63 protein-coding genes and 2 pseudogenes (1 of these 65 cut by a window edge) are annotated in these 53,680 nt (G+C 72.9%); 18 read left to right on the top strand and 47 right to left on the bottom strand.

Going from position 1 to position 53,680, the window contains the following annotated elements:
* A pseudogene (locus ACEQ2X_RS20265) lies at positions 1-176 on the top strand (hypothetical protein); its annotated part reaches 630 nt to the left of the window's first position; the annotation flags it as partial.
* Between the two features lie 6 nt (positions 177-182).
* Here the strand turns inward: ACEQ2X_RS20265 and ACEQ2X_RS20260 are convergent.
* A complete protein-coding gene (locus ACEQ2X_RS20260) occupies positions 183-569 on the bottom strand; it encodes a thioesterase family protein (RefSeq protein ID WP_370327686.1) in 387 nt (128 codons plus the stop codon).
* Positions 570-722: 153 nt separating this feature from the next.
* Here ACEQ2X_RS20260 and ACEQ2X_RS20255 point away from each other — a divergent pair, with 153 nt between their 5' ends.
* The 3 genes from ACEQ2X_RS20255 to ACEQ2X_RS20245 all read left to right on the top strand — a co-directional run bounded on the left by ACEQ2X_RS20255 (position 723) and on the right by ACEQ2X_RS20245 (position 3,361).
* Complete coding sequence (locus ACEQ2X_RS20255; protein WP_370327685.1) at positions 723-1,478, top strand: hypothetical protein; 756 nt, start codon at positions 723-725, stop codon at positions 1,476-1,478.
* 26 nt (positions 1,479-1,504) lie between these two features.
* The gene (locus ACEQ2X_RS20250; RefSeq protein ID WP_370327684.1) at positions 1,505-2,236 is read left to right on the top strand and encodes a septum formation family protein; all 732 of its coding nucleotides are present in this window, start codon (positions 1,505-1,507) and stop codon (positions 2,234-2,236) included.
* 129 nt (positions 2,237-2,365) lie between these two features.
* Entirely contained in the window at positions 2,366-3,361 is a 996-nt protein-coding gene (locus tag ACEQ2X_RS20245) for a R2-like ligand-binding oxidase (RefSeq protein ID WP_370327683.1), read from the top strand.
* Here the strand turns inward: ACEQ2X_RS20245 and ACEQ2X_RS20240 are convergent.
* Positions 3,358-3,996 (bottom strand): O-methyltransferase, encoded by a 639-nt coding sequence (locus tag ACEQ2X_RS20240; protein ID WP_370327682.1) that lies wholly within the window; start codon positions 3,994-3,996, stop codon positions 3,358-3,360. The two genes, ACEQ2X_RS20245 and ACEQ2X_RS20240, sit on opposite strands and share 4 nt — an antisense overlap.
* A 69-nt stretch (positions 3,997-4,065) precedes the next feature.
* On the opposite strand from ACEQ2X_RS20240, the gene ACEQ2X_RS20235 reads away from it, so the two are divergent.
* The 3 genes from ACEQ2X_RS20235 to ACEQ2X_RS20225 are packed head-to-tail and all read left to right on the top strand — an operon-like array spanning position 4,066 to position 6,169.
* A complete protein-coding gene (locus ACEQ2X_RS20235) occupies positions 4,066-5,151 on the top strand; it encodes a S1C family serine protease (RefSeq protein WP_370327681.1) in 1,086 nt (361 codons plus the stop codon).
* Positions 5,152-5,189: 38 nt separating this feature from the next.
* Complete coding sequence (locus ACEQ2X_RS20230; protein WP_370327680.1) at positions 5,190-5,597, top strand: twin-arginine translocase TatA/TatE family subunit; 408 nt, start codon at positions 5,190-5,192, stop codon at positions 5,595-5,597.
* Between the two features lie 2 nt (positions 5,598-5,599).
* On the top strand, positions 5,600-6,169 hold the full coding sequence (locus ACEQ2X_RS20225) for a phosphatase PAP2 family protein (RefSeq protein WP_370327679.1): 570 nt from the start codon (positions 5,600-5,602) through the stop codon (positions 6,167-6,169).
* 36 nt (positions 6,170-6,205) lie between these two features.
* On the opposite strand, the gene ACEQ2X_RS20220 is transcribed toward ACEQ2X_RS20225, so the two are convergent.
* From ACEQ2X_RS20220 to ACEQ2X_RS20210, 3 genes are read right to left on the bottom strand one after another with little or no spacing between them, the layout of a single operon-like run.
* On the bottom strand, positions 6,206-7,030 hold the full coding sequence (locus tag ACEQ2X_RS20220; RefSeq protein WP_370327678.1) for an ABC transporter permease subunit: 825 nt from the start codon (positions 7,028-7,030) through the stop codon (positions 6,206-6,208).
* Complete coding sequence (locus ACEQ2X_RS20215) at positions 7,020-7,952, bottom strand: ABC transporter ATP-binding protein (RefSeq protein WP_370327677.1); 933 nt, start codon at positions 7,950-7,952, stop codon at positions 7,020-7,022. The genes ACEQ2X_RS20220 and ACEQ2X_RS20215 overlap by 11 nt, the downstream gene beginning before the upstream one ends.
* Positions 7,942-8,622 carry a TetR/AcrR family transcriptional regulator gene (locus ACEQ2X_RS20210; protein ID WP_370327676.1) on the bottom strand — a complete coding sequence of 227 codons (681 nt, stop codon included), beginning with the start codon at positions 8,620-8,622 and terminating at the stop codon, positions 7,942-7,944. The genes ACEQ2X_RS20215 and ACEQ2X_RS20210 overlap by 11 nt, the downstream gene beginning before the upstream one ends.
* A 149-nt stretch (positions 8,623-8,771) precedes the next feature.
* Here ACEQ2X_RS20210 and ACEQ2X_RS20205 point away from each other — a divergent pair, with 149 nt between their 5' ends.
* A complete protein-coding gene (locus ACEQ2X_RS20205) occupies positions 8,772-8,975 on the top strand; it encodes a hypothetical protein (RefSeq protein ID WP_370327675.1) in 204 nt (67 codons plus the stop codon).
* Positions 8,976-9,016: 41 nt separating this feature from the next.
* Here ACEQ2X_RS20205 and ACEQ2X_RS20200 read toward each other — a convergent pair whose 3' ends face one another.
* Both ACEQ2X_RS20200 and ACEQ2X_RS20195 read right to left on the bottom strand, forming a co-directional pair.
* Positions 9,017-10,174 (bottom strand): Mrp/NBP35 family ATP-binding protein, encoded by a 1,158-nt coding sequence (locus tag ACEQ2X_RS20200; protein WP_370327674.1) that lies wholly within the window; start codon positions 10,172-10,174, stop codon positions 9,017-9,019.
* Positions 10,175-10,222: 48 nt separating this feature from the next.
* Positions 10,223-12,250: a GspE/PulE family protein gene (locus tag ACEQ2X_RS20195; RefSeq protein WP_370327673.1), complete on the bottom strand. Its 2,028-nt coding sequence runs from the start codon at positions 12,248-12,250 to the stop codon at positions 10,223-10,225.
* 60 nt (positions 12,251-12,310) lie between these two features.
* Between ACEQ2X_RS20195 and ACEQ2X_RS20190 the strand changes: the two genes are divergently transcribed.
* Positions 12,311-13,093, top strand: a complete 783-nt coding sequence (locus ACEQ2X_RS20190; protein ID WP_370327672.1) for a hypothetical protein — start codon at positions 12,311-12,313, stop codon at positions 13,091-13,093.
* A 1-nt stretch (position 13,094) separates the two neighbouring features.
* Here ACEQ2X_RS20190 and ACEQ2X_RS20185 read toward each other — a convergent pair whose 3' ends face one another.
* Together ACEQ2X_RS20185 and ACEQ2X_RS20180 are read right to left on the bottom strand one after the other, a co-directional pair.
* The gene (locus ACEQ2X_RS20185; RefSeq protein WP_370327671.1) at positions 13,095-14,177 is read right to left on the bottom strand and encodes a hypothetical protein; all 1,083 of its coding nucleotides are present in this window, start codon (positions 14,175-14,177) and stop codon (positions 13,095-13,097) included.
* 116 nt (positions 14,178-14,293) lie between these two features.
* Positions 14,294-15,202, bottom strand: a complete 909-nt coding sequence (locus ACEQ2X_RS20180) for an alpha/beta fold hydrolase (protein WP_370327670.1) — start codon at positions 15,200-15,202, stop codon at positions 14,294-14,296.
* 130 nt (positions 15,203-15,332) lie between these two features.
* Between ACEQ2X_RS20180 and ACEQ2X_RS20175 the strand changes: the two genes are divergently transcribed.
* On the top strand, positions 15,333-16,292 hold the full coding sequence (locus ACEQ2X_RS20175) for a DMT family transporter (RefSeq protein ID WP_370327669.1): 960 nt from the start codon (positions 15,333-15,335) through the stop codon (positions 16,290-16,292).
* A gap of 118 nt (positions 16,293-16,410) precedes the next feature.
* Here the strand turns inward: ACEQ2X_RS20175 and ACEQ2X_RS20170 are convergent, their stop codons facing one another.
* Positions 16,411-16,818, bottom strand: a complete 408-nt coding sequence (locus ACEQ2X_RS20170) for an NUDIX hydrolase (RefSeq protein ID WP_370327668.1) — start codon at positions 16,816-16,818, stop codon at positions 16,411-16,413.
* 63 nt (positions 16,819-16,881) lie between these two features.
* Here ACEQ2X_RS20170 and ACEQ2X_RS20165 point away from each other — a divergent pair, with 63 nt between their 5' ends.
* Complete coding sequence (locus ACEQ2X_RS20165) at positions 16,882-18,027, top strand: acyl-CoA dehydrogenase family protein (protein WP_370327667.1); 1,146 nt, start codon at positions 16,882-16,884, stop codon at positions 18,025-18,027.
* Between the two features lie 154 nt (positions 18,028-18,181).
* On the opposite strand, the gene ACEQ2X_RS20160 is transcribed toward ACEQ2X_RS20165, so the two are convergent.
* On the bottom strand, positions 18,182-18,898 hold the full coding sequence (locus ACEQ2X_RS20160) for a class I SAM-dependent methyltransferase (RefSeq protein ID WP_370327666.1): 717 nt from the start codon (positions 18,896-18,898) through the stop codon (positions 18,182-18,184).
* 34 nt (positions 18,899-18,932) lie between these two features.
* Here ACEQ2X_RS20160 and ACEQ2X_RS20155 point away from each other — a divergent pair, with 34 nt between their 5' ends.
* The 3 genes from ACEQ2X_RS20155 to ACEQ2X_RS20145 all read left to right on the top strand — a co-directional run bounded on the left by ACEQ2X_RS20155 (position 18,933) and on the right by ACEQ2X_RS20145 (position 21,272).
* Complete coding sequence (locus ACEQ2X_RS20155) at positions 18,933-19,742, top strand: class I SAM-dependent methyltransferase (protein WP_370327665.1); 810 nt, start codon at positions 18,933-18,935, stop codon at positions 19,740-19,742.
* Between the two features lie 97 nt (positions 19,743-19,839).
* Positions 19,840-20,697, top strand: coding sequence for a PHP domain-containing protein (locus tag ACEQ2X_RS20150; RefSeq protein WP_370327664.1), 858 nt, complete (start codon positions 19,840-19,842; stop codon positions 20,695-20,697).
* Between the two features lie 29 nt (positions 20,698-20,726).
* Positions 20,727-21,272: an FHA domain-containing protein gene (locus ACEQ2X_RS20145; protein WP_370327663.1), complete on the top strand. Its 546-nt coding sequence runs from the start codon at positions 20,727-20,729 to the stop codon at positions 21,270-21,272.
* A gap of 321 nt (positions 21,273-21,593) precedes the next feature.
* On the opposite strand, the gene csrA is transcribed toward ACEQ2X_RS20145, so the two are convergent.
* The 5 genes from csrA to flhA all read right to left on the bottom strand — a co-directional run bounded on the left by csrA (position 21,594) and on the right by flhA (position 26,504).
* Complete coding sequence (gene csrA, locus ACEQ2X_RS20140) at positions 21,594-21,851, bottom strand: carbon storage regulator CsrA (protein WP_370327662.1); 258 nt, start codon at positions 21,849-21,851, stop codon at positions 21,594-21,596.
* Positions 21,852-21,936: 85 nt separating this feature from the next.
* Entirely contained in the window at positions 21,937-22,308 is a 372-nt protein-coding gene (locus tag ACEQ2X_RS20135) for a hypothetical protein (protein WP_370327661.1), read from the bottom strand.
* Positions 22,305-22,958: a flagellar brake protein gene (locus ACEQ2X_RS20130; protein ID WP_370327660.1), complete on the bottom strand. Its 654-nt coding sequence runs from the start codon at positions 22,956-22,958 to the stop codon at positions 22,305-22,307. The genes ACEQ2X_RS20135 and ACEQ2X_RS20130 overlap by 4 nt, the downstream gene beginning before the upstream one ends.
* Entirely contained in the window at positions 22,955-24,400 is a 1,446-nt protein-coding gene (locus tag ACEQ2X_RS20125) for a hypothetical protein (RefSeq protein ID WP_370327659.1), read from the bottom strand. The genes ACEQ2X_RS20130 and ACEQ2X_RS20125 overlap by 4 nt, the downstream gene beginning before the upstream one ends.
* Positions 24,378-26,504 carry a flagellar biosynthesis protein FlhA gene (gene flhA, locus ACEQ2X_RS20120; protein ID WP_370327658.1) on the bottom strand — a complete coding sequence of 709 codons (2,127 nt, stop codon included), beginning with the start codon at positions 26,502-26,504 and terminating at the stop codon, positions 24,378-24,380. The genes ACEQ2X_RS20125 and flhA overlap by 23 nt, the downstream gene beginning before the upstream one ends.
* A 205-nt stretch (positions 26,505-26,709) precedes the next feature.
* Here flhA and ACEQ2X_RS20115 point away from each other — a divergent pair, with 205 nt between their 5' ends.
* Complete coding sequence (locus ACEQ2X_RS20115; protein WP_370327657.1) at positions 26,710-26,943, top strand: hypothetical protein; 234 nt, start codon at positions 26,710-26,712, stop codon at positions 26,941-26,943.
* Here ACEQ2X_RS20115 and ACEQ2X_RS20110 read toward each other — a convergent pair.
* From ACEQ2X_RS20110 to ACEQ2X_RS19965, 30 genes are all read right to left on the bottom strand, one after another.
* On the bottom strand, positions 26,913-28,244 hold the full coding sequence (locus ACEQ2X_RS20110) for an MFS transporter (RefSeq protein WP_370327656.1): 1,332 nt from the start codon (positions 28,242-28,244) through the stop codon (positions 26,913-26,915). The genes ACEQ2X_RS20115 and ACEQ2X_RS20110 overlap by 31 nt on opposite strands.
* A 70-nt stretch (positions 28,245-28,314) precedes the next feature.
* A complete protein-coding gene (locus tag ACEQ2X_RS20105) occupies positions 28,315-28,917 on the bottom strand; it encodes a winged helix-turn-helix domain-containing protein (RefSeq protein WP_370327655.1) in 603 nt (200 codons plus the stop codon).
* Positions 28,918-29,121: 204 nt separating this feature from the next.
* On the bottom strand, positions 29,122-30,279 hold the full coding sequence (locus tag ACEQ2X_RS20100) for a flagellar biosynthesis protein FlhB (protein WP_370327654.1): 1,158 nt from the start codon (positions 30,277-30,279) through the stop codon (positions 29,122-29,124).
* Positions 30,280-31,041: a flagellar biosynthetic protein FliR gene (locus ACEQ2X_RS20095; protein WP_370327653.1), complete on the bottom strand. Its 762-nt coding sequence runs from the start codon at positions 31,039-31,041 to the stop codon at positions 30,280-30,282.
* Between the two features lie 21 nt (positions 31,042-31,062).
* Positions 31,063-31,332 (bottom strand): flagellar biosynthesis protein FliQ, encoded by a 270-nt coding sequence (fliQ, locus tag ACEQ2X_RS20090; RefSeq protein ID WP_370327652.1) that lies wholly within the window; start codon positions 31,330-31,332, stop codon positions 31,063-31,065.
* Positions 31,329-32,156, bottom strand: a complete 828-nt coding sequence (gene fliP / locus ACEQ2X_RS20085) for a flagellar type III secretion system pore protein FliP (RefSeq protein WP_370327651.1) — start codon at positions 32,154-32,156, stop codon at positions 31,329-31,331. Before fliP ends, fliQ begins: the two co-directional genes overlap by 4 nt.
* 99 nt (positions 32,157-32,255) lie before the next feature.
* Positions 32,256-32,777, bottom strand: coding sequence for a flagellar biosynthetic protein FliO (locus ACEQ2X_RS20080; RefSeq protein WP_370327650.1), 522 nt, complete (start codon positions 32,775-32,777; stop codon positions 32,256-32,258).
* Between the two features lie 2 nt (positions 32,778-32,779).
* Positions 32,780-33,844 carry a flagellar motor switch protein FliN gene (gene fliN / locus ACEQ2X_RS20075; protein ID WP_370327649.1) on the bottom strand — a complete coding sequence of 355 codons (1,065 nt, stop codon included), beginning with the start codon at positions 33,842-33,844 and terminating at the stop codon, positions 32,780-32,782.
* Positions 33,844-34,863: a flagellar motor switch protein FliM gene (gene fliM / locus ACEQ2X_RS20070; protein ID WP_370327648.1), complete on the bottom strand. Its 1,020-nt coding sequence runs from the start codon at positions 34,861-34,863 to the stop codon at positions 33,844-33,846. Before fliM ends, fliN begins: the two co-directional genes overlap by 1 nt.
* Positions 34,864-34,909: 46 nt before the next feature.
* Positions 34,910-35,440: a flagellar basal body-associated FliL family protein gene (locus ACEQ2X_RS20065; RefSeq protein WP_370327647.1), complete on the bottom strand. Its 531-nt coding sequence runs from the start codon at positions 35,438-35,440 to the stop codon at positions 34,910-34,912.
* Positions 35,440-35,733: a flagellar FlbD family protein gene (locus ACEQ2X_RS20060; RefSeq protein WP_370327645.1), complete on the bottom strand. Its 294-nt coding sequence runs from the start codon at positions 35,731-35,733 to the stop codon at positions 35,440-35,442. Before ACEQ2X_RS20060 ends, ACEQ2X_RS20065 begins: the two co-directional genes overlap by 1 nt.
* 88 nt (positions 35,734-35,821) lie before the next feature.
* Complete coding sequence (locus ACEQ2X_RS20055) at positions 35,822-37,486, bottom strand: cell wall-binding repeat-containing protein (protein ID WP_370327644.1); 1,665 nt, start codon at positions 37,484-37,486, stop codon at positions 35,822-35,824.
* 159 nt (positions 37,487-37,645) lie between these two features.
* Positions 37,646-38,926 carry a flagellar hook protein FlgE gene (locus ACEQ2X_RS20050; RefSeq protein WP_372530579.1) on the bottom strand — a complete coding sequence of 427 codons (1,281 nt, stop codon included), beginning with the start codon at positions 38,924-38,926 and terminating at the stop codon, positions 37,646-37,648.
* Between the two features lie 126 nt (positions 38,927-39,052).
* Positions 39,053-39,670, bottom strand: coding sequence for a flagellar hook assembly protein FlgD (locus ACEQ2X_RS20045; protein ID WP_370327642.1), 618 nt, complete (start codon positions 39,668-39,670; stop codon positions 39,053-39,055).
* 18 nt (positions 39,671-39,688) lie between these two features.
* Positions 39,689-40,852, bottom strand: a complete 1,164-nt coding sequence (locus tag ACEQ2X_RS20040) for a flagellar hook-length control protein FliK (protein ID WP_370327641.1) — start codon at positions 40,850-40,852, stop codon at positions 39,689-39,691.
* Positions 40,849-42,030 carry a transglycosylase SLT domain-containing protein gene (locus ACEQ2X_RS20035; RefSeq protein WP_370327640.1) on the bottom strand — a complete coding sequence of 394 codons (1,182 nt, stop codon included), beginning with the start codon at positions 42,028-42,030 and terminating at the stop codon, positions 40,849-40,851. Before ACEQ2X_RS20035 ends, ACEQ2X_RS20040 begins: the two co-directional genes overlap by 4 nt.
* Positions 42,027-42,479, bottom strand: a complete 453-nt coding sequence (locus ACEQ2X_RS20030) for a hypothetical protein (protein ID WP_370327639.1) — start codon at positions 42,477-42,479, stop codon at positions 42,027-42,029. The genes ACEQ2X_RS20035 and ACEQ2X_RS20030 overlap by 4 nt, the downstream gene beginning before the upstream one ends.
* Positions 42,476-43,867, bottom strand: coding sequence for a FliI/YscN family ATPase (locus ACEQ2X_RS20025; RefSeq protein WP_370327638.1), 1,392 nt, complete (start codon positions 43,865-43,867; stop codon positions 42,476-42,478). The genes ACEQ2X_RS20030 and ACEQ2X_RS20025 overlap by 4 nt, the downstream gene beginning before the upstream one ends.
* On the bottom strand, positions 43,864-44,535 hold the full coding sequence (locus ACEQ2X_RS20020; protein WP_370327637.1) for a FliH/SctL family protein: 672 nt from the start codon (positions 44,533-44,535) through the stop codon (positions 43,864-43,866). The genes ACEQ2X_RS20025 and ACEQ2X_RS20020 overlap by 4 nt, the downstream gene beginning before the upstream one ends.
* Positions 44,519-45,535, bottom strand: coding sequence for a flagellar motor switch protein FliG (fliG, locus tag ACEQ2X_RS20015; protein WP_370327636.1), 1,017 nt, complete (start codon positions 45,533-45,535; stop codon positions 44,519-44,521). Before fliG ends, ACEQ2X_RS20020 begins: the two co-directional genes overlap by 17 nt.
* 5 nt (positions 45,536-45,540) lie before the next feature.
* Positions 45,541-47,133 carry a flagellar basal-body MS-ring/collar protein FliF gene (gene fliF / locus ACEQ2X_RS20010; protein ID WP_370327635.1) on the bottom strand — a complete coding sequence of 531 codons (1,593 nt, stop codon included), beginning with the start codon at positions 47,131-47,133 and terminating at the stop codon, positions 45,541-45,543.
* A 4-nt stretch (positions 47,134-47,137) separates the two neighbouring features.
* Complete coding sequence (gene fliE / locus ACEQ2X_RS20005; protein ID WP_370327634.1) at positions 47,138-47,467, bottom strand: flagellar hook-basal body complex protein FliE; 330 nt, start codon at positions 47,465-47,467, stop codon at positions 47,138-47,140.
* A gap of 3 nt (positions 47,468-47,470) precedes the next feature.
* Positions 47,471-47,878: a flagellar basal body rod protein FlgC gene (locus ACEQ2X_RS20000; protein WP_370327633.1), complete on the bottom strand. Its 408-nt coding sequence runs from the start codon at positions 47,876-47,878 to the stop codon at positions 47,471-47,473.
* Positions 47,879-47,888: 10 nt separating this feature from the next.
* Positions 47,889-48,257, bottom strand: a complete 369-nt coding sequence (gene flgB / locus ACEQ2X_RS19995; RefSeq protein ID WP_370327632.1) for a flagellar basal body rod protein FlgB — start codon at positions 48,255-48,257, stop codon at positions 47,889-47,891.
* A 250-nt stretch (positions 48,258-48,507) separates the two neighbouring features.
* On the bottom strand, positions 48,508-48,798 hold the full coding sequence (locus ACEQ2X_RS19990) for a hypothetical protein (protein WP_370327631.1): 291 nt from the start codon (positions 48,796-48,798) through the stop codon (positions 48,508-48,510).
* Positions 48,795-49,208: a flagellar export chaperone FliS gene (gene fliS, locus ACEQ2X_RS19985; RefSeq protein WP_370327630.1), complete on the bottom strand. Its 414-nt coding sequence runs from the start codon at positions 49,206-49,208 to the stop codon at positions 48,795-48,797. Before fliS ends, ACEQ2X_RS19990 begins: the two co-directional genes overlap by 4 nt.
* A gap of 62 nt (positions 49,209-49,270) precedes the next feature.
* On the bottom strand, positions 49,271-50,653 hold the full coding sequence (gene fliD, locus ACEQ2X_RS19980; RefSeq protein WP_370327629.1) for a flagellar filament capping protein FliD: 1,383 nt from the start codon (positions 50,651-50,653) through the stop codon (positions 49,271-49,273).
* 26 nt (positions 50,654-50,679) lie between these two features.
* Positions 50,680-51,006, bottom strand: coding sequence for a hypothetical protein (locus ACEQ2X_RS19975; protein ID WP_370327628.1), 327 nt, complete (start codon positions 51,004-51,006; stop codon positions 50,680-50,682).
* 22 nt (positions 51,007-51,028) lie between these two features.
* Entirely contained in the window at positions 51,029-51,361 is a 333-nt protein-coding gene (locus ACEQ2X_RS19970; protein ID WP_370327627.1) for a hypothetical protein, read from the bottom strand.
* 158 nt (positions 51,362-51,519) lie between these two features.
* Complete coding sequence (locus ACEQ2X_RS19965; RefSeq protein ID WP_370327626.1) at positions 51,520-52,698, bottom strand: flagellin; 1,179 nt, start codon at positions 52,696-52,698, stop codon at positions 51,520-51,522.
* Between the two features lie 132 nt (positions 52,699-52,830).
* Here ACEQ2X_RS19965 and ACEQ2X_RS19960 point away from each other — a divergent pair, with 132 nt between their 5' ends.
* The 3 genes from ACEQ2X_RS19960 to ACEQ2X_RS19950 are packed head-to-tail and all read left to right on the top strand — an operon-like array spanning position 52,831 to position 53,384.
* Entirely contained in the window at positions 52,831-53,058 is a 228-nt protein-coding gene (locus tag ACEQ2X_RS19960) for a hypothetical protein (RefSeq protein ID WP_370327625.1), read from the top strand.
* Positions 53,055-53,264, top strand: coding sequence for a hypothetical protein (locus tag ACEQ2X_RS19955; RefSeq protein ID WP_370327624.1), 210 nt, complete (start codon positions 53,055-53,057; stop codon positions 53,262-53,264). Before ACEQ2X_RS19960 ends, ACEQ2X_RS19955 begins: the two co-directional genes overlap by 4 nt.
* Positions 53,265-53,270: 6 nt before the next feature.
* The gene (locus tag ACEQ2X_RS19950; RefSeq protein ID WP_370327623.1) at positions 53,271-53,384 is read left to right on the top strand and encodes a PIN domain-containing protein; all 114 of its coding nucleotides are present in this window, start codon (positions 53,271-53,273) and stop codon (positions 53,382-53,384) included.
* A 106-nt stretch (positions 53,385-53,490) separates the two neighbouring features.
* Here ACEQ2X_RS19950 and ACEQ2X_RS19945 read toward each other — a convergent pair.
* Positions 53,491-53,680: pseudogene (locus tag ACEQ2X_RS19945) on the bottom strand (FliA/WhiG family RNA polymerase sigma factor); the annotation flags it as partial.

The raw sequence follows: 53,680 nt of genomic DNA, 5'->3' as shown, positions 1-53,680 counted from the left end.
TCCCCGTCGCCACCGGCCCGAGTGCCACCGGACAGAGCGCCGCCGCCCAGCCGTCGGCCGAGCCGCCCGCTGTCCCCGACCTCCCCGTCCTCGAGGTCCCCGCGACGGTCGACACGCGCCCCGAGTCGCCCGGCCGCGGCCTCGAGGCGATCATCGAGGGGCTGCTCGGCCGCTGACGCCCCTCAGGCGCCGCCCGTGAACGCGTCACGGGCCGCGACCACCCGCCGGTGGGCGCCGCGGGCGACCTCGACGTCGCCCTCGAGGACGACGACGGTGAAGTCGAGCTTGCGGCCGTCGACGGCATCCCGCGTCGCCGCGGCGGTCACCGTGCCGCCGACCTGGGTCGGCCGGAGGTGGTCGAGCTCGATGTGGACCCCGACGCTCGTCACCTCCGGGTCGAGCTGCCCGCTGAGGGCTGCCACCGCCGCCTCCTCCGCCAGCGCGACGATGCGCGGGGTCGCCAGCACGGGCACGTCGCCCGAGCGCAGGGCGACCGCGGTGTCGTCGGCGGTCACGGTCAGGCTGACCGAGCCGGCCAGGCCGGTCGGCACCGTGGGGATGTCGGTCATGTCGCAGGTCCTCCTCGCGGACGCCCGGTTGGCGCGTCCGCCGATCGGACAGGCAGTATGGAGGGTCGCCCGGGTCGCCCGCACCTCTCCACCGCGGGGTGACCTGCGCGCATCCACCGAGCGTCCCCTCCACCGAAGGACGGTGAGCCTGCGATGACCGGCCCTGCCGGCGTGATGTCCGTGATCCTGCTCGAGACCGCCGTGGGCGGTGCCGTCGTGATGTGGGCCGGCGGGGTCTGGGGCGTGGTCCGCCGCGGCTTCTTCGTCCTGACCGGCGTGTTCCTCGCCCTCTGCGCCGCCGGTGCCTGGGCCATCACGGGCACGGGGGCGGGCGCCCCCTCCACCGCGCTCGCGGCCTTCACGATCCTGCTGGTGGTGTGGCAGGTCCTGCTGCTCGCCGGGCAGCAGTCCGCGAGCCGCTGGGTCGGCCTGGCCGCCGCGGTCGCCGGTCTGGTGACCCTGCCGGTGTTCGCGACCCTGCGGGATGCCGCCGTCGCCCGCGGCGTGGCCGAGCTGGTCCTCGGCTCGGCGTTCCTCGGCTCGGCGTTCTACGGCCTGCTGCTCGGCCACTGGTACCTGGTCGAACGGCGCCTCTCCAACACCTACATGATCCGCGGGGCGCGGTGGTTCGCGGTCGGGACCGCCGGCGCGATCGGCGCCGCCGCGCTCAGCGCGATGAACCCGATCCCGAGCGACACGACCCAGTTCTCCCCGTTCCTGCAGACCGACGACTTCACCGTCCTGCTGGCCGGCGGGCTGGTCGCCATCTGCGTGATCATCGCCGGCTTCCTGATCCGCCTGGCCAACGAGGGCGGGCGCTCCATCCAGGCGGCGACCGGCTACTTCTACCTGGCCGTGATCATGGCCTTCAGCGCCGAGATGGCGAGCAAGTTCCGCTTCTTCGTCTGAGTCGGGGCGGCGGTACGGTGGCGGCCGTGCCCGAGCCCAGCCAGACCCGCCCGTCCCCGGTGGTCGGCGCGATCGCGGTCGCGATCGCGGCCCTCCTCGTCCTCGCGGGGCTGGTCGTCGCGACCCGGGACGACCCCGTCGAGCTGACCGGCGGGCCTGCGGGCGCGACCCCGGATCCGACCGCCGGCGTGCCCGCGACCGCCGGTCCCGTCGCGGACGAGCCCTCGGCGGTCCCGTCCGCGACCCCGTCCGGGGCCCCGACCGCCACACCGCTGCCGCTCCCCGACGCCACCGCCGATGACCCGGTCGACCCCGCGGCACCGGCGCCGACCATCGGGCCGGGCCCGACCGGCGCGCCGCTCGCCGGCCTGCCGACCGCCGCGGACGCGCCCGGGGGCAGCGCGCTGCCGACCGGGACGTGCGTCACCGACACCAGCCGGCCCGAGGACGTCGCATCGGTCACGCCGACGGACTGCGCCGCGGAGCACACCGGCGAGGTGTACCTCAGCGTCGTGCTCACCCAGCCGGCCGACACGCCATACCCCGGCCTGGAGGTGCTCGAGGAGGGGGCGCGCGAGCTCTGCCGCGGGCAGGCCTTCGAGACCTACGTCGGGGTCCCCTTCGCCGAGTCCCGCTTCTTCACCTACGCCCTCGTGCCGACCGAGGCCAGCTGGGCCGGCGGGGATCGGGACGTCGCCTGCGTCCTCTACGACGTCGCCGGGCCGATGACCGGCACCCAGCAGGGCAGCGGGCGCTGACCCGACCCGGCCGACCGGGGGTTTACAGCCGCAGGGCCGTCCCGTAGAGTCGGTGTTACATAAGAGCCGGATTTGTAACATCTCCACGCCAGTCACCGCAGTCCTCGCCCCCGGCTCGGGAGCACCACCGTGACCCTCACCCCGTCGCCCTCGAAGGCCAACCGGACCGCTGACGGCCGGCGGACCGGCTTCGGATCGCTGTCCCAGGGCGGTCTGAACTGGGACGCCCTGCCGCTCAAGCTGTTCGCCGGCGGCAACGCCAAGTTCTGGAACCCCGCCGACATCGACTTCAGCACCGACGCCCGCGACTGGGCGGCGCTGAGCGACGACGAGCAGTTCCTCATCAAGACCCTCACGAGCCTCTTCATCGCGGGGGAGGAGGCCGTCACCGAGGACATCCAGCCCTTCATGGAGGCGATGAGCGCCGAGGGGCGGCTGGGTGACGAGATGTACCTGACCCAGTTCGCGTTCGAGGAGGCGAAGCACACCCAGGCCTTCCGCCTGTGGCTCGACGCGATCGGCGTGACCGAGGACCTGCACCAGTACGTCGAGCAGAACGCCGGCTACCAGCAGATCTTCTACGACGAGCTGCCCAAGCGGCTCGGCGCCCTCCGGACCGACCACTCCCCGGAGGCGCAGGTCCGCGCGTCGGTCACCTACAACCACGTCGTCGAGGGGACCCTCGCCCTGACGGGCTACTACGTCTGGAACCGCATCATCACCGAGCGCGGCATCCTGCCGGGGATGCAGGAGATCGTCGCGCGCATCGGTGACGACGAGCGGCGCCACATGGCCTGGGGCACGTTCACCTGCCGACGCCACGTCGCCGGCGACGACGCCATGTGGGACGTCGTGCAGGACCAGATGACCGCCATGCTCGAACCGGCGCTCGCGATCGTCCGCGACCCCTACGAGCGGTACCCGGAGAAGGTGGCGGCCACGAACATCCTCACCGACATGGACGAGGTCGTGCAGTACGCCTTCGACCGCGGCACCCGCCGACTGGGCACGATCGAGTCCGCCAGGGGCCGTGACGTGGCCGAGATCGACCTCGACCACAGCCCCGCCGAGCTCGAGGAGACCTTCGCCGCGGAGGACGCGGAGGCGCTGGCGGCCCTGCGCTAGCTAGAGGGCTGGAAGACCGCGACGAGGATCCCGTCCCCGATCGGCAGGATGAGCCCGGCCAGGTCGGGGTCCTCGGTCACCCCGTCGTTGAAGCGGCGCAGGCCCTCGGTGTCCTCGTCGTCCACCAGCGGGTCGGCCACCCGTCCGCCCCACAGGACGTTGTCGGCGATCAGGACGCCGCCGGGGCGGAGCAGCCGCTTGGCGTGCTCGAGGTACTCGGGGTACTCGGACTTCAGCGCGTCGACGAACACGATGTCGTAGGCGGCATCTGCCAGCTTGGGCAGCATCTGCAGGGCGGGGCCGAGGAGGGACCGCACCCGGCTGGTGACCCCCGCCTCGGCGAAGGCCTGCTGGGCGAGCGCCTGGTGGGAGGAGTCGATCTCGATCGTCGTCAGGATGCCCTTCGGGTCCATCCCGCCGAGGAACCACAGGCCGCTGTAGCCGCCCCCCGAGCCGATCTCGACGACGGTCCGCGCGTGCGTGGCGCGCGCCAGGAACCGCAGCACCGCGCCTGACTCGGCGGGCACGGCGGGGATGTCCGCCTCCTCGCTGCGTGCCCGGGCAGCCCGGAGCGGCTCGTCCTCGCCCTCGGCCAGGCCGCGCAGGTAGGTGGCGATGCGCTGATCGTTGAGCATCACCCGCAGCCTACCCGCGGTGACGGCGGGAGCGGTGGAAGGCCCGCGGCCGGGGCAGTCTGGGCGTCGATGGTGGACGCGGGGACGGACGACGATCCCGGCCGGGCAGCCCCCCGCCTCGGGGTGACCGCGGTCGTGGCGGCGCTGTCCGCGCTGCTCGGCGTCGCCGTCGGCGCCTGGATCGCGGCCCTCGTCCTCGACGACCCCGCCGGCCCCGGCGCGGTCGCCGTCGGTGATGGGGGGAGAGGTGGCGTGGCCGACGTCGCGGCGGCGGTCCTCGGCTCGGTCGTGCGGGTCGACGTGCGCGGCATCGGCGACGGCGGATCCGGCAACGCCGCCGGGGTGGTCCTGGACGGCGAAGGCCACGTGGTCACCAACCACCACGTCGTGGCCGGTGCGACCGCCATCACGGTGTCGACCGACGACCGCCACGGGCTCCGCGCCGAGCTGGTCGGCAGCGACCCGCGCACCGACGTGGCGGTGCTGGCGGTCCCGGACCTCGACGCGGACCCGATCGCGGTCGCCCCCTCGGCGGACGTCCGGGTCGGTCAGCTCGCGGTCGCCGTCGGATCGCCCTTCGGGCTGGACGGGTCGGTGACCGCCGGGGTCGTCAGCGCCGTCGACCGGCCGATCGACCTGCGGGTGCCGGACGGCAGCACCGTCCGCCTGGCCGGCGTGCTGCAGACCGATGCCAGCATCAACCCCGGCAACTCCGGTGGCCCGCTCGTGGACTCCGACGGGCGGATGATCGGCCTGGCCTCGGCGGTCCTCGGCGACCAGACCGCCGGGGAGGTCGGCTTCGCGATCCCCTCCGACGTGGTGGTCGCCGTCGTCGAGGAGCTGCTCGCGTCCGGGAGCGTGGCGACCCCCTACCTCGGCGTGGCCGGCTCCGACCTCGACGCCGCCGCCAGGGAGGCGCTCGGCGTGGACGGCGGTGCGCTGGTCGAGCGCGTGGCCGAGGGCAGCCCCGCGGCGGGTGCCGGCCTGCGCGCGGGCGACGTGGTCACCGCGGTCGACGGCGAGCCGCTGGACGGCGTCGACCACCTCGTCGCCCGGGTCACCGACGCCGAGGTCGGCGCTAGGATCGACCTCCGGTACCTCCGCGACGGCGCGGTGCGCACCGCGACCGTCACGCTGGGGCGTGCCGACGACTGACGACCGACCGACGCACCTACCGACGCGAGACGACACCGATGGGCAGCTTGGGGTTCTGGGAGATCGTGGGCCTGGCCGTCATCGCGCTGTTCGTCTTCGGCCCCGAGCGGCTGCCCGGCATGGCGCGCAGCGCAGGTCGGACGATCGCCGCCATCCGCCGGGAGGCCAACAAGACCCTCGGCGAGCTGAAGGACGCGGTCGACCTCGACGACGACATCGCCGAGGTCGCCCGGGACGCCCGCGAGCTGCGCACGTCGCTGAAGGACGTCCGCCGGACCGCCCTGTCGACCGTCATGGGCCCCGTGGACGAGGTGCGGGGCGAGCTCGCCGGTGTGCGCAGCCAGGTGGAGGGCAAGCCCCAGTCCGGCCCGGGCATGGCGGACCTCACCCCGACACCGGCCGGTGCGGTGCCCGGTGACGCCCCCTTCGACCCGGACGCGACGTAGGCATGGCTCCTGCGCACCGCGCAGACGCGCGGCTGGGCGACGTCGTCCGCGCCACCACGGGGCGGGTCGGCTCCTCCGACGACATCGCCCGGCTGACGACCGACCTCGGGTCGATGTTCATGGTCGTGTTCGCCGCCGCGACCCTGTCGCGCCTGGGCCACCACCGGCGCGCGATCGAGGTGCTGGCGGCCGGGACCCTCGGCTGGTCGGTCGCCCAGCAGGCCAAGGAGATCGTCGACCGGCCCCGCCCCTACGAGGCAGAGGGCACCCGCCGGCTGATCCCCGAACCGGTCGGCTCGTCCATGCCGTCGGGGCACTCCGCGGTCGTGTTCGCCGTCGCCGCCGTCCTCGCCGACCGGTCGCGTCCCGGGCGGCGGTGGCCCTGGCCGATCATGGCCCTCTGGGTGCCGATGACCCGCGTCCACCTCGGTGTGCACTACCCGGCCGACACCCTCGTCGGCGCCACCCTCGGCCTGGGTCTCGGCCGTGCGGTGCTGTGGGCGGCCGACCGGCTCTGGGACGCCGCGCCGGCGTGGGCGGTGGCCCGCCGGCTGGTGCGCGGCCGGCGCTGACCCGTCGGCGGGCAGCTGACGGGCACAGCCGGGGCGTCAGACCATCAGGTCCCGCCGCTCGTAGCGCGCCAGGCCGACCAGGGCAGCCGCGACCGCCAGGCCGGCCAGCAGCGCCGCGCCGATCGGGTCGAACCCGTTGCGGAGGGGCTCCTCGGCCAGGTACCAGCTGAACGGCGAGATCGCGGTCATCCAGCCGGCGTCGACCGTCGGGCCGATCGCGTCGAGCACGAAGCCCAGGACCGCGACCCCGGCGCCGACGCCGACGGCCACGCCCTTGCGACCGGTGGACGCGCCCGCCGCCGCGGTCACCGTGGCGACCGCGCCGACGAGCAGCAGCAGCATCGCGCCGGTGGCCACGACGTCCCCGACGCGGACGTCGAGCTCGAGCAGCGGGACGAAGGCGAGGGTCACCACGACCAGCGCGGTGACCAGCCCGGCGAGGGCGATCCAGATCGCCGCGAGGCGGCCGAGGAGGACCTGGCCGCGCCCGACCGGCGCGGTGAGCTCGAGCTCGAGGGTGCCCGCCTCCTCCTCACCCGCGACCAGGCCGCTGCCGCGCTGCACCGCGAACACCAGGAGGAGCGCGGGTCCGAGCAGGCCGTACACGGTGGAGGACAGGTAGCCCGCCGCCGTCCCGATCTGGTCGTAGCCGAGGGCCGTCACGACCCCCTCGGGCAGGTTGGCGACCAGGTCGTCGAGCTCGGCCCCGCCGATGGAGGGGTAGAAGCTGATGTACATCGCGGCGACCGCGCAGACCGCGAGGGTCCACAGGGCCAGGGGCCGGCGTTGCTCCGACAGGACCCAGCTGGTGATCGGCCGGGTGCCGGCCGGGCGGGTGGTCGCGGGACGGTCAGCGGACATCGGTGGTCGCCTCCTCTGCGGCGTCGGTCGGCGGCAGCCGGTAGAAGTCGAGGAACAGGTCCTCGAGGTCACGGTCGGCTGCGGACCACGCCATGACGCGGTGGCGGGCCGCCACCTTCAGCAGCGGGTCCGGCGGGCCGTGCAGCCGGCACGTCAGCGTGGTCCCCTCGACCGCGGGGTCCTCGACGCCGTCGACGGTCGCGAACTCGCCGACCTCGACGGGGTCGGCGAAGCGCAGGACGACGTGCTGGCCGGCCCGCTGCCGGAGGACAGCCACGTCGTCGACGTCGACGATGCGGCCCTCGCGGATGATCGCGACGCGCCCGGCGACCTCCTCGATCTCGCTGAGGACGTGGCTCGACATGAGGACCGTCGCGCCGCCGTCGCGGGCCTCGCCGACCAGGTCGAGGAACTCGCGCTGCAGCAGCGGGTCCAGCCCGCTGGTCGGCTCGTCGAGGATCAGCAGCTCGGGGGTGTGCATGAACGCCTGCACGACCCCGACCTTCTGCTTGTTGCCCTTGCTCAGCCCGCGGATCGGGCGCTCGAGGTCCAGCCCGAACCGCGCCGCCAGCGGGCCGATGCGGTCCGCGCCCCTGCCGCCCCGCAGCGCGGCGAGGTGCCCGAGCAGCTCACCGGCGGTCCGGCGACCCTGCGTCACGAGCTCGCCGGGCAGGTAGCCGATCCGGGCGCGCAGCGCGGGTCCGCCCGCTGCGGGTGCGACCCCGAGCACCTCGACGGTCCCCGACGTCGGTCGGAGAAGGTCGAGGAGGATCCGGATCGTCGTCGACTTGCCGGCGCCGTTGGGGCCGAGGAAGCCGAACACCTCGCCCCGTCGTACCTCGAGGTCGAGCCCGTCGAGCGCCCGGACGGTCCGGTAGTCCTTGACCAGGCCTTCGGTGCGGATGACGACGTCAGCGTCCATCGGGGTCCTCCTCGTCGGGATCGCTCGCTCCGGGGTCGAAGGCCGCGCGGAGGTGCGCCGCGGCCTCCGGGGTGATCAAGGCCCCGCTGAGCACCTCGAGGGCGGGCAGGAAGTACGGCGCGACCTGCGCGGGGCTCGAGCCGAAGTCGTCGGCGAGGATGTCGACGCCGAGGAGGGCCTCGACGTGGCTGTGCAGGACGAGCGCGCCGAGCGACCAGATCGTGATGACGCTCGCCACGCCGTGGGGATCGCGGATCGGCCCGAGGATCCCCGTGTCCACACCGGTCGACATGTACGCCGCGGCGTCGGCGACCATCGTCCGCAGGAGGTGGGTGACCTCCGGGGTGCCGTCGGACAGCGTCTTCGCCAGGTACCGCAGGACCGGGGCCTGCTGCTGGCGGCGCAGGGCGGACATCACGTCGATCCCGAGCCCGGCGGACATGGCCTCGGACTTGCCCTCGCGGACGACCGCGGCGACGTGGGTGTCACAGACCACCCGGAGCGCGTCCTTCGACCCGAAGTGGTGGATGACCAGACCTGGGGACACCTCGGCGCGCTGGGCGATCGCCCGGACGGTGGTCGCGGCGACGCCGTCCTCGGCGAAGCACTCGATCGCCGCATCGCGGATCCGCACGGCCGTCGGGGAGAGCGCCTCGTCGGTTGAACGCACGTTCAATAGGTTGAACGGTTGTTCAGTCCTTGTCAAGTGCGCGGTCGAGACCCCGTTGATACGTGGCCATCCACCCCGTTCGGACAGGGGTTGGCGGCCCGTGGACGTGGCACGGTCTCCGTGAGCCGATCGTGACCGGAGGGCACACCGTGGAGGACACCGACCGAGGCGCCATGCGCCGCGATCAGGTCCTGTGGATGGTCACCGGCCTGCTGATCGGTCTCGCGCTGTCCCTGGCGCTCGACTCGGTGGCGTTCATGGCCATCGGCGTCGGCCTGGGTGTCGCGTTCCAGGAGCAGGCGAAGCGGGACGCGCGCAAGCGCCACGCCGGCGGGCAGGACCAACCCGCCTAGCGGCCCTCAGGCGGGCCGCCCAGCCCTCGGACGCCCGGCGGTCAGAACTTGAGCGGCAGGGACCGGCCCACGAGGGACGTGCGGGACTTCGCCAGCCGCTGGGCGACCTCGGCGAACCGCTGGCTGGCCGGGGCGTCCGGGTCGCTCGCGACCAACGGCGTGCCGCTGTCGGATCCCTCGCGCAGGCGGGGGTCGATCGGGATCGACGCCCACAGCTCGGTGTCGAGCTCGGCGGCCAGCAGCTGTCCGCCGCCCTCGCCGAAGATCCGGTACTCCGTGCCGGTGTCCGGGGCGACGAACGTGGCCATGTTCTCGATCACGCCGGTCACCCGCATGCCCGTCTGGGCGGTCATCTGCCCGGCCCGCAGGGCCACCCGCTGGGCGGCCTGCTGCGGCGTGGTGACCACCAGCATGTCGGCGTTCGGCAGCATCTGGGCCAGGGAGATCGCGATGTCGCCGGTGCCCGGCGGCAGGTCGCACAGCAGGAAGTCGAGGTCGCCCCAGTGGACGTCGGCGAGGAACTGCTGGAGCGCCCGGTGCAGCATCGGACCGCGCCAGATGACGGGCTTCTCGGCGTCGACGAAGAAGCCGATCGAGATCACCTTGACGCCGTGCGCCTGCAGCGGCATCACCATGTTGTTGAACGCGACCGGACGTCCCTCGACGCCCAGCATCCGCGGGATCGAGTAGCCCCACACGTCGGCGTCGAGGACCCCGACGCTCTGGCCCTGCTGGGCCAGCGCGACCGCGAGGTTGGTGGTGACGCTCGACTTGCCCACCCCGCCCTTGCCGGAGGCGATCGCGATGACCTTGGTCCGCGAGTCGGTCTGGGCGAACGGGATGACCACCTGCCCGCCGGGGGCCTTGCCCGCCCCGCCGCGGACCTTCTCGGCGACCTTCGCCCGCTGCTGCTCGGTCATCGAGCCCAGCCGCACGTCCACCGCCGTCACGCCCTCCACCCTGGTCAGGGCGGCCGTCACCTCGCGGGTGATCGTGTCCTTCATCGGGCAGCCGGGGACGGTGAGGAGGACGTCGACGGTGACCGCGCCACCGTCGATCGCCACGCCGTCGACCATGTCGAGCTCGGTGATCGGCCGGCCGATCTCGGGGTCGTCGACCGTCCCGAGGGCCGCCATGACCTGCTCAGTCGTGGGCACGGGTATGCACGCTCCTAGCGGGGTTGTGGGCGGGGTGGTCATGGTAGCTGGACCCCGCGGCGGCGCTGGTCGCGGCCCGGCCCGCGACGGTCAGCGCTCGACGTCCTCGAGGAGCCGCTCGAGTCGGTTGAGCGCGTCGGTCCGCAGGCGCTCGTCGTCGTAGGCGTCGCCGCGATCCTCGGGTGCGTCCGCCGCGGGGTCGCCGAGATCAGCGCCCCACAGCGACGGGTCGTCCTCGGGCAGCATCTCGAGCTCGCTGACCTCGACGCGCTGGAACGCCGGCTCGTCGGGGACCACACCTTCGTCGCGGGCGTAGGTGAGCACCTCGGGGGAGTAGGTCGGCTCGTCGTCGAGTGCGGCCGCGGCGCGGCTGGCGGCCAGCTCGGCGTCGGCGATCTCCGCGAGCACCGCCTCCTCCTCGGCCAGCAGGTCCGTCGGGGTGGTCCGCATGATCTCGTCGAGGGTGGTGATGCCCTGGCGGGCCTTGATCAGCCCGTCCTCGCGGAGCGACCGGAGGCCGCTGTCGCGCGCGGCGCGGCGGATCGCGTCCTCCTCGGCGCCGGCCATCAGAGCGGCCTTCACGTTCTTGTCGACCGTCAGGATCTCGAGGAACGCGATGCGGCCCTTGTAGCCCGTGCCGCCGCAGGCCTTGCAGCCGGTGCCCTTCACCCAGCCGTCGAAGGCGACGTCCTCGGCGGACAGGCGCAGGCGCTCGATCTCCCGCTCGGTGGGCGTGTGGGGCGCGGCGCACTTGCTGCACACCCGCCGGCCGAGGCGCTGGGCGACGACCATCGTCAGCGACGAGGCGATCAGGTAGTCGGCGATGCCGAGGTCCGCGAGCCGCGTGACCGCGCCGGGGGCGTCGTTGGTGTGGAGGGTCGAGAACACCATGTGACCGGTGAGGGACGCCTGCAGCGCCAGCTCGGCGGTCTCGAGGTCCCGGATCTCACCGACCATCACCGTGTCGGGGTCCTGGCGCAGGACGGTCTTCAGCGCGGTGGCGAAGGTGAAGCCGATCCGGTGGTTGACCTGGGTCTGGTTGACGCCGGGGAGCTCGTACTCGACCGGGTCCTCGATCGTGATGAGGTTGTGCTCCTCGTCGCTCAGGTGGTCGAGGAACGCGTACAGCGTGGAGGTCTTGCCGGCGCCGGTCGGCCCGGTGAGCAGGCACAGGCCCTGGGGGCGCTCGATGTGGGCGAGGACGTTCGCCATCTGCTGGTCGGACAGGCCGACCTCGTCGAGCTTGAGCTGCTCCGCGCCCTTGCGCAGCAGCCGCATGACCATCTTCTCGCCGTGCAGCAGCGGCAGGGTCGAGACGCGCAGGTCCACCTCGCCGGAGCGGTCCCGGTACGTCGACCGGCCGTCCTGGGGGCGGCGGCGCTCGGCGATGTCCAGCGACGCGATCAGCTTCAGGCGGCTGATCAGCGGGCCGTGGACCTTCTTCGGGAGGGTCATCACCTCGTGGAGCACGCCGTCGATGCGGTAGCGGACCCGTGAGCCGTCCTTGCCGGGCTCGACGTGGATGTCCGAGGCGTTGCCGTGCAGCGCGTCGTGGATGATCTGCTCGGCCAGGCGGATGACCGGACCGGCCTCCTCGACGGAGTCCGCGATGTCGTCGGCCTCGTCGGGCACCGCCTCGGTCTCCGAGGTGATCTGGTCGAGGAGGTCGCCGGTGCGGCTGCCGTCGGACAGGTACACCTGCTTGAGCGCGTCGCCGATGCGCTCCTCGGGGGTGACGATCGGCCGGATGCGCCGGGCGCCGGCGGACAGGCGGACGTCGTCCATCGCGACGATGTCGGTCGGATCGGAGGTGAGGACCACCAGGGTCCCGTCGTTCTCCGTCCACAGGGGCACGATGCCGTGACGACGGGCCAGCGTCTCGGGGATGGCCTCGCGGGCGCCCGAGTGCGGGGTCGGGAGGTCGGTGTCGGCGAACTCGAGGCCGAACTGCTTCGCGACCATCCGGGAGATGTCGGCGGACTTGACGAACCCGAGGCGGGCGAGGGTCTCACCCAGGCGCTCACGGCGGCCGTTGACGACCATCCGCGAGGCCAGCGCCTCGAGGAGCTCGCCCTGGGTGATCAGGCCCTCGGCGACGAGCCATTCGCCGATCGGCATCTTGCTGCGTCGTTGCTCAGTCATCATCCACCCATCAACATCGGTAGGGTCTGGCCCGTCTTGAACCTCGAGCCCTCGAAACTCCGGCCTGCGCTGCTCCTCCTCGTCGTGCTCCTGCTGTCGGGCTGCCGGCTGCAGGTCGACGTCGGGGTCGCGGGCGACCCCGACGGCGGGGGCACGTTGGAGGTATCGGCCACCACCGACGCCGAACTTGAGCAGACCGCGCGCGAGGCCGGTGTCGACCCCCTCGGCCGCCTCGTCGACCGCGTGGCCGCACTCGACGGCCCCTGGGACGTCGACGAGCAGGTCGACGACACCGCCGGCACCCGATCGGTGACCCTCTCGCGCGGGTTCGAGCCGGGCGGCTTCGCCGCCGCCTACGAGGAGCTGCGAGCCGCCCTCGACGCGCCGGAGGGCCGGGTGCTGGGTCCCCTCGACGTCGCGGTCGACCCCGAGACCGCGCTGATCACCGTCGAGGGCACGCTCCCGCTCGAGGTGACCGACGTGGCGGCTGCCGACCTCGGCACCGACGTGGCCGCGCTCACCGAGCAGCTCACCGGCGTGGTCGGCTCGTCGCTGACGATCACCACCCCGGGCCCGCTGGTCGACGGGTCCGTGCAGGGCGACCCCGAGGTGGTGGTCGAGGACCAGCCGGCCGCGGTCCCGTACCCCGACGCCCCCGCGACCCTCACCTGGCGGGTCGACCCGGGCACCACCGCGCAGGTCGGCGCGACGTTCGAACCCGGTGGGTCACCCCTCGTGACGATCCTGCTGTACGCCGGCGGGGCGGTGGTGGCGGTGGGCTTGGTCGCCGGCGGCGTGTGGGCGCAACGGCGCCGCTGACTTACTCGCCGCCGCGCTCGGCGAGGATGCGCTTCTTCTCCGCCCGCACGTAGGCGGCCTTGGCCTTCGCACGGGCGACGCGCTCGGACTTGCCCTCCGCGACGAGCTTGTCGAAGACCTCCTGGTCGATCTGGGCCTCGACGTGGATGTCGTCCTCGGGGCGCTTCTCGACCTCGGCCTTCTGCTCCTCCGCCGGCGCGTCCCCGGCGGCCGCCTGCCCGGCGGTGGGCGCGGCGGTGGCGGTGGAGCCCGCGAAGCGGGGGGTCAGGGCGAACAGCGTGCAGTTCTCGCGCCACCGGTCGACCGCGCCCTCGCCGTCGGGCAGGTTCAGGCGCTTGCCGATCCCGGCGGTGGCGATCTTCTCCCAGCGGGGGTCGTCGGTCGGCACGACCTCGACGTCGGCCGCGGTCCGCACCACCGCCGAGCGGTGGTCCTTCGACCGCGCGACGATCTGCACCTCCGGCGTGGTCGCGGTCAACCCCTCGATCTGCTGCTCGGTCGGGCCGCTGAAGACGTAGATCGTCCCGCCGTCGAGGACGTACCAGGCGGGCTGCTGGTGGTCTTCGTACACCAGCCCGCGGGACCGTCGGCGCAGCCACTTGCGCCCGTCCGGCTTCTCGGGGTTCGGGGTGACGATCCACATGATCGAGCCCTTGCCCAGCGCCTTTGACAGGGTCTCCTCGGCCATGACCGCCGGGTCGCCGCCCTCGCCGACCTCGAGGAACATCGGCACCGTGCCGACCTCGTCGCCGTCGACCACGAACGTCAGCTCGTGCTCGTCCCCCCGGTCCATGACCAGGCGGGGCAGCCGGGTGATGACCCGGTCCTCGAACTGCTCGCCGCGCAGCTCGACCTTCCGCTCAGCCGACCGGTGCAGCTCCCGCCCGGTGGCGTCGCTGATCGTGAAGTACTCGAGGTAGGTGCCCTGGGGGCCCTGGTAGTCGCGGACCACGACGAAGGGGTGGCTGGTCCCCGGCACCGAGTCGATCCGCACCACCGGGTCCAGCAGGCTGGGGTCGACGCGGGACGCCTCCCAGATCTCGGTGTCGATCGCGAGGGCGTAGTGCACGTCGGCGCGGGTCATCGCGTCTGCGGGCTCCTTGGGAGGGGAGGTGGCTGGCGGGGGCCCGGTGCGGGCGCAGGGACGTCGGAGCATACCGCGTGCCCTCGGCCGAGCCCCAGCCGGCGGACGGGCGGTCGCTAGGCGCCGAGCACGTCGCGGAGGCGGGCGGCGAACGCCTCGGGCTGGCCGTGCTGGCCGAACTCGCCGCCGAGGAACCCGCCGTGGTGGCTCGGGAACTCCACCAGCGGCAGCCCGACGGCCTGGGCGACCGCCGCGGCGGTGCGCCAGGTCACCGTGCCCGCGGACTCGATGCCGGCCGCGATCACCAACCGGGTCCCGGTGGTCCGGAGGGCGTCGACACCGAGGGCGTCGACCTGCAGGTCGTGGGCGGTGATCGCGTTGGACGCGCCCGACAGGAGCGGGTCGTCACGGGCCCCGTCGTCCTCGGCGGGCAGGCCGAGCTCCGTCGGATCGGGGGCGGGCGCAGCGGCGAAGGCGTCCCCGAACTCGCCCTGCCACGACGTCAGTGCGATGAAGTGGGCCATGCCCGCGCCCCAGCCCCTGGCCCGGTAGGTGGCCTGCACCGCCCGCTCCGCCGCGAGGGCCGCCTCCGCGTCGGGCAGGACCGTGAGGATCGGCGGCTCGTGGGCCACCACGGTCCGCAGGTCGCCGGGGTGCCGGGCCGCCCACGCCAGCGCGGTGACGGCGCCGCCGCTCGAGGCGAACACGTCCGCGGGGCCGTCGACCAGCGCGGTGACGAGCGCGTGGAGGTCGTCGGCCTGGCGCACCGGGTCGTGGTCCACCAGCCCATCGCGCCTCGGGCTCCGGCCCACCCCGCGGGGGTCGGTGGTCACCAGCGTCCGGTCGGCGAGGTGCGCGGCCAGCGAGGTGAAGCCGCTCGCGTCCATCGGGTGGCCGATGAGCACCAGCGGCGGTTCGTCGTCGTCGGACGGCGGCAGGGCGCCGCGGACGTCGTAGGTCAGGGTGGCGTCCCCCAGGTCGAGGGTGCGCGTCACCGGGGCCGGCGAGGCGGTGGGGGTGGGCACGGGTCGCTCCTCGGTGATCGGGTCGTGCGGCGGGTCGGGACCGTCGCGGATCCGACGGTCATCCTCGTCCGAACTCATCGCGCGCGGGTGGCTGGGGCGTGGCGACGGCGACGGGGCACCATGGGGCGCCGTGCCCGTGACCCGCCCCACCGATCCCCCTCCGGTCGACCACCTCGCCAGGCCGCTCCTCGAGCGCCCCGGCACCGTGCGGGTCCTGTTGGTCCTGGGGGTGGTCGCGGTGTCCTTCGCCGCCATCCTCATCCGCGTCGCCGACGCCCCGGCCCTGGCGCTCGCCTTCTGGCGGTCGCTCGCGGGTGCGCTGGTCCTGGCACCGTTCGCGCTGCGCTCGACCGACGTCGTCGACGCGCGCCAGCGCCGGGACCTCGTCCTGAGCGGGGTGTTCCTCGCCGTCCACTTCGCCCTGTTCATCGGCGCGTTCGCGCTGACGTCGGTGGCGTCAGCGGTCGTGTTCGTGGCGACGTCGCCGGTGTTCGTCGGGTTGGGGGCGTGGCTGTGGCTCGGGCAGGCGCCGTCGCGGCGCACCTGGGCGGGGATCGGCCTGGCCGTCGCCGGCGCGGTCGTCGTCGGGGTCGGTGACGCGGGCAGCGGCGGGACCGGCTCCAACCCGCTGCTGGGTGACCTCATGGCCCTCGGCGGCGCGGTGGCGGTCAGCGGCTACCTGCTCATCGGCCAGCGCTCGCGGCAGCGGCTGGGGGTCGCGACGTACGGCATGTGGGTGTACGGCACGGCGGCGGCGGTGCTGGCCGTCACGTCGCTGGTGGCCGGCAGCGCGCTGGTCGGGTTCGACGCGGTCACGTGGTGGGCGATCCTCGGGCTGATCGTCGGACCCCAGCTGCTCGGGCACACGATCTTCAACCAGGTCCTGAACGTCGTGCCGGCCACCACCGTCGCCGTCGTGGTCCTGTCCGAGCCGGTCGGCGCGAGCCTCCTCGCGCTGCTCCTCCTCGCCGAGGTGCCCCCACCCCTCCTCGCCGTCGGCGGTCCCCTCATCCTCGCCGGCGTCTACCTCGCCTCGACCGGTCGCCGGGGAGGTGGCCGGGTGAGGGTCCGACCCGGATCCCAGATCTGAGGGGTGGGTCTGCCGGTGGGGCTGGGACCGAGATCTGGGCCTTCGGTCCGGCGACGGGCGCCCCAGATCTGAGCGGTGGGTCCGCCGGTGGGGTTGGGACCGAGATCTGGGAGTCGGGTCACGGGCGCATGAGGTCCCACACGCCGTGCTCGCGGAGGAAGTCCTCGAGGAGGGGGACCAGGGGGAGGGCGAGGAGCTCGGGTCGGCTGACGAAGGCGACCGCCACGGCGTCGTCGCCGGCGACGGGCTCAGCATCCCCCTCCACGTCGACCCACCAGTCGTGGATGACGATGTGGTGGTCCGGGCCGATCCGCTCGGCGATCCCGCACAGCCCGCGGGGGGTGCCGACCAGGCCGGTCTCCTCGGCCAGTTCGCGGACGACACCCTCGGCGATGGTCTCGCCCACCTCGAGGCGACCCCCCGGCACCGCCCACAGGCCCCGGCCTGGCGGCCGACCCCGCTGGACGACGAGCAGCCGCCCGTCGCGCAGGACGATGACGCCGATGCCGATGGTCGGGTGGTCCACGACCGTCGAGGATGGCACGGCCGGCCCGGGCACGGCCCTGCAGCCCGGTACTACGCTGCCGCCATGGACCTCTCCCTCTCTGACACCCAGGCCGGGATCAAGCAGCTCGCGAAGGACTTCTGCGACCGCGAGCTGGCCCCCAACGCCCGCGAGCTCGACCGCACCGAGGCGTACCCCGAGGAGCTGGTCCCGAAGCTGTTCGAGGTCGGCTTCCTCGGCGCGACGATCCCGGAGGAGCACGGGGGGATGGGCCTCGACTACCTCTCCTACGGCCTGATCGTGGAGGAGGCCGGGCGCACCGACGCCTCGGTCCGATCCATGATCAGCGTCAACCTGGGCCTGGTCGCGTCGTCGATCCTGAACTACGGCACCGACGAGCAGAAGGCGGAGTGGCTGCCCCGGTTGGCCGGCGAGCGGGACCCGGGCCTGGGGGCGTTCGGCCTGACCGAGCCCGACCACGGGTCAGATCCCTCCTCGATGACGTCCTTCGCCCGTCGGGACGGCGAGGACTGGGTGATCAACGGGTCGAAGATGTGGATCACGAACGGGTCGCGGGGCGTGCTGACGGTGGTGTACGCCAACACCGACGACGGGATCACCGCGTTCCTCGTGCCCCAGGACGCCGACGGCTACGAGGGCCGGCCGTTGCACGGCAAGCTCGGCCTGCGGGCGGGGGACACCGCGGAGGTCACCCTCACGGACGTGCGGGTGCCCGGCGACGCGGTGCTGGGGGAGGTGGGCCGCGGGCTGCGGATCGCCCTGCACAGCCTCGACAACGGGCGGATGTCGCTGGCGGCGGGGTGCACCGGGATCTCCCAGGCCTGCCTGGACGCGTCCTTGGCCTACGCCGCCGAGCGCGAGCAGTTCGGCAAGCCGATCGCCGGGTTCCAGCTGGTGCAGGAGCTGTTGAGCGACATCTACCTGGACCTCGAGGCCAGCCGGTCGCTGTGGCAGAAGGTCGCGTGGCTGCACGACCTGGGGGAGCGGCACACGATCGAGTCGAGCGTGGCGAAGACGTTCTGCTCCGAGGCCGCGGTCCGCAACGCCAACCGGGCGGTGCAGGTGCACGGCGGGTACGGCTACTCCGACGAGTACCCGGTCGGCCGCTACCTGCGCGACGCGCGCGTGACCACCCTGTACGAGGGCACCAGCCAGATCCAGCGGCTGCTGCTGGGCCGCCACCTGACCGGCGTGAGCGCGTTCACGTAGCCGGCGGCGTGCGGGCGTCGTCGGTCGCCTCGAGCGGCTGAGGTCTGTCAGCTTCGTCCCGCGGGGCGCAACGAATGCGACAGACCTCGCCGGGGGTGCGGGGATGGACGGCGACAGGCAGGCGGTGGGGCGGGTGGGACCCGGGGCCCCGCCGCTACCGGCGGCGAGCGCGGATGACCAGGCGGGTGTCCGGGCTGAGCGGGCCGCCCTCGAGCCCGCCGAACACCTCCACCTCGGCGAAGCCCGCCTCGCGGACCATCCCGACCAGCTCGGTGGCGGTGTACATCCGCACGTCGAAGTGCCGCTCGGTCCCGTCGACGAACCGGACCGTGCGGTGGGCGCGGCCGGTCACCCAGTCCACGTGCCCGAACTCGACCCCGCCGGTCGTGCCGATCGGGTGCTCGGCGCCGTCCTCGGCGATCTTCGCCAGCCGGTCGCGGTGGTTCGTCTCGATCACGAGCACCCCGTCGGGGACCAGCACCTCGTGCCACGCCCTGATCGCCGCCAGATCCTCCACGTCGTCGTCGACGTACCCGATCGAGCTGAAGAGGTTGAGGACGACGTCGTAAGGGCCTGGCGGCGGACGGCGCATGTCACCGCGGACGTACGACGGCCCCGGGTTCCGCTCGGCCGCGATCGCGAGCTGGTCGGCGGACAGGTCGAGCCCGGTCACCTCGTGGCCGGCGGCGTGCAGCAGCCCGGCGTGCCGCCCGCCCCCGCACGGCACATCGAGGATCCGCAGCCCTCCCGCGCCGCCGACGAGGGCCAGCACGCCCGCGACCTCCTGCGCGGTCGCGTCGAACGCGCCAGCGGCCGCCCACTCGTCGGTGTAGCGGCGATCGAAGAAGCCATCCCACCACGGGTCACCCATGGCGGAAGCCTGCCACGGACGCCATGCTCCGCGGATGGACATCCGCGCGACCGACGACTACCTCGCCGTCAACACCGCCGCGTGGGGCGGTCGCACCGAGTCCGAGACCGCGCTGGCGCAGCGGGCCTGGGCCGCGGACGTCCCCAGCTGGGGCATCTTCGGCCAGCCCGACGAGGAGGTCGGTCTGATCGACGACGTCGCCGGGAGCGACGTCCTCGAGGTCGGGTGCGGCACCGCCTACGTGTCGGCGTGGGCGCGGCGACGTGGCGCACGTCCGGTGGCCCTCGACCCCACCCCGGGCCAGCTGGCCATCGCCGCCGCCCAGCAGGCCGCCCGCGACGAGCACTTCCCGCTGGTGCTGGCCCGCGGCGAGCAGCTGCCCTTCGCCGCTGCCGCCTTCGACCTCGTCGTCAGCGAGTACGGCGCGGCCATCTGGGCCGATCCGCACGCGTGGATCCCCGAGGCCGCACGGGTCCTGCGCCGGGGCGGGGAGCTGCGGTTCCTCGGCAACCACCCCCTCCTCATGGCCTGCTCGCCCGTCGACGGGACCATGCCGGCGCGGGACCGACTGCAGCGGAGCTGGGTGGACATGCACCGCTTCGACTGGCCCGAGGTGACGCTCCCCGCGACCGGCGACCGCCCGGCGGTCACCGAGCCGGCGGTGGTCGAGTTCCACCTGCCACCGGGGGCGATGATCCGCCTGCTGCGCGACAGCGGCTTCGAGGTCCTCGACCACATCGAGCTGACCGCGCACCCGGACGCCGTCACCTCGCACGAGTTCGTCACCCCGGACTGGGCCGGGCGCTGGCCCCACGAGCAGGTGTGGAAGGCCCGACGTCGCTGAACCCCTGAGTCGCTGAACCCCCTGAGTCGCTGAACCCCTGAGTCGCTGAACCGTGCGGCCGCCGACCTGTCACACCGTCCCCCTACCGTCAGCGGCGATGGGCGCCGCCGACCTGCACTGCCACACCACGTACTCCGACGGCCACGCCGGCCCGTACGACCTGGCCCGCATGGCGTGGGCCAGCGGGCTCGAGGCGCTGGCGATCACCGACCACGACACCGTCGACCACTTCGACGAGTCGGCGGAGGCCTGCGCCACCTTCGGGCTGACCTGGATCCCGGGGATCGAGCTGTCCGCCGAGGTGCCCCCACCCGCCGGCGTGGAGGGGCCGGCCCGCAGCGTCCACCTCATCGGCCTGTTCGTCAGCGACGCCGACCCGTCGCTGCGCCGCGAGCTCGACCGGTTGCGGACCGCGCGACGGGACCGGGCGCTCGCGATGGTCGCCAAGGTGAACGACATGGGGGGCGCGATCGATCCCGAGCAGCTGCTGGTCACCGCGGGGGCGGCCCCCCTCGGCCGTCCGCACGTCGCCCGCGCGATGGTGGAGGCGGGGCTGGTGCCCACGGTCGGGCGGGCGTTCGCCGACTACCTCGGCGAGGGCGGCCCCGCCTACGTGCCGAAGGGGGCGCTGGGGCCGGTCCGCGCCGTCGAGCTCATCCGCGGCGCGGGGGGCGCCGCGGTGCTCGCCCACCCCACCTGGGGAGGGGTGGACCAGGCCCTCCTCGACGCGATGTGCACCGCGGGGCTGGCCGGGATCGAGTCCCCGCGGGAGGCCTACGAGCCCGACGCGGCCCGGGTGTGGCATCGTGTCGCCACCCGCCGCGACCTCGTGGTCACGCGCGGCACCGACTTCCATGGTGCGGCACAATCGGCCACCATGGGTGCAGACTGTAGCCAGGACGACGTGGTCGACGAGCTGCGTTCGCGGGCCGGAGGAGAAGTCAGCCAGTGGTAGGACCAGCCAAACGGCTCACGCCGCTCCCCATGTTCGTGGTCACCAGCGAGGGGCCCCTCAAGGGCCGCGTCCTGGTGGTCGACGCCGACGAGCAGATCCTCGGCCGGCGGTCCACATCGGACCTCGTCCTGGACGACCCCCACGTCTCCCGTGCGCACGCCGCGGTCCGCAAGGCCGCAGGTGCCGTGCTGATCGAGGACCTCAAGTCGACCGGCGGGACCTGGGTGAACGACGAGCAGGTCCAGGGCTCGGCCGCGCTCAAGCACGGTGACGTCGTCAAGTTCGGCAACGTCGAGACGCGCTTCGAGGACCGCGGGGCGAACATGTCCGGCGACGACGACACCGAGGTGCTCGAGCTCGAACCGCTCGAGGCCAAGCCGATCCTGTCCCCGCGGCAGGGTGAGGTGCTCGAGTACCTGCGGGAGGGGCTCACCAACCCCGAGATCGCGGAGAAGCTCGGCGTCACCGAGCGGACCGTGAAGGCGCACTGCCAGGAGGTCTTCGACCGCCTCGGCGCGCGGAACCGCACCGCCGCGGTCGCCGCCGCCATGCGCATGGGCCTGTTCGAGGACTGAGGGCTTGTTCCAGGACTGACGGCCTGTTCGACGGCGTCTGCGAGGCCTGCGGGTCCCGCTAGAGTGAGAGGGCGCCGGCAGGTAGTGGCGTCCACCCTCCACATAACCCGCTCGGAGACTTTCGTCTAACTGGTGGGAGACCACCGTTCGGCCTTGCCGAGAGGAGCCGTCAGGCTCCGCGTAGGTGCACGTCGACGGGTCTCCCCGACCTGCACCCTGTCGACCCTCACGGGTCCGGGTGCCGGAGTGGCAAGCCGCTCTGAGACGTTGCGTTGCCGGAGGGTGGACACCACTGCCTGCCGAACCGCGTCCGGCGACCGATCAGCCGTCCTCGGCGTCCGCTGCGGGCGGTTGCGGCGGGAGCAGGCGGCCCAGGTTCGCGAGCGCGGCCGGTGAGGGGGATGCGGCGGCGCGGTTGGCGGCCTGCAGCTCGGCGTACACCTCCTCGCGGGGCACCGCGACCGACCGGGGGGCGCGGATGCCGATGCGGATCTGGTCTCCGCGCACGTCGAGCACGGTGACGACGACGTCGTCTCCGATCATGATGCTCTCGCCCGAGCGTCGTGTGAGGACCAGCACTGCGTTCCCTTCCGTGGGGGTCGTGCGATCCTACGTCACCGCAGGCGTCGGGCACCGGTGGACCGGGCCAGGCGGTCCGGTGGGCTCAGACCGACTCCATCTCGCGGGCGTCGTCCTCCGCCGCGGCGGCCTCGGCGGCGGCCGCCTCCGCCCGGAGGGCGGCGAGGCGCTCGGCCTCGGCCCGTGCCACCTCGAGCTCGGCCAGCCGGATCGCCATCGCGTTCTCGTGCTGGTAGCGGTCGATGACCCGGAACACCGTCGACACCCCGAACCAGGCGAGTGCCAGCGCGGCGAGGTAGCGCACGCCGGCGTTCGCGAGGTCGCTCGCGTTCATCAGCGCCATGTCGCTCAGCACGGGCGCGCCGAGCACCACCGACAGCCCCACGATCAGCGGGAACCGCCAGACGGTGTTGATCGACTTCGCGGGCTCGGTCGACCTCGTGGTGTCCGTCGTCATCGCAGCACTCCGTTCCGTCGCGCCTCCACCTGGGCGGTGAAGACCTGTCGTCTGATCACATCGGCGTCCGAGGGGGCGAGCTGCTCGAAGGTCAGCCCGACCTCGCAGCGGTCGGGACCCTCGGAGATCCGGGTCACCTGCGCCCGCGCGTCGACGGCCTCGCCGTCCACCACGAGCCGGACGGCCACGTGGGCGCCCTGCGGCGGCGGGGGACCGTCCAGGAACACGCGTGCCCCGCCCTCGCTGAGGTCGCTGGTCCAGCCGCTGGTCGCGTGCTCGTCGGCGTCGAACGCGAACGCGACGCCCGGTCGTTCGGACTCGAGGTCCTCCACGACGATCTCGACGGCGACCGGGGCGCGCACGTAGGCGCGGCGCTGGGTCCGACAGGTCGTCCCGGACGCCTCCAGCCGGACGTGCCCGCCGTCGGCCAGGACCATCGTGGCGGGCCGGGTGTACGCGCCGTCGGCGTCGGTCCAGCGCACCATCGCCTCCACCGGCGCGTGCGGGACGAGCAGGCCCGCGCGCGGGCACGGCGTGCAGATGAGCTCCTCGTCCTCGGCGAGCAGGACCGACGCGTCGAAGGTCTGCACCCGCCAGCTCAGCTCGACCAGCGACCCCGCGGCCGGCCAGCGCGCTCCGGCGTCGCTCATGCCGCGATCGCCCCCGCGAGCGCGTCGGTCCACGTCTCCGGGGTCGCAGGCACGCGGTCCAGGTAGGCGACGGGGACGCCGAGGGCGAGCACGGCCCACGGGGTGGAGGTGTGCTCGACGTCCTCGAGGGCGAGCCCGTCGACGCCGCCGACCTGCTGGAGCCACACCTCGACGTCCTCGGTCTTGCGCGAGGCGGCCACGACGCCGATGACCTGGTGGGGGTCGAGGGTGTCGACGACCGTGCGGGTCCACTCCTTGTCGGCGCCGCGGAGGCCCGGGCCGCACTCGACGGCGACGAACGTCGGGGTGGCGCGGCGGCGCCAGCTCAGGCGCTCGCGCTGGGCGTCCTCGGCGTCGGTGATGCGCTGGGACTCCGGGACGGCCTTGCCGCGGTAGGAGGCGGAGGCGAGCACGACCGCGTCGGGGTCCGCGTCGACGGCCTTCGCGAGCTGCTTGCAGAGGCGGAGGGCCTGGGCCCGCTCGCCGACGACGGCGACCACGACGCCTGTGGTGTCGGGCAGCTCGGCCATGGTGGGCAGCCCGCGGAGGGCCGTCATCACCGTCGTGCGGGGGAGGTTGCCCCGCTCGAGCCACGACATGAGGCGCGCGGTGCGCTCGTCCGCGGCGAGGACGCCGGCCGTCTGGACGGCGGCGAGGTCGGCGGTGTCCGTCAGGTCGGCGCCACCGACCGGCTCGACGGCCCTGTGAGCGGCGTCGGGCACCTCCGCGGCGGGGACCGGGACCTGCCCCGCGTCGGCGGTGCCTGCGGCGACGGCGGCAGCCGCGGCGTCGGCGATGGCCTCGTGGTCGACGGTCGGGATGTGCGGGTGGCTGGTGGCGAGGCCGGCCGGACGGGTCGGCGCCGGAGCCAGTCGCGCGCCGACGGCGTCGGCGATGTCGGGACCGGCGTCGGCCGCTATGCGCTGGAGGACGTCGTTGAACGCGCCGCCCTCGGTGCTGATCCGCGGCATCTCGGCGGTCGACAGCGGCTCGAAGTCCGCCGGTGCGCTGGTCGGACGTCCGGCGAGCAGGTCGCCGAGGCGGTGGGCCACCGAGGTGTCGTCGGGGGTCACGTCGCGGGTCGGGGCCTCGGCTGCGACCCCGGACTCCGCGGCGCTGACCCGGTCGGCCAGGTCGAGCAGGGACGCGGAGACCGACGAGACGCTGGCCGCGCTCGCCGAGGCGCCGGTGGGTGCGGGGTCGGTGGGCGCGGGGCCGGTGACCCCTGCGCTGCCGTCCGCGGCACCGGTGCTGTCGGTGCTGGACCGCCCGGCACCCGGTGTCGCGTACACCTCGTAGGACTCCTTGGCGAAGAAGCCGCCCAGCCCTCCGGACCGGATCTTGTTGGCCTCGACGATCTCGGCGTCGCTGCCGAGGACGGTGCGGACCTCGGCCAGCACCGCCTCGATGGAGGAACCCTCAAACCGCTGCGGGGTTGCCAACGTTCACCACTCCTACGGTCTCGACTGTCAGTTGGGGGCCGATCTCGGCGTAGCCGAGCACCGGCAGGCGGGGGATCACCTGGGACACCAGGCGGCGCAGGGCCGGCCTGGCCTGCGGGGAGCACACGATCACGGGGGACTCGCCCTGCTGCTCGGCCTGCTCGGCCAACCGCGCGACCTCGACGGCGAGGCGCTCGGACAGCTGGGGGTCCAGGGCCAGGAACGACCCGGTCGCACCGGGGCGGACCGCCTCGACGACGGCGTGCTCGGTCATCGGGTCGAGGACCAGGACGGCCAGCCGGCCGTCGACGGCCAGCGCCGAGGAGATCGCCGGGCCGAGCATCGCGCGGACGGACTCGACCAGCGGCTCGACGTCGCGGGTGTGCTGGCCGCGCTCGGTCAGCACCTCGAAGATCCGGACCAGATCGGTGATCGGCACCTGCTCGGCCAGCAGCTCGGCCAGGACGCTCTGCACGTCGCCGAGGGTCAGCTGGCTGGCGGTCAGCTCCTCGCCGACCGTGGGGGCCTGGGCCTTGACGAGCTCGGCGAGCAGCTTGGTGTCGGTCCGGCTGAGCAGCCGGGCGGCGTTCGTGCGGACGACCTCGGCCAGGTGGGTCGTGATGACCGACGACCGGTCGACGACCGTGGCGCCCATGACCTCGGCCTGCTGGCGGTACTCCTGGGGGACCCAGCGGGCCGGCAGGCCGAAGACCGGCTCGACGGTCTGGGTGCCCGGCAGCGCGGCGATGCCGGTGCGGGCGGGGACGTCGCCGCCACCCTCGCCCAACGCCGGGGTGTCGTCGCCGATGACGAGGACGTGACCGACCGGCGCGGTGCCGCGGCCGAGCTCGACGCCGTGGACGCGGATCGAGTAGGTGCTCGGGGGCAGCTCGATGTTGTCGCGGGTGCGGACCAGCGGGATGATGATGCCGAGGTCGCCGGCGACCTTCCGGCGCAGGGCCTTCACCCGGTCGAGCAGGTCGCCGCCGCGGGCGGGGTCGACCAGGTCCATGAGGTCGTAGGCGATCTCGAGCTGCAGGCTCTCGACCTGGACGTCCTCGAGGATGGCCTCGGGGGAGTTCGGGTCGGGCAGCGCGGCGCGCATCGCCTCGTCCTCGCGCTCGCGCTCGGCCTCGGCGGCCCGGCGCTTGGCCTCCTCGGGGTCGGGGAGCTTGCTGGAGGTGAGCCACAGGGCGGCACCGACCGCGACGAACGGCACGAACGGCAGGCCGGGGAGCAGCGCCATGAGGGCGACCGCCACGCCGCCGAGGCGGATGGCGCCGCGCTGGCGGCTGAACTGCAGCACCACGTCGGTGCCCATGTCGCCGGCCGTGGCCGCGCGGGTCACGATGATGCCCGAGGCGATGGAGATCAGGAGCGCGGGGAGCTGGGAGACCAGGCCGTCGCCGACGGTCAGCAGGCTGAAGGTGGAGACAGCCTCGCCGACGTCCATGCCCTGTTGCACCACGCCGATCACCAGGCCGCCGATCAGGTTGATCGCGGTGATGATGATCGACGCCATCGCGTCGCCCTTGACGAACTTCGACGCACCGTCCATCGCGCCGTAGAAGTCCGCCTCGGCGGCGACCTCCTCGCGGCGCTTGCGGGCCTGGGCCTCGTCGATCAGGCCGGCGTTCAGGTCGGCGTCGATCGCCATCTGCTTGCCGGGCATGGCGTCGAGGGTGAACCGCGCGCCGACCTCGGCCACGCGGCCGGCGCCGTTCGTGATCACCATGAACTGCACGACGACCAGGATGAGGAAGACGATCAGGCCGACGACCAGCGACCCGCCGATGACGAAGTTGCCGAACGCCTCGATGACCTTGCCGGCGTAGCCGTCCAGCATGATCAACCGGGTGGTCGAGATGTTGAGGGCCAGCCGGAAGAGGGTCAGGACCAGCAGCAGCGACGGGAAGACCGCGAAGTCGAGGGGTCGGTTGACCTGCATCGACGCGAGGATGACGAGCAGCGCGGCGGCGATGTTCATCGCCAGCAGGAGGTCCAGCAGCGCAGTCGGCACCGGCACCACCATCATCACGACGATGAGGATGACGGCGGCCGGGACGGCGATGGGGGCGATCGAGCGATTCCGCAAGGTGGGCACCTGGTGCAGGCGTCAGCCGTCCTTGGGGATCTTCCGTCGCGCCGCCGTCCGTGGTCTGCGCACCCCTGTCATCGGCTGCACGGCGGTCGGCCTTAGCGGTCACCGCCGATCGGGTCCGCCGGTCCCTGGGTGCAGGGGGGTGGCCGATGGGGTGCCCTTCGACCGTGTCGGACCGGGGGAGACTGGTCCGAGGACGAGCACGGGGGTGCCGACGCAGATGGAGATGGAGCTGACCGCCGGATCCGAGGTCCGCTACGTCGGGCCGGAGATCGGTGACCTCCCGCACGGGGCGGCGGTGGAGGTCGTCGAGGTCGGCGACCGCCGGGACGGCCACGCCCCGCCGGGGCACCCGCCCCGACGGGTCGTGGTGCGCACCCCCTCCGGTGCGCTGGTCTCGGTCAGGTCACGTCACCTCGACGTGATCTCGCCACCCGCCTGACGCAGCGGCGGTGCGGGAGGCTCCTGACCGGCCGCTGCCCGGCGGACGAGCTGGTAGCCCGGTGCAGCCACGGCGAGCGCTGCGGCGCCCACCAGCACCGCGGTCGAGATGGTGGTCGCGTCCGCGAGCGCGCCCAGCCCGATGGCGCCGATGCCCCCGCCGACGGACGCCATCAGGCTGTTCGCCGACAGCACGGTGGCGCGCCGTCCCGGGTCGGTCACCGCGCGGTGGAGGAGCCCCTGGTGGACCGGGTTGGCCGCGCCGTGCGCCGCCATGGTGCCGACGAACGCGCTGACGATCCCGAGGGGACCGGACGCCAGCCCGATGCCCACCACGGCGGCGGCCTGGACGGCCAGCAGCGCGGTCCCGGCCCCGGTCGCGCCGAGCAGCCGGGTCAGCCGAGGTGCCATGCCCGCGGCGATGGCCGAGGCCCCCCATCCGGCGGCGCTCGCGGGCCCCATCAGGGCTGCGGCGGCGGCCGGCTCGTCGAGGACCACCTCGAGGCGTGCCGGCGTGTGGACCTCGAAGGCGATCATGCCGAGCCCCCAGAGCAGCTCGATGCCGACGAGCGCGACCAGCGCGCGGCTCCGGCGGACCATGCCCAGCGCGTCGCGGACGATCGAGGGGACGGCGAGCGCCTCGGCCCGGGTGCGACGGACCGCGCTCCGAACCCGTCCCGCACCTGCGGGCGCGTCGGTCGTCGACGGGCGGACCTCGACCACCAGCCGGTGGATGGCGGCGAGCTCGACGATCCGCAGGACGAGGGCGGCCAGGACGGGCAGGACCAGCGGGTCGACGGCCGCGACGGGGTCCCAGGCGACCAGGCCGCTCGACACCAGCGTGCCGGTGGTGATCGCGAGCCCCAGCACCACCCCGCCGGTCGCGAGCGCCCCCTCGATGTCGGCGTCGGGGTCGGCGGCCTGCGCCGCGTCGACGTACCAGGCGTCGAGCGGGCCGCTCTCGAGGGCGCGGTAGACCCCCTCCAGGGCGAAGGTGGCCGCCAGCAGCCACACGTCCCCCGCGACGGTGAGGAGGGTCAGCGCCGCGATCTGGAACCCGCCGGCGAGCAGGAGGACGCGACGTCGGCCCAGCGCGTCGGCCAGCCCGCCGGTCGGCAGCTCGAGCGCCATGACCGCCACCATCTGGGCGGACAGCGCGACCCCGACCTGGGCCAGGCCCAGCCCGCGGTCGAGCAGCAGCAGGACGAGCACGGGCATCGTGATGCCGGTGGGCAGCCACCGCAGCCCCCGCAGGACGAGGAACCGCCGTCGGGCCTCGCGCACGGTGAGGCTCGCGGTCACAGCCCGACCCCCGCGCTGGCGCGCCGGGGTCGCCCCCCGGCCTGTCCTGCGACCGCTCCCAGGCTCGCGGTCACAGCCTCACCTCGCGGGCGGGGAAGGCGTCGAGCAGGACCAGGACGTCCTCGGTCGGCTCGTCGTCGGGCGCGGGATCGGGTGGGGCCTGCTCGTACCGCTCGACGAGGGCCCACACCTCGTCCTTGAACGCGGCCAGCTGCGACGGGGTCAGGCGCAGGCGGAGGTCGGTGGTGGTCGCGGCCTCGCGCCACGCCCGCGGCCAGTCGTTGCGGGTCACCAGCCAGTCGTCGCGCCACAGCGCCTTCTGCCGGTGGATCGAGCCGAGCAGCCACTCGTTCGCCGCCCGGTCGTCGGGGTCGTCCTCGAAGTCCGCGTCCGACCAGGACGTCATGTCGTGCGCCGCTCGCCACCACCGCTCGCGAGCGGTGCCCCGGTCGGGGTCCTCGGCGACCAGCCCGACGTCGGCGAGCTGGCGCAGGTGGTAGCTCGTGGCGCCGGTGTTGGTCCCGAGCCGCTGGGCCAGCTTCGCCGACGTCGCGGGGCCCTCGAGCCGGAGGGCGCTCAGCAACCGAGAGCGGAGGGGGTGGGCGAGGCACTGCAGCTTCGCGGAGTCCAGGTGGACCCGGCGGACCTCGGACGGGCGGTCGGCATCGCGCATGAAGCGCACACTACCATTGCAAAGACATTGTGCAAAGGAGTTGTGCATTACGCGACGTGGTCAGGGTGCCGGCGCCAACTGCACGCGATCCGGTCCCGCCGCTCGCCCCGCCAGCACGCCGTCCGGGAGGGTGCCGGACGACGGGCAGTTCCGCCCGAACACCGACAGGACGACGTGCAGTCGGGTGCTGACGCTCTGGGTTGCCTACGTCGGCACGAGCTCCGAGGACGGGACTGCCCCGCGGCGGGGCTTCTCGAGCGCCGTCAACGGCTCGTGGGCGGTGGCGAACGGCGACTCGTGCGTGCCCGCCGCGCGGCCCTTCGCGCGCAGGGCGTAGACGAAGGCGAGGACCCGGGCGACGGCCTCGTAGAGCTCCACAGGGATCTGCTGGTCGATCTCCACCAGCCGGTACACGGTCCGGGCGAGGGGGATGTCGCGGACGATCGGGATGTGGGACTCGTCGGCCAGCTCGCGGATCCGGTCCGCGACCGCCCCGGCGCCCTTCGCGAGCACCTTCGGGGCGCCTGCCGTCGGGTCGTAGCGCATGGCGACCGCGATGTGGGTCGGGTTGACGATGATGACGTCGGCGTCGGGGACGGCGGCCATCATCCGGTTGCGGCTCATCGCCATCTGCCGTTGGCGGATCTGGCCCTTCACCATCGGGTCGCCCTCGTTCTGTTTGTTCTCCTCCTTGACCTCCTGCTTGGTCATCTTGATCTGCTTGTCGATCTGCTTCTTCGACTGGAGGTAGTCCGCGGCCGCGATCGCCAACCCGATGATGGAGACGTTGCGGAGGACCCCGAGCGTCGACTCGGCGATCAGCCCGGCGACGGCGGGGACGTTCATGGTGCTGCCGCTCGCGACGAGCGTCTCGTAGATCGTCGTAATGGGCCCGACCGACACGATGACGATGGCGGCGAGCTTGAGGAGGTTCTTGACCGTCTCCCAGGCGGCGCGCATCCCGACCATCTGCTTGATGCCCTTGAAGGGGTTCAGCTTCTTGAAGTCGGGCTTCATCTTCTTCGGCGCCCACCCGATCTGGGCGACCTGGGAGCCGACGCCGAGGAGCATGGCCAGTAGGACCGGCGGGGCCATGACGAGGGTGCCCCCGAGGATCGCGTCGCCGAAGAAGCCGATCAGCTCGCCCTCGCCGCCGTCCAGCACCTGCTGGATCGACGTGAGCATGCCGCGCAGCTGCTCGAAGCCGCTGCGGACGACCATCGGCATGAGCCACGCGGTCGTCAGCAGCATCAGCCACCCGCCGATGTCGTTGCTGCGCGGGATCTGCCCGTCCTTGCGCGCGTCCTTCTTGCGCTTCGGACTCGGCTTCTCGGTCTTCTCACCGGCCTGGGACTGCGCCATCTAGCGCCCCCCGAGGGCCATGGCGTCCGAGACGCCCGCCTCGACCAGGGTGGACACGATGCCGGGCAGCAGCGGCAGCGCCACCGCGACGATCACGATCGTCACGAGGATCTTCAGCGGCATGACCGCCAGGAAGACGTTCATCTGCGGCGCGGCGCGGGCGACCAGGCCCTGGCCGACCTCGATCAGGAACGCGACGGCGATGATCGGGGCCGCGATCTCGACGGCCGCCAGCAGGAAGTGCCCGAGGTTGCCGATCAGCAGCTCGCGGAGGTTCGTGAGGTCGAGCCCGGACACCCCGATCGCCTTGAACGACTCGATGAACCCGCGGACGATCAGCAGGTGCCCGCCGACGGCGAACAGCAGGGTGACGCCGACGGTCTGGTAGATCCGCGCGAAGCCCGACCCGGTCCCGCCGGTCATCGGGTCGAACGCCGGCTGGATGCTGATGCCGCCGAAGATGTCGATCAGCTCGCCGGCGGCGCCGATGGCGGAGAACAGCAGGTTCACGAGGAAGCCGAGGGACAGGCCGAGGACGACCTGGAAGCCACCGGCCATGATCAGCGGGCCGATCTCGACGGGGACCTGCTCGGCGGCGAGCACGGGCGCGGCGTACACCGCGAGCGTCGTCGCGAGCCCGACCCTCACCTGCACCGGCACGATGGGGGAGTTGAGGGGCGGGATCACGAGCAGCCACGCACCGGCCCGGACGACGGCCAGGAGGAAGCCGGTCAGGAGGTACTGGTCGATCTGCAGGTCCATGGTGCGGGGGGGGGGGGCGGCCTAGCCCAGCAGCGCCGGGACCATGTCGAACAGGGCGCGGGTGAAGCTCACGATCTCGCTGAGCATCCAGTTGCCCGCGACGACGAAGACCACGACGACGCCGATGAACTTCGGGACGAAGGTGAGGGTGACCTCCTGGACCTGGGTGACGGCCTGCAGCAGGCCGACGATCAGGCCGATCGCGAGGGCCACGATCAGGACGGGGGCGCCGAGCTTGACGGCCAGCCAGAGGGCCTGGACGCCGATCTCCATGACCTGGGTGTCGCTCATGTCGCGAAGGACTCCAGCAGCGAGCGGACGACGAGGGTCCACCCGTCGACCATGACGAAGAGCAGCAGCTTGAAGGGGAGGGACACGAGGACCGGCGGCAGCATCATCATGCCCATGCTCATCAGGACCGAGGCGGTGATCAGGTCCACGATGAGGAACGGGATGAACACCACGAAGGCGATGATGAACGCGGCCTTGAGCTCGCTCAGGACGAAGGCCGGCACCAGCGAGGTGAAGGCCACGTCGTCCGGCGTCGCCGGTCGTCCCTCCCCGGAGGCGTCGACGAACAGCGCCAGCTCGGCCTCGCCGACCTGCCCCATCATGAACTCGCGGATCGGCGCCTGCGCCAGGCCGATGGCCTCGCCCTGGTCGATCTCGGAGGCGAGCAGCGGCTGCAGGGCGACCTCGTTGATCTCCTGCAGCGTCGGCGCCATCGTGAAGATCGACAGGAACAGCGCCAGGCCGACGACGATCTGGTTCGGCGGCACCGTCGGGAGGCCGATGGCCTGGCGGACGATGCTCAGCACGATCACGATCCGCGTGAAGCTGGTCATCATCACCAGCAGCGACGGCGCCAGGCTGAGCAGCGTCAGCAGGACGATGATCGTCAGGCTCTGCGACGGCTCCTGGACGGTGTTGCCGAGGTCCAGGTTGAACTGGGCCTCGGGGCCGTCCCCGGCGACGAGCCCGGCCGCGTCCGCGGCGGCGGCGTCACCGGGCTGGGGTGCGGCGGCGTCGATCGGGGCGACGCGGTCGGGGACCAGCGGCGGGTCGAGGGGGGTCTGGGCCGCGGCGGGCCCGGCCAGCACCACGATGAGGATCACCGTGAGCAGACTGAGGACTGCGGAACGTAGGCTCCGCGGGTGTGAGGAGGTCACGGTCGGCTGCTCCAGCCGACGCGCGAGGCTCAGATCATCGTGGCGCTAGCGCCTGACGGTCCTGGCTCGCAACGTCTCGAGGGCCTCCGTCCATGCTGACTGCCCCCGCTCACCGGGCATGCCGCCCAGGTCGGGGATCGAGGCCGCGATCCGTGCGGCGCCGATGCCGGCCACCGAGGTGGCCTCATCTGAATCGAGACGGGCGTCCGGCCCGTCGAGGTCGAGTGCGATGCGGGTCAGGTCGAGCTCCGCCGCCCGGTCCTCGTCGACCGCGCGGGTCTCGATGCCGGAGTGGAGGAGGGTGACCTGGGTCTCGGTGACGCCGAGGACCAGCTCGCGGCCGGCGGCTCGGACGATCGCCACCGAGGCACCCCGGGTGAGGGGCGCCAGGGAGGCGACGTCGATCGGGGTGCGGACGACCGCGGCGCGGCCGCGCTTGGCGCCGCTGCTCGCGGCGGCGGCCTGCGCGCGTCGCAGGAGCTTGGCGGCCAGCAGCATCAGCCCGACGACCACGCCCATGGAGATGGCGAGGCGGAGGGCCATGGCGGCGAGCGAGACGTCGGGCATGGCTACTGCGCCACCCGGAGGGGGTGGCGGGCGCTGTCGGCGCCCATGCCCATGATCTCGGTGATGCGGATGCCGAACTCCTCGTCGATCACGACGACCTCGCCGCGGGCGATGAGGGTGCCGTTGACGACGACGTCCACCGGGCTGCCGGCGGCGCGGTCGAGCTCGATGATCGAGCCGGGGCTGAGGGCGAGCACCTCGCGGACGCTCAGCCGCGTGCGGCCGAGCTCGGCGGTGACGCCCATCTCGACGTCGCTCAGCATCGTCATCGGGTGCGCCGAGCCGGGCAGCGAGGAGAGGCCGTCGAAGGAGGCGAAGTCCGCGGGGTGGGCCTCGCCCACCGGCTCCGACACGACGCGCTGGCGACCGGGTTGGGGGGCGGCACCTGCCTGGGCGACGGGGACCGCCTGGGCGACCGGGGGCTGGCCGACAGGAGCCTGGCCGACAGGGCCTGGCTGGTCCGTGTAGCCGCCCGCGGGCTGGCCGAGGGGCTGGTCGACGAGGGGCTGGCCGACGGCGCCCGCATCCGCGGCTCCGGCGTACCCGGCGTCCACGAGGGCCTGGTCGGCGTCGACCTCGTCTGCGTAGGCCGGGTCGAGCACGCCGACGCCCATCAGCTCGTCGCTGATGACCATCCGCAGGCCGACGGTGGCGCGGTGGGTGCCGGCGTCGTCCAGCGCGACGCTGACCGCGTCACCCGGTCCGGTCGCCAGGGCCTCGTCGGCGGCGACCTCGGTCCCCTCCCCCGGGGTGGGGGCGGCGCCGTCGAAGAGCGGGGCGAGGTCGGCGGCGATGTCGATGACGACCCGGTCCAGCGCCTCGGCCGCGGACGCGGCGGACTCCTGGCTGGCGAGCGCCTCGGCGGTGTCCGCGGTGAGGGCGATGACCAGCGCGGCGTCCGGACCGAGCTCGAAGCGGACCGCGACGGCGTCGGCCGGCAGCGCGTGGGCGTCCGGGTCGCTCGAGACGACGACCTCGCCGGCGTCCATGGCGAACGCGGCGGGCAGCCGGTCGCCGATCCGGCGGGCCACGGCCTGTGCGGTCTCGTGGAGGAGTGACTCGCTCATCAGAGGTCCTCGTCAGCGGGGGTGGTGGTCGGGTGGGGGGAGAGCTCGCCCAGGGCTGCGGACACGTCGTCCGGGCCGTGGGCCGAGGGGATGACCAGGGCGGCGGACCGCCGGCCCTGGCGCCCCGGCATCGCCGAGAAGCAGGGGACGCCGCCGACGGTCACCGTCAGCGGCTCGGCCACGCGGTGGCGCAGCGGCAGGACGTCGCCGGTCTGCAGCTCGACGATCTCCTGGGCGGACAGCGTGACGGGGTTGAAGTGCACCGCCAGGTCGACCGGCGCCTCGTGGAGGTGGTCGGTCAGCATGGCCTGCACCTGCCCGAGGTCGTGGGCGTCGGCGTCGTGGGACCGCTTGGACTCGGTGTAGGCCTCGAGCGCCGGCTGCAGCATCAGGTAGGGGAAGCACAGCGATGCCTCCCAGGTGTCGTCCCCGATGGCGATGTCGTAGGTGGCCACGACGACCATGTCGCTGAGCGCCACGATCTGGGCGAACTGCGGGTTCGACTCCGTGGAGGTGATGCGCGTCTCGACGTCGAGGAAGGACTCGAACGCGTAGGTCAGCTCACGCATGACCCGCTCGAGCAGTCCGCGGAGCACCCCGATCTCGATCTCCGTGAGGGGCCGGTCGGGGTGCGTGTTGCCCCCGGGACCGCCGAGGAGCCGGTCGACGATCTCCATCGCCGCGTGCAGCGGCAGGTGGAAGATGCCCTGGCCCGGCAGCGGGTCCACGGCGAGGATCGCCATGAACGTGGGGCTCGGCAGCGGGCTGACGTACTCGTCGTAGGTGTGCTGCTCGATCGCCGCGATGGAGATCGGCGTCAGCGCCCGCAGGGTGCTCGACAGGATCGTCGAGAACTGCCGCGCGAAGGTCTCGTGGACCAGCTGGAGCGCGCGCACGTGATCGCGGCTGACCTTGTTGGGACGCTTGAAGTCGTAGGCGGATACCTTCCGCTCACGGGGCGTCCCGGTCTGGTCGACCGTGATGAGGGTCGACACCGCGGGTGCTGCTGAGGCGCTCACGTGGACTCCGATCGGCACGATCGGTCCACACCTGAGAACCTCGTCGCTACTGCATCACGAACTCGGTGAAGTACACCGCGACGATGTCCTCCCCGTAGGTGTCCGACAGCGCGGCCAGGAGCGTCTGCTTCGTCCCCTCGCGGGTCCCGGGATCGGTCAGGGCCTCCATGGTCATGGGGCCGAACAGCTCGATCATCGCGTCGTAGATCGGGGCGGTGGGCGGCTGGGTCGCCGAGGCCTCCGCGGAGAGCTCGACCGCGACGCCGAGCTTCAGGAAGTGCCCGCCGTTGAGGTTGATCGTGACGGACTCGAGCTCGAGCAGGGTGCCGAGGGGCGTGGGCGTCGGCGTCGGCGTGGCCTCGGCGCCCTCGGTCTCGGCTGCCTCGGCACCGTCGCCGCCGCCACCGATCAGGCCGCCGGCCATCGCGCCGCCGCCGAGCACGGCCAGGGCCACGACCACGGCGGGGATCAGCATGCTCCGCTTCTTGTGGCCACCCTCCTCGCCGCCCTTGGCCTTCTTGCCGTCGGCCTGGCCGGCGGCCGCCTGCGCGTCCGCGTCCTTCTTGCGCTTGGCCATCAGCTGTCGCCTCCCGACTGCGAGATGAGGCGCAGGGGCGGAGCCGTGACGTCCGTGGTGGACGGAGCGGCCTCGACACCGTCAGCGAGCTGGACGGCGAGCATCTGTGACAGGGCCACGATGCCGGCGCGGTAGTACCGCACGCGCTCGATGACCTCGTCGATGTCCTCGGTGACGACGTGACGGGTGCCGTCCACCAAGGTGATCACGGTGTCGGGCGTCGCCTCGATGCGTTCCATGAGATCGGGGTTCAGCGCGAAGCGCTGCCCGTTGAATCGAGTGAGGCGTATCACGGCACCGTCCCTGGCGACCTAGTGGTGGAATCCCGCGGCCGATCCGTGGCCGCTGGCACCCGTTCCATCGGCGTCCCACGGGGGAGCTTTAGCCCTCGGTGCACAAATGCGGACGGCCGGTGCCGCTGGGGCACCGGCCGTCCGCGGGGGGGAGGGGGAGGGGGCAGGTCCCCTCGGTCGGCTCCTCGGTCGGCTCGTCCGTGGGCTCGTCGGTCGGCTCGTCGGTCGGGGCTTCCGCGGTGGCGGCGGCGTCGACGGCCGCCTCCACCGGGTACGTGATCGCGGCGGTGCCGCCGTACATGACCAGCAGCTCGGTGGGCGCGATGGTGCCCAGGTAGGCCTCGACGGCGTCCGGCAGGAGGTCCGGCCGGGTCAGCAGCAGCGGGATGTCCCGCCGACCGGCGTGCGCGCCGCCAGCCAGGCCGTCGGGGAACGACGTGCCGCTCGCGATCGCCGCACCGCTCGCCTCGGGGTAGCGCTGCTCGGCGACCAGGGCGCTGGTCGCGAAGACGTCCTCACCGGCGATGGACTGGGCGTCCGGGACGGCCTGGGCGGCCGTCGCGCCGATCGCGAGCACCTCGGCGTCGGGGTGCTCGGCCAGGTACGCACTCGCGGTGGCGTCGAGCTCGGTGCCGTTCGTCAGGATCTCGACCCCGTCCTGGCTGGCCGCGAGCGAGCCGCCGACGAGGGCGTCGGGGAACGTGTTGCCGTCCGCCACCACGATCAGGGAGGGGTCGGCGACGGCGCGGCGCGCCACCTCCACGGCGGTGGCGTAGCGGGTGTCGCCGGCGACGCGCTCGACGGCGTAGCCCAGCGCCGCGATCTCCTCGGCGACGGCCGGCTCGAGCGCCGCCTCACCGCCGGAGAGGTACACGGTGCCGCCGTCAGGCAGGACGCGGCTGATCTCGTCCTCGACGACCTGGGCGACCGCGAAGCCCGGTGTCAGCAGCAGCGGGGCGTCGAGGGACACCGCGAGCGGCGCGGCGACCAGCGCGTCGGGGAACTCCTCGGCGCGGGCCAGCACGACCGCGCCGGCCTCTCCGTCGCCGAAGTCGTCCTGGCTGACCGCGATCGCGGTGTCGACGCGGGACAGGCCGGCCAGGCGCTGGACGGCGGTCGCCGGGTCGGCCGCGGTGGTCTGCGGCTCGCTGAACGCCGGTCGGGTCGGCACCTCGTCGAAGTAGCCCTCCGACTCCTGCCCCTCGACGGAGGAGGACCAGAAGATGAACGGCGCGACCTGCACCTCGTCGGGGTCGCCCAGGCAGTCCCGCGGGACGGTCATGACGTAGCGGGTCCCGTCGAAGGTGGCGTCGGCCTGGCAGGCGACCTCCACGGAGTTGTGGACGAACACGCTCGCCACGATCTCACCCTCGAACCGGCCGTAGTTCAGGTCGAACTCCTCGATGGCGTTGCCCTCGGAGTCGAGCTCGCCACCGACGTCGATGGCCGCGCCGACGGCGGAGCTGAAGCCCTCCCACGCCGGGTGGGTCGCCGGGTCCGTCGGCGCGACGACGCCGACGCTGACCACCAAGGACTCGTCGGTGTAGTCGATGCAGCCGGCGATGATGTCGGCTTCGGGCACCTCGCCGGTCAGCTCGCCGTTCGCCTGGTCCTCGACGTCCGCGAGGGCGTCCTCGATGCAGGTCGACTCGGCCCGCGCCGCGGTGGGCAGCAGGGCCAGGAGGACGGCCAGCACCACGACGGGGACGGCGGCCCGCCGTGCGGGGGAGGGGTGGAGGGCAGGACGTGACATGCAGTGGCTCCTGTGTGACGGAGGATGAGGATAGGCCGGTGGATCGTCGCTGTGACGTACTCTGCCCGATGACCCGTGCGCGCACGACGGGTTCGCGGTGATCGGGGGCCGGAACGCGGACGGCCCCGGGGAGACCGGGGCCGTCGGGTGGGGTGGGGGCTAGCGCTTCAGGTTGACGAGGTCCTGGAGGATCTCGTCGGAGGCGCTGATCACGCGGCTGTTGGCCTGGAAGCCGCGCTGGGCCGCGATCATGTTGGTGAACTCGGCGGCCAGGTCGACGTTGGACATCTCGACCGACCCGCCGGAGATCGACCCCAGGCCACCCTGGCCGGCGATGCCGAGCTGCGGCTCACCGGAGTTGGGGGAGGGGATGAAGCTGGTGTCGCCCACCCGCTCCAGACCGCCGGGGTTGTTGAAGTTCGCCAGTGCGACCTGGCCGAGGTTGCGCCGCAGGCCGTTCGAGAACACCCCGGAGATGATCCCGGACTGGTCGATGCTGAAGGACCGGAGGAACCCGATCTCGGCACCGTCCTGGCTGAGCGCGCTCATCGTGCTCTCGCCGGCGAACTGGACGAGGCCGTCGGCGTCGCCGGCCTCACCGAAGTCGAGCTCGACGTCAAGGCTGAACTGGGCTCCGCTCGCTGTGACCAAATCGCCGGCGGCCATGGTCAGACCCTCGATGTCGGGCAACCCAGTCAGCGGATCGAAGTTGACGACGTTGGCTGGGGTGCCGGTCCCGCCAGAAACGGCCACAGGCTGCATCACACCGGCTGCGTCCGGCATCTCCGCGGTGACCTCCCACTGGTTGTCAGCGAGCTTGGTCCACGTGAGCGACAGGGGGTGTGCGCCACCCTGCTCGTCCACGACGTCGATGCTCGTCACGATCGAATCCGCGACGGTCGCGTCGGCAGGCAGGTTCCCACCGATGCTGACCGATTCGGTCGCGACCGGCTCGAGGATCTGGCCGATCGGGATGCCGAGGTTGCCGATGGGGCCGTTGGTGTTGATCTGGCCCTGGGCGTTGGCGGCCCAGCCCTGCACGACCGCGCCGCTGGGCGTGACCAGCTGGCCGGCGGCGTCGAAGCTCAGCGAGCCGGCGCGGGTGTACTGGCGCTGGCCGGCGATCTGGGTGACGAAGAAGCCCTCGCCCTGGATGGCCATGTCCGTCGCCCGGCCGGTCAGCTGCACCGCGCCCTGGGTGAAGTTGGTCTGGATGCCGGCGATCGAGGTGCCGAGGCCGACCTGGGCGGGGTTGGTACCGCCGGCGAGCGCCGTCGGGGCACCGGCGCCGGACAGGATCTGGCTGAGCATGTCGCTGAACACGACCGACGACGACTTGTAGCCGGTGGTGTTCACGTTGGCGATGTTGTTGCCCACGGTGTCGAGGTACGTCTGGTGGCCGCGGAGGCCGGAGACGCCTGAGTACATGGAGCGGAGCATTGCGGTCCCTTCTCGCGCAGGATCTCTGCGCCGGTGGAGTGATCGTCCGTAGGGGCTCGCGCGGCGTCCGTCCGTGGACAACTGCGAGGGTTCTCGGGACTTCGATCGGTCGGTGGTGGGTGGTCCTTAGGCCGTTTCGGCCGGATCTGCGCTGTCGGTCTCGGACTGGGCCGTCTCCTCGGCGGGGACGTCCTCGGCCGCCGGCGCCTCGGCTGCCGGCGGGGGCTGGGCGGCTGCCGGCGCGGCCGGCTGGGGGGCCGCTGACGCCGCGGCGACGGACTGCACCTCGCCCATCCCGAGCTCGCGGCCGTCGGCCAGGATCAGCAGCGGGCCGGTGACGGTGAACCGGACGCTCTTCACCGCGCTGGTGGCCGCGTTGCCGTCGTCACCGGCGTAGGTGACGTCGCGGCCGATCATCCCGGTCGCGGTGCCGAGCCGGTCGTTCATCAGCGAGGCGCTGATCGTCTCGGTCAGCTCGTTCAGCTTCTCGACGGTGGTGAACTGCGCGGTCTGGGCCATGAACTCGCTGCCGTCCATGGGGGACAGCGGGTTCTGGTACTTCAGCTGCGCGACCATCAGCTTCAGGAACATGTCCTGGCCGAAGGGGTCGGGCGGCTCGAGCATGGCGGGGTCGAGCCCCGGCCCCTGCTCCGTCGTGTCGCCCGTCCCGCTGGTGCCGTTCGTGGCGTACGTGGCGGCGTAGCTGGCCGCGTAGGAGGGGGAGGTCCCGATGGCGTCTGGCATGGTTGTGGGTTCCCTTCGTCAGACCCGGAGGTCGACTGAGGTGTCGGTGCGGTGCTCGGTCGTCGTGGTGACCGTCCCGACGGCGACGAGGCGCTCGGACTCGATGGTCCGGGCACCCGACGTGCCGGCGGAGGGGTGCGACCCGCCCTCGGACCGCCCCTCGCCGTCGTGGGAGGTCTGCTGGTGCTGCCAGGCCTCCTGGGACACGTCGAGCGACCCGGCGTCCATGCCGCCCTGTTCGAGGGCGGTGCGGAGGTCGGCGAGCTGGCTGGCCAGCAGCGCGCGGGTGCCGGTCTGCTCGGCGGCCATCTGGACGTGGACCACGCCGGCGCGGACCTCGAGGTCGATGCGCACGCGGCCGAGCTCGGCGGGGTGGAGGTCCAGGCTGGCGGTGTACTCCCCGTCGCCGCGGCGGCGCAGGGCCGCGACGGCGCTGGCCAGCTGGGTCGAGGGCGGCTCGGGAAGGGCCTGCGGAGTGGTGGGCGTCGTGCCGGTGGTGGCGGGTGCCGCCTCGGTCCGGGCCCGCGCGGCGACGGCGTCGACGCGGACCGTCGGTGCGGCCGGCTCTGCCTCCGGGGCGACGTCGGCGACCGGCTGGTCGGCCGTGGTCGGGAGCGCGCTGGCCCCCTCGACCTCGGTCGCTGCGGCCGGTCCGGCGGGTGAGGTCGCGGTCCCGGGGACGGCTGCGCCCTCGACGGGAGTCGCCGCTGCTCGTCCACCGTCCGCCGGCATCGCGACCGGCGCGGGGGTGGGCGCGGCGGGCGCGGGGGTGGCCGATGCGGTCCCGGAGGTCGGGGACCCCTCGGCGGCGGCCTCGGGCTGGCGGCCGAGGAGGCGCAGGTGCACGTGCGCCCACCCCTCGGACGCCGGCCGTGCCGGCTCGACCGGCGCGGTCAGGGCCTCGTCGGTCAGGACCTCGTCGACCTGCACCTCGTCAGTGCTGCCGGCCCCGGCGAGGTCCGCGCCGTCGAGGTCGATGAGCCCGTCGGTGCCCACCGCACCGTCGGCGGGCGCCTCACCCTCCCCCTCCGCGGTGATGGCATCCGGTGCCACGGCTGCGCCGAGGATCAGGGCGAAGAGGGCTGCACCGTCCGCAGGTGCGGCACCGGTGGCGGTGCCGCCGGCCGGCGTGGGGCCGGTGGCCGCGATCGGGGCGCCGGGGGCAGGGGCGACGGTGGTCATGGCATCTCTCCCATGTAGGACAGGACTCTGGTCACGTACGTGCGGGTCTCGTTGAAGGGTGGGATCCCGCCGTAGCGCTGGACGTTGCCGGGGCCCGCGTTGTAGGCGGCCAGCGCCAGCTCGACGGTCCCGAAGCGGCGGAGCTGCTCGGACAGGTACCGCGCGGCGCCGTCGGCAGCCTGCGCGGGGTCCATCGGGTCGACGCCGAGCGACCGCGCGGGCGCCGGCATGATCTGCATCAGGCCCCGGGCACCGGCGGGGGAGACCGCGGACGGGTTGAACCCCGACTCGGCCCGGGCGATCGCGGCCAGCAGCCGCGGGTCGATCCCGTGGCGCTGCGCGGCGGCGCTCAGCTCGGCGGCGTAGGGCACCCCGGCGAGGGTGCTGGCACCCGGCGCTGCGGGGGCGGCCGCCGCGGGTCCGGCGACCGCGGGTCCGGCGACGGTGGTCCCGGCCGGCACGACCCGGCGGATCGCGGTGATCGGCCGCGTGATGTCCTGCACCTTGACGACGTCGCCGGTCCGCGGGGCCACGACCATCTGGCCGTTGCCGGCGTAGATGCCGATGTGGTCCACGGGGTCGCCGAAGGCGACGAGGTCGCCGGGGATGGCCTGGTCGAGGCTCGGTACCGCCTCGCCGACGCGGGCCTGGTCGCGGCTGACGCGGGGCAGCTCGATGCCGGCCTGGCGGTACGCGTGGCGGACCAGGCCCGAGCAGTCGAACCCGCCGGGGGACTCGCCGCCCCAGACGTAGGGGGTGCCGAGCTCGCGGCTGGCGATCGCGACCACCGCCGAGCCGAAGTCGCTGCCCGGCGCGAGGGGATCGGCGGAGGCCGGCCGCTCGTACGCGGTCGCGACGGTCGCGCCGGGGCGGCTGTAGGCCACCGCCGCCGCGCTGCCCGGCCGGGTGAACGGTGCGAGCGTCGCGGTCGCCGATGGGCCGGACGGGGTCGGCATGCCGGGGATGGACGGGGTCGTCACCGGCGTGAACGGCGTCATCGGCGCGACGGGGGGCGTGGTGCTCGGCGACTGCGACGCCATCTGCGTGGCGAGCTGGTCGGCGAAGAGCTCCTCGGGTCCCAGGCGGCCGCCGCGGCCGCCGCCCATGATCCCCTGGATGCCCGCGATGCGGCTCTGGATCGACGCGATGCGCGCGGAGACCGGCGTGGTGACGGTCATCGCGGACCCTCCGCCCCCATCGGGGTGCGACCGGCGCGGGTCGTCGACAGGTCGTCGAGCTCGAGGGTCTCCGCGCGGCGGGACTCCTCGGTCCACTCCTCGCGCTTGCGCGCCTCGAGGCGGCCGAGCGCGTCGACGCGCCGCTGGGCGACGTGCAGCACGCCGGCGGCCTCGGCGGTGACGGCGCTCGCGTCGCGCAGCTCGGTCACCGCCACCTCGACGGCCTGGGCGCGCAGCCCGGCGCGGAACGCCGCGGCGCGCAGGTCCGGTTGGGTGGCGACGTCGCCGTACCCGGCGGCCTGCGCCTCGGCGGCCGTGCGCAGGTCGGCCAGGCGCTCGGTGATCCGGACCTCCTCGGCCCGGGCCTGCACCCAGGTGCCGCGGGCGCGGTCGCGCTCGATCTCGCGCACGCGGGCGACGCGGTCGAGGCGGAAGGCGAAGCGCTTCACCGCTCGCCTCCGGCCATCGGCACGCCGGCATCGGTGCGGCCGTGCCCGAGGATCTGGCGCAGCGTCCGCCAGGCCAGCTCGGGGTGGGTCTGCTCGCCGAGCGGCTGGCGCAGGAACCGGGTGATCGCCCCGTCGAGCTGCAGCGCCCGGTCGACGTCGGGGTTCGACCCGGCGGCGTAGGCACCGATGTCGACCAGGTCGCGGGCGTCGCGCAGCGCGGCCATCAGACGCCGCAGCTCGGTCGCCGCGGCGGCGTTCTCCGGGCTGGTGACGCGGCCGGCGACGCGGCTGGCGGACTCGAGCACGTCGATGGTGGGGAAGTGCCCGGCGGTGGCCAGTCGGCGGGACAGCACGATGTGGCCATCGAGGATCGACCGGGCGGTGTCGCCGACGGGGTCCTGCATGTCGTCGCCCTCGACGAGCACGGTGTAGAGGCCGGTGATCGACCCGGTCTCGCCGCAGCCCGCGCGCTCGAGCAGCTTGGGGAGGAGGGTGAACACGCTGGGCGGGTAGCCGCGGGTCGCGGGCGGCTCGCCAGCGGACAGGCCGACCTCGCGCTGCGCCATCGCGAAGCGGGTGAGGGAGTCCATCATCAGCAGGACGTCGCGGCCCTGGTCGCGGAAGTGCTCGGCGATGCGGGTGGCGACGAACGCGGCGCGCAGGCGCACCAGCGCGGGCTGGTCGGAGGTGGCGACGACGACGACGGAGCGGGCCAGCCCCTCCGGGCCGAGGTCGTGCTCGATGAACTCGGCGACCTCGCGGCCGCGCTCGCCGATCAGCGCGAGGACGGTGACGTCGGCCTCGCTGCCGCGGGCGATCATGCTCAGCAGGGACGACTTGCCGACGCCGGAGCCGGCGAAGATGCCCATGCGCTGGCCCTGGCCGCACGTGATGAGCGTGTCGACGGCGCGGACGCCGAGGCCGAGCGGCGTGTCGACGCGGCGCCGGCGCAGCGGGTGCGGCGGGGTGCCGTCGATGCCGACCTCGACCAGACCGGGCCCGGACGGGTCGTCCGAGCCGCGGACCTCGAGGGGCGGGCCGTCGTCGATCGGGCGGCCGAGGCCGTCGAGCACGCGACCGAGCAGGGCGTCGCCGACGCGGATCGTGGCGGTCGAGCCGGTCGCGGTGACCGGGTCGCCGACGCCGACGCCGGTCAGGTCGCCGAAGGGCATGGAGACCAGACCGCGGTCGCCGACGGCCACGACCTCGAGGGGGAGGCGGCCCTTCGCGGTGTGGACCTCGAGCCCGTCGCCGATGGCGGCGTCGAGCCCCTCCACCTCGAGGTTCAAGCCCACGACCCGCCCGACCCGGCCGCTGACGCGCGGGGCGGCGGCGGCGCGGACCCGGTCGATGACCCGGTCGTAGGGCGAGGCGAGGGTGGTGGTCACCGGAGCACCTCGGCCACCCGCGCGAGGGCGGTGGGGATCTGGGCGTCGATGCGGGTCGCCCCGACACCGATGAGGCAGCCGCCGCTCGCGACCGACGGGTCGCCGATGACGGTGACGCCACGGCCGGGGACGAGGTCGTCGACGCCGTCGAGCGCGGCGACGTCGGCCGGGTTCAGCCGGATGGTGACGTCACCCTCTTCGGGCGCGAGGGCGATCGCGCGGGCGATCGCGTCGCGGCCCGGGTCGGCGGCGCTGGCGATCTCGCGGTCGAGCACAACCTCGGCGATCTGCAGGGCCAGCGCGGCGGTCTGGTCGGCGACGTCGAGCAGGCTGGTGGCCTCGCGACGCTGCAGGTCCGCGACCGCGTCGGTCAAGGCCTGGAGGGCCATCGCGCAGCGGCGGGCGTGGTCGGCGTTCGCGTCGGCGATCTGCTGCTGCGCGGCGGCCCTGCCGGCGGCGTAGCCCTCGGCGTACCCCTCCTCCACCGCGGCGTCCCGCGCCGCGGCGGCCGCACGGGGGTCGTAGTGGCCGACCGGGGGCCGGACGTCGGCCACGACGCGCTGCGGGCTGGCGGTCACGCCGCGGAGGACCCCGACGCGGGGTCCGCTGGACGGCCGCGCCGGTCCGCCGAAGCGGGCGGCCAGCAGCTGCTCAGCTGATGAACTCATCACCGCTCCTGCTCAGGACGATCTGGCCGGCCTCCTCCAGCGAGCGGATGACCCGCACGATGGAGCCCTGGGCGGTCTCGACGTCCTTGAGGCGGACGGGGCCCATGAGGTCGATCTCCTCGATGAGGGCCTCGCCGGCGCGCTGGGACATGTTCTTGGTGATCTTCTCCTTGACGTTGGCCGCCACGCCCTTGAGGGCGACGGCCAGGTCCTTGTTGTCGACCTGGCGGAGGATGAGCTGCACGGACCGGTCGTCGAGGGTGACGATGTCCTCGAAGACGAACATGAGCTGGCGGACCTCGTCGGCGAGCTCCTCGTTGGCGAGCTCGAGGCCCTCGAGGATGAGGCGCTCGGTGCCGCGGTCGGCCCGGTTCAGGATGTCGACGAGCGAGCCGACGCCGCCGGCCTCGGAGAAGTCGCTCTGCTGCAGGACGCTCGAGAGCTTGCGCTCGAGGATCCGCTCGACGCGGTCGATCACGTCCGGTGAGGTCCGGTCCATCATGGCGATGCGCACCGCGACGTCGCGCTGGAGGGACTCCGGCAGCGAGCCGAGCACCATCGCGGCGGCGTCGGGCAGCATGTGCACGAGCACCAGGGCGATGGTCTGGGGGTGCTCCTCGGAGATGAAGCTGAGCACCTGCCGCGGGTCGGTGTTGCGGAGGAACTCGAAGGGCGCCTCGACGATCTGGGCGCTCAGCAGCTCCATGATCTCGTACGCCTTCTGGCTGCCGAGGGACTCTTCGAGCATCGCCCGGGCGTAGTCGAGCCCGCCGACGGCGATGTTGACCTTGGCGGCGACCATCTCCTTGAACTCGGTCAGGACCGACTCGACGACCTCGGTGTCGACCGTGGGCATCCGGGCGATCTCGGCCGCGATCTCGGCGACCTCGGACTCGCGCATGGTCTTGAGGACCTTCGAGGCCCGCTCCTGGCCGAGGGACATCAGCAGGATGGCGACCTTCTGGGTCCCGGTCAGCTTGGTGACGGTTGCGGTGGCCATGGTGCTCAGCGCTCCGCCATCCAGCCGCGCAGGAGCCCGGCCATCTCCTCACCCTGGTCGTCGATCATGGCGGCGACCTCGTCGGTGATGGTGGGGCCCCGCTCGATCTGCGGGAAGTCGAACTCTGGCTCGTCGTCCTCGTCGTCGTCCCCGGCCCCGAGCTGGTCGATGTCGAGGGGGATCGACTGCGGGGCGCGAGCGGCCATGGACTTGCGGGCGCTGCGCCAGGCGAGGAACAGCACGATCAGGACGATCAGGACCGAGGCGACGGACTTGATCAGGTCGTACATGCGCTCCTGCGCGGCGGCGGCCTCCGCGGCGGCGCTGGCCTCGGCGGCGGCCTCGGCCGCGGTCTGGTCGAACGGCAGCGCGGAGACCTGGACCAGGTCGCCCCGGGCGGCGTCGAAGCCGACGGCGGCCTCGACGAGGGCCTGGACGTTCTGGGGGTCCGCGGCGACCTGGGCCTCGGCGTCGAGGAGGACCGCGACGCTCAGGCGGTTGACGCCGCCGGGGGCCTGCAGGATCTCCTCCACCGTGCGGTCGACCGCGAAGCGGGTGGAGCCGTCGGCCAGCTCGTAGGTGGTCTGGTCGCCCTCGCCACCGCCGATGACCTGGCCGTCGGGGCCGAGGACGCCGGTCTGCTCGGCGCCGACGCCCTCGTAGTTCTCCGTCGTGGTGGTGGTCTCGAGCGGGATGCCGCCGGCGGGGCCGTCGTTGCCGAAGCGCTCGTTGGTCTGGGCGATCGAGTCGAAGTTGAGGTCCGCCGTGACGGTGACGACCGCGGCCTCGGGGCCGACGACCTGCTGGAGCATCTGCTCGACGTTGTCGGCCAGCCGGGTCTCGAAGGCGTTGGTCTGGTACTGGCGGGCGTCGCCGATGGCGGCCATCTGCCCCTCCTCACCGGGGGCGGCGAGCATGTTGCCGGCGGTGTCGGTGACGGTGACCTGGCTGGGCTCGAGGCCCTCGACGCTGCCGGCGACCAGGTTGACGATGGACTGGATCTGCATCGGCGTCGGCGGGGTGGTCCCGGCGACGGAGAGGAAGACCGAGGCGGTGGCCTGCTGGTTGTCCTGGGTGAACAGGTCCTCGGTCGGCATGACCAGGTGGACCCGCGCGGACTCGACCAGCTCCATCGAGCCGATCGTGGCGGCGAGCTCACCCTCGATGGCGCGCTGGTACTCCGCGTCCCACAGGGCCTGCGGGGTGGTCACGCCGTTGTCGTCGAGGATCGAGAAGCCGCTGCCGTCGGTCGGCATCAGGCCGGCGCCGGACATGTCCAGGCGCAGCGCAGCCTGCTGGGACCGCTCGACCAGGATCGTGCGGCCGCCGTCGGTCAGCTCGTAGGCGACGCCCTGGGCGTCGAGCTCGTCGGTGATCGCCGCGGCGGCGCTCGCGTCGACGTCGCTGAACAGCGGGGCCATGGAGGGCTGTGACACCCAGCGCATGAAGAACATGCCGGCGACGACCAGCCCGGCGACGGCCAGGATGGTGATGGCCTTCTGCCCGGTGGTGAAGCCGGACAGGAACCCCTCGGCCTTCTCCCTGGCGGAGCCGAGGGCCTGGCGGGGGGAGCGGTCGCTGTCGGTGAGGGTGGACATCGGATCAGACCTGCATGCTCATGATCGACTGGAAGGACTCCAGCGCGCGGTTGCGGACGGCGACGGTCAGCTCGGTCGCGATCTGCGCCTGGGTGGACGCGACCATGTAGTCGGCGACGTCGGTCAGCTGGCCGGTCGCGGCCTGCTGGGCCAGGCCGTCTGCGACCTGCTGGGACTGCTGCACCGAGTCGAGGGCGTCGGTGATCGCGTTCGAGAAGTCGTCGTCGGCGGCGATCGAGGCGCTCGGCTGGCCGCCGGTGGGGGCCGCGGTGGGCCGGGCGATGGGGGAGGGGCCGGCGAACCCGGCGGCGGCGCCGATGGCGTTGATGGCCATGGCCTACTGCCTCCCCAGCTGCAGGGCGGCGCGGTAGGCGTCGCGGGCGCGCTCCACCACGGCGAGGTTCGCCTGGTAGCCGCGCTGGGCCATCATGAGGCTGCTCATCTCGACCCCCATGTCGATGTCCGGCGTGCGGACCATCCCGTTCTCGTCCGCCAGCGGGTGGTCGGGCTGGTAGGCCAGCCGGCCCTCCGGGTCGCCGAACTCCACGCCGGCCACGCGGGCACCGCCGCCCACGCCGTAGGGGCCGCCCCCCTCGACGGCTTGAGCTCGGACGTAGCGGGCCTGATAGGCGGGCTGGTCGGTGGACCGGATCGTGTTCGCGTTCGCGATGTTGTCGCTCGTGGAGTCGAGCCACGTGCGGTAGACGGTCATGCCGCTGTGGGCAGAGGTGATGGCGCCGAACATGGGTGTCAGATCACCGTCCGTTGATCGAGGTGCGGAGCAGGCGGAACTTGGCGTTCAGCGCCTCCAGCACGGTGGAGTAGGCGAGCTCGGTCTCGGTGTTCGAGACGATCTCGTCGTCGAGGTTCACGTTGTTGCCGTTCAGGCGGGTGGCCTCGATGGAGGTCTGCATCTCGGGGCGGACCGCCGCGGTGGCGTCCCGGCCCGCACGGCCACGGCGGACGTCGTCGAGGGCACCGGCGAGGGTGTCCTCGAAGGACACGCGCCCGGCCAGGTAGCCGGGGGTGTCGACGTTCGCGATGTTCTGCGCCTGGACGTTGCGCCGGGTCGACAGGCCACGGAGCGCTGAGTGGAGCGCTGCAGACGTGATGTCGTAGGCCACGGGGGCGTCCTCCGGAGAGTGCGGGAAAAGCAGGAACGTTGCGGGTTCCGCCCAATCCGTGGCGTCTGGCTGCCGGCAGTCCTTGCCGACGTGGGTACCCATCGGCGGACCGGAGGTGGGGTTTAGCTCTTGGTGACGGAAAGACCCCGGAGTGCGACACCGCGCGAAGCGCTTGGTGTCGCGCAACAGCAAAGGGCCGCCGGAGGCGTCCGGCGGCCCGAAGGGCTGTGCTGAGCTCGCTCAGCAGGTTCTAGACGGTGACGTCGAACCGGCTCTGGCCGATGGGTCGGGGGGTGGTGGGTTCCGCGTCGAGCTTGGCCTTTACCGCGGTCTGGGCCTTCCGGATCGCCCGGGTCAGGTCCTGGGTGCGGTCGAGGAGGGCGACGGCTCGCTCGACCTGGTCGGCCGGCATCGGGCCGAGGTCGGCTGGGGGCGCGAAGGGCGCGACGGCGTCGGGCGTGCCGGTCCGCAGCGCGTCGGCGGCGGCGTCGAGGCGCGCCTCGTAGGCGTCGAGCGCCCCGGTCCAGGTCGTGGCGGTCATGCGGATGCCCTAATGGACTGGACGGGGGCGGCCGGTGCCGGTGCGGCGGTGGCCTGCCGCCACGCCTCGGCGAGGGGGATGACCAGGTCCTTGATGGCGGTGATCCGGCCGGCCTTCTTCTCGATGTTGGCCTGGACCAGCTCGTCCTCCACGAACCGGTAGAGCTGCGCGAGGCCCGGCCCGCCGGACCAGGCGGTCTCGTCCAGGCTGGAGCGCAGCTGCAGGACGATTTCCTGGGCGTGGACCAGGTTGTCGTGCACCGTGGCCACGTCACCGGCGGTGGCGGCATCGGCCGCGCGGGTCAGGTCCAGCACCAGCCGGTCGTACAGCATCACCAGCAGCTGGGCCGGGGTGGTGGTGCTGATCGTGTTCGTGACGTACCGGTTGCGTGCGGCGGAGGCGTAGCTCATCAGGAACGGGCCTTGGTCAGTCGTGTGCGGGCAGGGTCAGATCAGGTGGGTGGAGCGCTCGCTCACCGGTTGTTGCCGGGAGCGTTGGCCTGCAAGGCCGGGAGCTGGCTGGAAAGCCAGTTGCCCTGGGCCTGCATGCCGCTGAGCGCCACCTCGAGGGCGGCCCACTGTCGCTCCATCGTGGTGCGCCGCAGCTCCAGGCGGACGTCGAGCCGGTCGATGCTGTCTTGGAGGGTTGTGTTCCGGGACGTCCGGGAGGCGATCGCGCTGTCCAGCAGGCCGGTGTTCCGCTCCACAGCCTGGCCGGCCACCTTCGCGATCCGATCGGCCACTCCGGGGTTGGACGCGTCGCCGGTGCGGAACAGCGCACGGACGTCGTCCGGCCGCTCGGCCAGGGCGGTCGTGAACTTCGCCTCGTCGAACTTGAGGCGGCCGTCGCGGGTCGACTCGATGCCGATGGCGCCGGCGGATCCGAGGGCCGAGCCGCCCACGGCGTACGTGAACGCGGTCAGCAGCTGGGTGCTCAGCGACCGCAGGGTCGGGTCGTTGGCGAGCGGACCGGCCTTGCCATCCGACCCGCTGTCGGTGGACTGCTCCAACGTGTTCAGCGCGGCGTTGATGTTGTCGACGAGGCTCTTGACCTTCTTGACGACGGCGTCGGAGTCCGACTTCGTGGTGACGGTCACGGTCCGCGCAGAGTCCGCCTCGCTGACCGTGAAGCTCATGCCGTCCACGACGTCTGAGAAGGTGTTCGACTCCGAGGTGATCTCGAAGGCCCCACCCCCCACCGAGATCATCGCGTCCTGGCCCGCCTTCATGATCGTCGTCCCGGTGCCGAACGCGACGTCGAAGTCGGAGGCGTTGACGGTGAACGCGCTGGCCGCTCCGGACTCCGTCGAGGTCAGCTGGAGCTTGTAGCCGTTGCCGGTCCCGAGGTTGATCGACTGCGCGCGGACGCCGAGCCCCGTGGTCGCGTTGATGCCGGCGATGACGCTCTTGAGCGTCCCGTCACCGACATCGATGGCGTGGACGGTCCCGCCGCCGTCCGTGATCGACAGGGTCGCGCCCGGCGGGGCGATGACCTGCTGGTCGAGATCGGTGGCGGTGCCGCCGAGCACCACCTGGTGCGCCGACGCCAGCCGCTCGACGGTGAAGGAGAACGACGTGGGGGTCGAGCCGGCCTGCGCAGTGGCGGCCACCGAGCTGTGGCTGGACGTCGCCGCGACCGGGTCGAACACGTGCTCGCCGTCGACCAGCTCCTTCGCCTTCGCGAGGATCCCGTCGAACACCGTGCGGAACCCGCTGAGGGAGGTGATGGCGGCCTTGTTGAGGCTGATCTGGTTCTCGAGCCGGGTGATCGGCTGGCGCTCGAGCGCCATCAGCTGGTCGATCATCCCGGTGGTGTCGAGACCTGAGGCCAGGCCATCGATGCCGAACATTGGCATGTGGGTCTCCTACGGGGTTTGCGTGGCTACGCGTTGCGGAGCTCGCGCATCACATCGGCGACCATGTCCAGGACCTGAGCCGCCGGCATCTGCAGGACCTGCTCGCCGGTGTGGACGTCGATCACGCGGTGCACGTAGCTGCGGCTGGCCGCGTGCCAGTCGACCTGCACCTGTCGTTGCCGCTCTCGCGCTGCGCGCGAGCTGTCGTCAGCGGTCGACGACGTGCTCGCGTCGGTGCCCGACCGCGCCGGACCGGTCGAGATGACGGCCGAGACCGGTGGGGTGGTCGCGTACGGACGCATGCGCAGGACACTCGAGGACGAGTGGCTGCCGACGCCTGCGATGGCCTCCATGCCCAGCTCCCAGGCCGTCGCGCTAGGTGAGCAGCGCAGCGACGCGCTGCGGGTCGACGACGTGCGACTGCTTGGCCGCACCCGGCTGGCTGTTGATCTGCGCGGAGAGGTTCTCCACCAGCGTGGCGGCGGTGGCGGCGTTGACCGCGCTCGCCGAGGCGGCGCGGTTCTGCGCGGCGATCTCCTCGATGGCGCGCTGGCGCTGGGTGGCGTCGGAGACGTCCAGGCGCGCGGCGTCGGGGCTGCCCTGCGGGGCGCGCTCGGTCGCGTGGTCGCGTTCGACGCCGGTGGACGGCGCCGGGAGGTCGCGGGCAGCGCTCGGGGACAGCTGCGGGGCAGAGATCGAGAGGCTCATCGTGGGGCTCATCCGTTGAGGTCGATGGACGACGGCGTCGTGCCGTCGCGAGACCTATCGGCAGCACCCCCAGGTCAGTTGAGGGGTTGAGCCCGAGAAGACGAGAGGGCGGGGGACCAGATGGTCCCCCGCCCACGTCGTCTAGTGGTGATGAGGGGTTACCGCAGCAGGGACAGGACGCCCTGGGGCACCTGGTTCGCCTGAGCCAGCATCGCGGTCCCGGCCTGGGACAGGATCTGGTTCCGGGTGAACTCCATCATCTCGCTGGCCATGTCGGTGTCACGGATTCGCGACTCCGACGCGGTCAGGTTCTCCGCGGTGACGGCCAGGTTGCGGATGGTGTGGTCGAACCGGTTCTGCACCGCACCGAGGTCGGCGCGAGTGGTCGACACGGTCTTGATGGCAGCGTCGATCTTGACCAGTGCGTCATCGGAGCCGGTTGCCTGAGTGAACTTCACCTGGACCGCTGCGACCTCTTCAGCGCTGGCACCTGTTGCGTGCGTGTCCGCACCAGTGAAGGTGATGCCGTCTGCGGTAGCTCCGGCGACGACCTTGTTCGTTCCGAACGTGGCGTCGAGGGCCTCCTGCACCTTGGTCAGCCGGGCACCAGCAGTGGAGCCAGCCTCGTACTTGACCGTGGAGAGGTCGACGCTCTTCCCACCGTATGAGATGGTACCGGACAACTTGTCAAACGTCTCTGACAGGGTGAAGTTGTTGGCTGGGGTGGCCCCAGCTCCAACTGTTGCGATGCTGACCTGGGCGGCCGTCGCCGCCTGGGTGGTGCTGCCTGTCATGCCCGCGGTCTCCGCGGTCACATCCACGCCGTCAACCTTGAGCCCAGCCGCGCTCATCGCGGTATCGACCTCGACGGAGATGGTCTCGCCGACGTTTGCACCGACCTGGAACTTGCCGTCGTAGCCGCCGTCCAGCAGCTTGGTGCCGTTGAACGTGGTGGTGTCGGCGATGCGGGTCAGCTCGTCCTTCAGCTGGGACAGCTCGGACTGGATGTTGCCCTTCGCGTCGTCGTTCAGGCCACCGGAGTTGGAGGCCTGGACGGTCAGGTCACGCATCCGCTGCAGGATGGCGTGGGTCTCGGTCAGCGCGCCTTCAGCGGTCTGCACGACGGAGATGCCGTCCTGGGTGTTGCGGATGGCCATCTTGAGGCCACCGACCTGGGAGCGGAGGCCCTCGGAGATGGCCAGGCCCGCGGCGTCGTCGGCAGCGCGGTTGATGCGGAACCCGGAGGACAGCTTCTCGAGGCTCTTGGCCTGGCGGGCCTCGGTGTTCGAGAGGTTGTTGCGCGAGTTCAGCGCCATGATGTTCTGGTTGATACGCATGTCCCACTCATTCCTTTGATCTGTGGGGGTGGTGTGCAGGACCTTCCTTGGCCTGCGTGCCGGGGTTCCCGGCGACGAGCAATGGATCGGCGCGAGTCGAGCACACCTGAGCGTTTGATCCAGAAACTCTCGGTGACCGCCAGACGGGCGACCGCGCCGCAGACGTCCGCCGCGTCTGCGCGGATGACGCTGTCGGAGGGGGTGCGGCAGTCGCTGCGGGAGGCGCGGTCTGCCCCGTCGGGGTCCTTGTCCGACGCCGAGCTGCAGGAGGTGTTCGGCGAAGCTGCCAGGTATCGCTTCCCCGCCCCGGACCCCGAGCAGATGAACGAGGAGATCGCACGCGGGTACCTCGAGACGTGATCCTCATCGACTCGAACATCCCCATGTACCTCGTGGGCACCGACGACGAACGTCACCTCGCCGCCCATCACGCGGTGACCGCAGCCCGCGACACAGGCATGGCGCTGGTCACCGACGCGGAGTTGTACCAGGAGGTCCTGCACCGGTACACCGCGATCGACCGGCCCGAGGCGATCGCCCCTGCATCCGGGTGCTCGACCGCCTGACCACCCGTGTCGGCGCGCGATGCGCTGCACGTCGCGGTCGCGCGCCTCCACGGCATCGGGCACATCTTGTCCTTCGACCACGGCTTCGATGCCGTCGAGGGTCTGGAGCGCATGGCCTGACTCGTCCGGAGAGCTGCGTAGTGCGGGCTCGGATGTGGCGACGCCCCCTGCGGCACAGTGCGGGGGGCGTCGTGGTGCGGCCTGGGTGGCCGCGGGGCTGTGGGGTCTAGGCGGTGGCGGCGAGGCGGTCGGCCAACGGTGTGGGGGTGGCGGTGAGGCGGTCGGTGGTGGTGGAGTTGGTGGCGACGGCGGCGTAGTAGGCGGCCTTCTTCTTGGCGAGCCGGCCGGCCGGTCGGGGTTCGGCGGGGAGCATGTCGGGGTCGAGGTTGGCGGTGATCCCGGCGTGGAGCAGGGCG

This window comes from Euzebya sp. (genome assembly GCF_964222135.1).
Classification (GTDB): Bacteria; Actinomycetota; Nitriliruptoria; order Euzebyales; family Euzebyaceae; genus Euzebya.
This window is presented reverse-complemented; position numbering and strand designations above follow the sequence as displayed.

Coding starts and splice junctions, on each gene's coding strand:
- ACEQ2X_RS20260 (WP_370327686.1), bottom strand. CDS start 569: ATGACCGACATCCCCACGGTGCCGACCGGCCTGGCCGGCTCGGTCAGC.
- ACEQ2X_RS20255 (WP_370327685.1), top strand. CDS start 723: ATGACCGGCCCTGCCGGCGTGATGTCCGTGATCCTGCTCGAGACCGCC.
- ACEQ2X_RS20240 (WP_370327682.1), bottom strand. CDS start 3,996: ATGCTCAACGATCAGCGCATCGCCACCTACCTGCGCGGCCTGGCCGAG.
- ACEQ2X_RS20235 (WP_370327681.1), top strand. CDS start 4,066: ATGGTGGACGCGGGGACGGACGACGATCCCGGCCGGGCAGCCCCCCGC.
- ACEQ2X_RS20230 (WP_370327680.1), top strand. CDS start 5,190: ATGGGCAGCTTGGGGTTCTGGGAGATCGTGGGCCTGGCCGTCATCGCG.
- ACEQ2X_RS20225 (WP_370327679.1), top strand. CDS start 5,600: ATGGCTCCTGCGCACCGCGCAGACGCGCGGCTGGGCGACGTCGTCCGC.
- ACEQ2X_RS20220 (WP_370327678.1), bottom strand. CDS start 7,030: ATGTCCGCTGACCGTCCCGCGACCACCCGCCCGGCCGGCACCCGGCCG.
- ACEQ2X_RS20215 (WP_370327677.1), bottom strand. CDS start 7,952: ATGGACGCTGACGTCGTCATCCGCACCGAAGGCCTGGTCAAGGACTAC.
- ACEQ2X_RS20200 (WP_370327674.1), bottom strand. CDS start 10,174: ATGACCACCCCGCCCACAACCCCGCTAGGAGCGTGCATACCCGTGCCC.
- ACEQ2X_RS20195 (WP_370327673.1), bottom strand. CDS start 12,250: ATGCCGATCGGCGAATGGCTCGTCGCCGAGGGCCTGATCACCCAGGGC.
- ACEQ2X_RS20185 (WP_370327671.1), bottom strand. CDS start 14,177: ATGACCCGCGCCGACGTGCACTACGCCCTCGCGATCGACACCGAGATC.
- ACEQ2X_RS20165 (WP_370327667.1), top strand. CDS start 16,882: ATGGACCTCTCCCTCTCTGACACCCAGGCCGGGATCAAGCAGCTCGCG.
- ACEQ2X_RS20160 (WP_370327666.1), bottom strand. CDS start 18,898: ATGGGTGACCCGTGGTGGGATGGCTTCTTCGATCGCCGCTACACCGAC.
- ACEQ2X_RS20155 (WP_370327665.1), top strand. CDS start 18,933: ATGGACATCCGCGCGACCGACGACTACCTCGCCGTCAACACCGCCGCG.
- ACEQ2X_RS20150 (WP_370327664.1), top strand. CDS start 19,840: ATGGGCGCCGCCGACCTGCACTGCCACACCACGTACTCCGACGGCCAC.
- ACEQ2X_RS20145 (WP_370327663.1), top strand. CDS start 20,727: ATGTTCGTGGTCACCAGCGAGGGGCCCCTCAAGGGCCGCGTCCTGGTG.
- ACEQ2X_RS20135 (WP_370327661.1), bottom strand. CDS start 22,308: ATGACGACGGACACCACGAGGTCGACCGAGCCCGCGAAGTCGATCAAC.
- ACEQ2X_RS20130 (WP_370327660.1), bottom strand. CDS start 22,958: ATGAGCGACGCCGGAGCGCGCTGGCCGGCCGCGGGGTCGCTGGTCGAG.
- ACEQ2X_RS20105 (WP_370327655.1), bottom strand. CDS start 28,917: ATGCGCGATGCCGACCGCCCGTCCGAGGTCCGCCGGGTCCACCTGGAC.
- ACEQ2X_RS20100 (WP_370327654.1), bottom strand. CDS start 30,279: ATGGCGCAGTCCCAGGCCGGTGAGAAGACCGAGAAGCCGAGTCCGAAG.
- ACEQ2X_RS20095 (WP_370327653.1), bottom strand. CDS start 31,041: ATGGACCTGCAGATCGACCAGTACCTCCTGACCGGCTTCCTCCTGGCC.
- fliQ (WP_370327652.1), bottom strand. CDS start 31,332: ATGAGCGACACCCAGGTCATGGAGATCGGCGTCCAGGCCCTCTGGCTG.
- ACEQ2X_RS20080 (WP_370327650.1), bottom strand. CDS start 32,777: ATGCCCGACGTCTCGCTCGCCGCCATGGCCCTCCGCCTCGCCATCTCC.
- fliN (WP_370327649.1), bottom strand. CDS start 33,844: ATGAGCGAGTCACTCCTCCACGAGACCGCACAGGCCGTGGCCCGCCGG.
- ACEQ2X_RS20065 (WP_370327647.1), bottom strand. CDS start 35,440: ATGGCCAAGCGCAAGAAGGACGCGGACGCGCAGGCGGCCGCCGGCCAG.
- ACEQ2X_RS20055 (WP_370327644.1), bottom strand. CDS start 37,486: ATGTCACGTCCTGCCCTCCACCCCTCCCCCGCACGGCGGGCCGCCGTC.
- ACEQ2X_RS20050 (WP_372530579.1), bottom strand. CDS start 38,926: ATGCTCCGCTCCATGTACTCAGGCGTCTCCGGCCTCCGCGGCCACCAG.
- ACEQ2X_RS20045 (WP_370327642.1), bottom strand. CDS start 39,670: ATGCCAGACGCCATCGGGACCTCCCCCTCCTACGCGGCCAGCTACGCC.
- ACEQ2X_RS20040 (WP_370327641.1), bottom strand. CDS start 40,852: ATGACCACCGTCGCCCCTGCCCCCGGCGCCCCGATCGCGGCCACCGGC.
- ACEQ2X_RS20035 (WP_370327640.1), bottom strand. CDS start 42,030: ATGACCGTCACCACGCCGGTCTCCGCGCGCATCGCGTCGATCCAGAGC.
- ACEQ2X_RS20020 (WP_370327637.1), bottom strand. CDS start 44,535: ATGAGTTCATCAGCTGAGCAGCTGCTGGCCGCCCGCTTCGGCGGACCG.
- fliG (WP_370327636.1), bottom strand. CDS start 45,535: ATGGCCACCGCAACCGTCACCAAGCTGACCGGGACCCAGAAGGTCGCC.
- fliF (WP_370327635.1), bottom strand. CDS start 47,133: ATGTCCACCCTCACCGACAGCGACCGCTCCCCCCGCCAGGCCCTCGGC.
- fliE (WP_370327634.1), bottom strand. CDS start 47,467: ATGGCCATCAACGCCATCGGCGCCGCCGCCGGGTTCGCCGGCCCCTCC.
- ACEQ2X_RS20000 (WP_370327633.1), bottom strand. CDS start 47,878: ATGTTCGGCGCCATCACCTCTGCCCACAGCGGCATGACCGTCTACCGC.
- ACEQ2X_RS19990 (WP_370327631.1), bottom strand. CDS start 48,798: ATGACCGCCACGACCTGGACCGGGGCGCTCGACGCCTACGAGGCGCGC.
- fliS (WP_370327630.1), bottom strand. CDS start 49,208: ATGAGCTACGCCTCCGCCGCACGCAACCGGTACGTCACGAACACGATC.
- fliD (WP_370327629.1), bottom strand. CDS start 50,653: ATGCCAATGTTCGGCATCGATGGCCTGGCCTCAGGTCTCGACACCACC.
- ACEQ2X_RS19975 (WP_370327628.1), bottom strand. CDS start 51,006: ATGGAGGCCATCGCAGGCGTCGGCAGCCACTCGTCCTCGAGTGTCCTG.
- ACEQ2X_RS19970 (WP_370327627.1), bottom strand. CDS start 51,361: ATGAGCCTCTCGATCTCTGCCCCGCAGCTGTCCCCGAGCGCTGCCCGC.
- ACEQ2X_RS19965 (WP_370327626.1), bottom strand. CDS start 52,698: ATGCGTATCAACCAGAACATCATGGCGCTGAACTCGCGCAACAACCTC.